Genomic DNA, 45844 nt, shown 5'->3' on the forward strand with positions numbered 1-45844 from the left:
TTATTCGGCCACGGCACGCACTTCCTCAGCCATTCGAGAGGCCGCCGCGACCAGCGACGCGGCGTCCGGACCGTGCCGGAGCACCCCCCTGCTGACGCTCGGAACGACATTTTTGATCGCCGGGCCGAAGACCGCCGGAAGATCGGCGGGGGTCGCGCCCTGGGCCGGCCGGGTCGCCGCCGCGTCCGGCACGCCCGGCGACCCCGCCGCCGTCACCCCCGAGCAGGCCGCCGCGCACGGCCCGCTCCTGATCCTCCTCGACGCCCCGGAGGAGATGCCGCCGCTCCTCGCCCACCGCCTCGCGCCCTGGACCGCCGCCACCGAGGAGTGGCTGACCGCCCACGGCGCGCGGATGGTCGTGGCGTGCCGCCCCGAACACTGGGAGCAGGCGGCCGGCCTGTACGCGACGGAGCCCGCCGTCACGCTCCTGGGCGACCTCACCGAGGCGGAGGCGGCGCAGGCCCGGCGCCGTCACGGAGTCCCGGACGACGCCGTCGCCGAGGCCGACGCCCGGCATCCGCTGGCGCTCCGGCTGCTGGGCGAGCTCCGGACGGCGGCCCGGGGCGAACTGACCGGCCGGCCCGGCCGCTATGAGATCTTCCAGGCCCACCTGGACCTGATGTGCCTGCGCGTCGCCGTCCGGATCGCCGCGGCAGGCCGCCCCGTCCTGCGGGGCACCGCGGTCCGCCGGCTCGCCGCCCGGGTCAGCGGCCAGGTCCACGAGGCCGCCCGCCGCTGTCTCGGCCCCGGCCAGGGCGAACTGGACCGGGAGTCCTTCGAGGAGCTGTTCCCCTGGCGCACCGGCTGGGCCTCCGCGGTCCTCACCGAGACGCTGCTGGTCCCGGCGGGCGGCGGCTACCGGTTCGCCCACGAGGAGCTCGCCGACTGGCTCCAGGGCACCCACCTCGACATCGACGGTGCCCTGGACACCCTGATCCACCACCCGAGCACCCTTCCCGTCCCCCGCCACCGCATCGGCCCCGTGCTCCAGTCCCTCCACCACCTCCACCACGCCCACGGCCCGGACGCCCTGGTCCCGCGCCTGTTCGCGCTGGTGGACGCGCTGGCGGCCCTGGCGGGCGGGGCGACGGGACCGGCGGAGACGGCCGCCGAGGTCGCCGCCGAGGCCGGCGAGGGGGTCTGGTGGGCCTCGCGGCTGCTCGCCGGCGTGTTCGGCGGGCTCGAGGACCTGCGGCCCTACACGGGAGTGCTGCGCAGGCTGGCCGACCGGGTCGCGGAACGCGGGGCGTTGCCCGGCTTCGGGGCGGAGTTCTGGGCCGGGGTGCGCGTGCCGGAGGGCGAGCGGCTCGAGTTGCTGCGGCGGCTGGTCGCGGCGGAACCCGCGCCCGAGGGGCGGTTCCTGGACCTGGCCTCCGCGCGACTCGTGGCGGACCCGCGCGGCGTGCAGCCGCTGCTGTGCCGGTGGTTCGGGGACGAGCGGATCCTCGCCGGGGCGCCCGGGGCCACCGTCGGCAGGGCCGCGCAGGCGCTCCTGCACACCCATCGCGCACTCGCCGTGGACGACCTGTGCGAGGCCCTGGTCGCCACCGCGCACCCGCTCGCCGAAGGCCTGCTCGCGGCGCTCGCCGAGGACGAGCCCGCGGCGCTGTGCCGGGCCGTGGACCGCTGGGCACACGACGACGGGCGCCCGGAGCGGCGCGCGGCGGCAGCGGCGTACGGACGGCTCGTCGCCCCGCACGTCACCGACCCGGCCGACCGCAGCACCCTGCGCTACGCGGCGCTCGCGCTGCTCGCCCGCCCCGCCGACCAGCCGCTGCACGGCATCGCCCTCGGGATACTGCTGCGGGACCCCGGCACCCGCGACCGCTTCCTGCCGCGGGCGCTCGCCGAACCGGGCGTACCGGCCGACGCCCTGGCCGCCGCACTGCCCACCGACCCCGACGCCGTCCTCGACGCGCTCCGCACCCGGCTCCACGGTGCCGAGGCCGCGCCCGTGCTCACCGTCCTCGCCGACGTCGACCCACCCCGCCTCGCCCGCCGCGCCGCCGCCCTCGTCGCCGAGTACGCCGAGCAGCGCCCCGAGGGCGCGCCCCTCGTCGCCGCGTTCGTCGACGCGCGTCTGGAGAAGGGGCCCGAGGTCCGCTGCGTCCTCCACCCCCTCGTCGTCCGCCTGCTCGCCCTGCCCGCCCAGCGCGCCGCCCTCGGTCCCGTGCTCGCCGCACCCGGAACCGGAGCCTCCCGCTTCCTCCGCCGCGAACTCCGAGACGAGGCGCACACCATGCCGATGCCGACGCAGCCGCATGCTCATGGCAGTCTTAGACCTGCGCCAACAGGCGTACACGCGGACATGGGTACAGGCGGACGAGGAGCGGTCACAGTGCAGCGCTGGCGTGGCTTGGAGGACATCCCCCAGGACTGGGGACGCAGCGTCGTCACCATCGGCTCCTACGACGGGGTGCACCGCGGGCACCAGCTGATCATCGGTCGCGCCGTGGAGCGCGCCCGCGAGCTGGGCGTCCCCTCGGTCGTCGTCACCTTCGACCCGCACCCCTCCGAGGTCGTCCGCCCCGGCAGCCACCCGCCGCTGCTCGCCCCGCACCACCGCCGCGCGGAGCTGATGGCGGAACTCGGCGTGGACGCCGTCCTGATCCTCCCCTTCACGGCGGAGTTCTCGCAGCTGTCCCCGGCCGACTTCATCGTGAAGGTCCTGGTCGACAAGCTGCACGCCAGGTGCGTGATCGAGGGACCCAACTTCCGCTTCGGCCACAAGGCCGCCGGGAACGTCGCGTTCCTGGCCGAGCTGGGCGCCACCTACGACTACGAGGTCGAGGTCATCGACCTCCGGGTGCGCGGCGCCGCCGGCGGTGGCGAGCCCTTCTCCTCCACGCTCACCCGCCGGCTCGTCGCCGAGGGCGACATGGCGGGCGCCGCCGAGATCCTGGGCCGGCCGCACCGCGTCGAGGGCGTCGTCGTGCGCGGCGCCCAGCGCGGCCGCGAGCTGGGTTTCCCGACGGCCAACGTCGAGACCCTGCCGCACACCGCGATCCCCGCCGACGGCGTGTACGCGGGCTGGCTGACGGCCGCGGGCGAGCGGATGCCCGCCGCGATCTCGGTGGGCACCAACCCGCAGTTCGACGGCACGGAGCGGACGGTGGAGGCGTACGCGATCGACCGCGAGGGCCTGGACCTGTACGGCCTCCACGTGACCGTCGACTTCCTCGCCTACGTGCGCGGCATGCTCAGGTTCGACACGCTCGACGACCTGCTCGTGGCGATGGCCGAGGACGTCAAGCAGTGCCGCGAGCTCACGGCCGCGTACGACCGCGAGCACGGCCACGCGTGAGCGCCCCGTGCCCGAGGGGCGCCGCCTGAGCGACGCCCCTCGGGCACGGCGGCCCCGGAGCCGGATCCGACGGGCGCGTGCGCAACGCGCGCCCGTCCCGGGCGTCACCAGGTGACGAGGAGTTCCCTCGGGCCCCGGATCAGTCCCTTGGACTGGAACGGCACCTCCTCGGGCCGAACCGCGAGACGCAGCTCCGGATAGCGCGCGAGCAGCGTCGAGACGATCACCTCGGACTCCATCCGGGTCAGCATCGCGCCCATGCAGTGGTGCGGCCCGTGCCCGAAGGACACGTGCCCCACGCCCGTACGGTCGAAGTCGACGGTGTGCGGGTCGGCGAACACCGCGGGGTCCCGGTTGGCCGCCAGATACGACGCGTACACCGCCTCCCCGGCCCGGATCACCGCCCCGCCGACCTCGACGTCCTCCAGCGCGATCCGCGGCAGCCCCACGCCGTTGCGGTGCGGGATCCAGCGCAGCAGCTCGTCCACGGCCTGCGGAAGCAGCTCGGGCTCGGTGCGCAGCCGGTCCGTCAGGTCCGGCCGGGTGAGCAGCAGATAGACCATGTTGGCGCTGTTGTTGCGGACCGCGTGCGCGCCGCTGATCAGGATGGCCATGGCCAGCGACACGGCCTCGTCGCGGTCGACGCGACCCTCGGCCAGGGACTCGGCGAGCACGCCGCCCAGGTCGTCGGAGGGCTCGGCGAGCCGCCGCTCCAGGAGGCGGCTGATGTAGCCGTGGATCTGGGCCTTCGCCGCCCGGCTGTTCTCCGGGCCCGGGCCCGAGGACAGGATGAGGTCGGGCCAGGAGGCCAGCTCCGCGCGGTCCTCCTCGGGGATGCCGAGGAGATCGCACACCACCGCCATCGGCAGCGGCCCGTGCAGGTGTTTCATCAGGTCGGCCGGGCGGCCGGACCGTTCCATCGCGTCGAGGAGCCGGTCGGCGGTCGCCTGGGCGAGCGGGCGCAGCCGTTTGGTCGACTGCCCGGTGAAAGCTTTCGTCACCGCCTTGCGCAGCTGGGTGTGGTACGGCGGGTCGGCGTAGTTCAGGGCCGCCTTGGAGGCCACCATGTGGCCGGTCATGCCGGTCACCTGCCGCTCGAGCAGGGCCGTCCGGCTGAAGCGCGGATCGGAGGTCACCGCCCGCACGTCGTCGTACCGGGTGACCAGCCACGCCTCGTGGTCCGCGCCGAACGGCAGCCGGATCCGGGCGACGGGCTCCTCGTGGAGCAGTTCGAGCAGCAGCGGGTCGAAGTCGAGGGCGGGGAGGTCCTCGACCGCCCAGGTGCGGACGGCCGGCCGCGGCGCGGCCGTGGGTTCGGAGGTCATGAGAACGGTGTTCCCGGCCGCCCACGACCGCGACACGCCGAGCGCCGACAGCCCCCCGGACGGAGCACCCGCCCCGCCTCGCGCGCGGTCACGCTCCGCGGTCGGCCGGTCGCCGCGCGGTTGCGAGGTCACGACGGCGGGGTGAGTGTGGGCCCAGTTCACGGCGAACGAGACGAAGGAGCGCGTGTCGTGGTGACTCTGTGCAAGCCCGCGGTGGCCGTACCCGAGTACGTGATCACGATGGAGGAGACCCTCGACCTCGCCCGCTCACGCCATGCCGACCACCCCCAACTGGCCCTCGCCCTGCGGCTGATCGGGAACACCGGGGTGACCCGCCGGCACATCGTGCAGCCGATCGAGGAGACCCTGAAGCACCCGGGATTCGAGGAACGCAACGCGCTGTACGAGACCGAGGCGAAAGCCCGCGTCCCGGCAGTGGTCAAGGAGGCGCTGCACAACGCCGGGCTGCGGCCCACCGACATCGACATGATCGTCTACGTGTCGTGCACGGGCTTCATGATGCCCTCGCTCACCGCCTGGCTGATCAACAGCATGGGCTTCCCCAGCCACACCCGGCAGATGCCGATCGCCCAGCTCGGCTGCGCCGCCGGCGGGGCCGCGGTGAACCGGGCGCACGACTTCTGCACCGCCTACCCGGACGCCAACGTCCTCATCGTCGCCTGCGAGTTCTGCTCGCTGTGCTACCAGCCCACCGACCTCGGCGTCGGATCGCTGCTCTCCAACGGCCTGTTCGGCGACGCGGTCGCCTCCGCGGTGGTCCGCGGCCGCGGCGGCACCGGCATCGCCCTGGAACGCAACAACTCCTATCTCGTCCCCGACACCGAGGACTGGATCGCCTACAGCGTGCGCGCCACCGGCTTCCACTTCCTCCTCGACAAGCGGGTGCCGGGCACGATGGAGCCGCTCGCGCCCGCCCTGCGCGAACTCGCGGGCGAGCACGGCTGGGACGCCGGCGACCTGGACTTCTACATCATCCACGCGGGCGGTCCGCGCATCCTCGACGACCTCAGCCACTTCCTCGGAGTCCCGCCGGAGGAGTTCCGGTTCAGCCGTTCGACGCTCACCCAGTACGGCAACATCGCCAGCGCCGTCGTCCTCGACGCCGTCCGCCGGCTCTTCGAGGAGGGCGGCATGAAGGAGGGCGCGCGCGGCATCCTCGCCGGCTTCGGCCCGGGCATCACCGCCGAGATGTGCCTCGGACGGTGGACGAACGGGCAGCCCGCGCACGAGCCGGACCTCAACGCCCGCCGGATCGTGGGCTATTCGGCCCGGCGCCCCGCACCGGCCCGTACCGCAGCCTGACCCGACCGACCTGCCTCACCCACCCCATCTGCCTCACCCACCCATCTGCCTCACCCCCCACCCCCCCTGTAGCACCGCAGAGGAGCCCCCGCATGTCCGTCACGCCACCGTCGTTCCGCAGATCCCTGCGCGGTCCCGCGGCCCTGGCCGTTCTCGTCGCCGCCGCCTCGCTCAGCGGCGTGCCCGCCCACGCCTCGGCCCGGGTGCCCATGCACCAGTGCTGGGTCAACGACATCGCCGCGCCGCCGGGGAACCAGGTCAACGGCACAGCGGGAGACGACCACATCTTCTGCGACAGCGACCTCGAGGGCGTCACCGTCTCGGGCGGCGCCGGCAACGACATGATCGAGGTACGCGGCCTCGTCATCGACTCCGCCATCCTCGGCGGAGAGGGCAACGACGTCATCCGCGCCAAGCACCTGGTGCCGCAGACCACCTTCAGCATGGTCCGGGGCAACCGCGGCAACGACATCATCAAGGTCGCCACCGTTCACGGCGAGGGCGCGGAGCGCGGCGCCGTCGTCCACGGCGACGACGGCGACGACACGATCACCACCGGCTCCGTCTTCGGTGCGCCCGGCCAGTTCAACCGCGGCGGCGGCATCGTCACCGGCAACGACGGCAAGGACACCATCAGGACCGGGATCATCGACTTCTCCGGCCGTGTCCTCGGCGGCAGCGAGAACGACAAGATCGAGGCCGCCGCCCTGGGCCCGGAGTCCGGCGGCCTGATCCAGGCCGGCCCCGGCGACGACACGATCCAGGGCCACGACGGCGCCGTCCTGATCGTCGGCGAGCACTGGGGCTCGGTGGACGCGGGCGTCGGCAAGGACACCTGCACCGTGAAGTCGGTCTCCACGCGGACCTCCATCAGCTCGTGCGAGGTCCTCCCGAAGGGCTCGGTCACCCAGAAGCCCGCCGGCAAACCGCAGAACCCGGCCGCCCCGGCGACGGCGGCGAAGCCGGCGGAGCAGGCGGGGAAGCCCGCGCAGCAGGCGGCCGCACCGGCACAGCAGACGGGGAAGCCGGCACAGCAGGCCGGGATGCCGGCGGAGCAGGCGGCCGCACCCGTACAGCAGACGGGGAAGCCCGCGCAGCAGGCCGGGATGCCGGCGGAGCAGGCGGGGATGCCGATGGAGCAGGCCGGGATGCCGGCGGGGATGCCGGTGGAGCACGCAGGCATGCCCGTGGAGCAGATCGGAATGCCCGTGGAGCAGGCTGGCATGCCCGTGGAGCAGGCCGGGCCCGCTCAGCCGGCGGGGAAGCCGGGGGAGTAGGACGCCGTCGGATCGGCGGGCGCCGCCTGAGCAGGCCGGCTCGCCCGCCGATCCGGCCTGCCCGCCGATCCCGCCCGCCGGCCAACCCGGCCCGCGACACCACCGCCCCGCCCTGCCCGCCGCGCCCACCGGCCCACGCTGCCCACTCCGCCCACGCCTCCCGCCCCGAGCGCCGCCTCAGTCGCGTGCCGTGACCGCCCGCGTCACGAGGTGGCAGGCCGCCGCCGCGGCCGTGTCGGCGGCGAGGACCGGGAGGTCCGTCGTGCGGCAGTCGGCGGCCACGTCCGCCGCCGCGCCCGACGCCAGGGCCTGGCAGCGGACGTGGAAGCGGCAGCCCGGCGGGATGCGCGCCGGGTCCGGGGGCTCGCCGGTCAGCACCACCGGCTCGCCCCCGGACTCCGGCAGCACCGACAACAACGCCTGCGTGTACGGATGCCGAGGTGCCGTCAGCACGGTCTCCACCGGGCCCGACTCCACGATCCGCCCCAGGTACATGACCGCCACCCGGTCCGCGATGTTCCACGCGAGCCCCAGGTCGTGCGTCACCACCAGCGCCGAGAGCCCCAGCTCGTCGCGCAGCCGCAGCAGCAGCGCCAGGATCTCGCCGCGTACCGAGGCGTCCAGCGACGCCACCGGTTCGTCGGCGACGATCAGCTCCGGCTCCAGGACCAGCGCGCCCGCGATCACCACGCGCTGCCGCTGCCCGCCGGACAGCTCGTGCGGATAGCGCAGGAAGAACCGCTCCGGCGGCCGCAGCCCGGCCCGGGACAGCGCCTCGGCGACCGCCGCCCGCTCGTCTCCCGCGTACCCGTGGATGCGCAGCCCCTCCGCCACCGCGTCGTACACCGTGTGCCGCGGGTTCAGCGAACCGCTCGGATCCTGGAGCACCAGCTGGGCACGCTTCCGGTACGCCTTGAGCGCCTTGCCCGTGTACGACAACGGCGCGCCGGCGAACCGCACCGCGCCCCCGGTCGGCCGGACCAGGCCGAGCAGCGAACGCGCCAGCGTGGTCTTGCCGCAGCCGGACTCGCCCACCAGGGCCACGATCTCGCCCGCGCCGACGTCCAGGTCCACGCCGTCCACCGCCCGGGCGGCGGGCGCGCCCCGCCGCCCCGGGAAGACCACCCGCAGATCCCGCGCCGACAGCAGCGGAGCCGCCGGATCCTGGCTCATGACGTGCTCCCCACGTGTACGCAGGCCGCCCGGCGCCCCGCGCCCGCGTCCCGCAGCTCCTGGTCCTGCTCCGCGCACCCGTCCACCGCCACCGGGCAGCGCGGATGGAAGGTGCAGCCGCCCGGCAGGTCCGCCGGGTCCGGCGGGTCGCCCGGCAGACCGCGCGGCGCCCGCCGGGAAGCCGGGTCGCCGATCCGCGGGAACGCCGACGACAGCGCCTTCCCGTACGGGTGCGCCGCCGCCTCGTACACCTCCTTCGCCGGGCCCTCCTCGACCACCCGCCCCGCGTACATCACGGCGAGCCGGTCGCAGGTGTCGGCGAGCACCGCCAGATCGTGGCTGATCATGAGCAGTCCGATGTCCTGCTCGGCGACGAGCCGCTCGATCAGCCGCAGGATCTGCGCCTGGATCATCATGTCGAGCGCGGTCGTCGGCTCGTCCGCGACGATCAGTCGCGGATCGCAGGCGAGCGCCATCGCGATCATCACGCGCTGCCGCTGCCCGCCGGACAGTTCGTGCGGATACGCGGCCGCGCGGCCGGCCGGCAGGCCCACGTGCTCCAGGAGCTCCCCGACCCGGCGCCGGGCGGCGGCCGGAGTGGCCCGTCCGTGTACCAGCAGCGGCTCGGCGATCTGGTCGCCGATCCGCCGTACCGCGTTGAGCGAGTGCATCGCGCCCTGGAAGACGATCGACGCGCCCGCCCAGCGGACGGCCCGCAGCCGTCCCCACTTCATGGCGAGGACGTCCTCGCCGTCGAGGAGGATCTCCCCGGTCGTCCGGGCCGAGGCGGGCAGCAGCCGCAGCAGCGCCAGCGCCATCGTCGACTTGCCGCACCCGGACTCGCCGGCGACGCCGAGCTTCCGCCCGGCGGGCAGGGTGAGGTCGACGCCCCGTACGGCGGGGACGGCCGCCGCCCCCGACCCGTACGTCACGCTCAGGTTCCGCACCTCCAGCAGCGGCTGTGTCCGCGTGCTCAACGACCCACCCCCAGCTTCGGGTTGAGTACGGACTCGATGGCCCGTCCGCACAGCGTGAACGCGAGCGCGACCAGCGCGATGGCGATTCCGGGCGGCGCCAGGTACCACCAGTGCCCGGACGAGACCGCGCCCGCCTCGCGCGCGTCCTGGAGCATCCCGCCCCACGACACGACGGTCGGGTCGCCGAGGCCCAGGAAGGCCAGCGTCGCCTCGGTGAGGATGGCGGTCGAGATGCCGAGCGTGGTCTGCGCGAGCACCAGCGGCATCACGTTCGGCAGCACGTGACGGGTCATGACGTGCCCGTGCCCGCCGCCGAGCGCGGTGGCCCGCTCGATGTACGGCCTGGACTCGACCGCGATCGTCTGGGCCCGCACCAGCCGGGCCGTCGTGGGCCAGCTGGTGACGCCGATCGCCAGGATCACCGTCCACACGGACCGGGACATGACGGTCGCGAGCACGATGGCGAGGACGAGCGCCGGCATCACCAGGAACCAGTCCGTGATCCGCATGACGACGGTGGAGAACCAGCCGCCGTAGTGGCCCGCGACGATCCCGACGAGCGTGCCGATGGCGACGGACAGGGTCGCCGCGAGCAGCCCCACGAGGAGGGAGATCCGCGCGCCCCAGATCAGCAGACCGAGCAGAGAGCGCCCGAACTGGTCGGTGCCCAGGGGGAATTCCGCGCTCGGTGACTCGAGGGCCGTGCCGGGCGCGTTCGTCACCGACTGCACGTCGGCACCGACGGTCAGCGGCGCGGTGAGCGCGACCAGGCCGATCAGGGCGAGCCCGGCCAGGCCCCAGAGCCCGGCCCGGTGGGCGCGGTACCGGTTCCAGAAGCGGGCGAGCGAGGCGCGCCTGCGCTGCCGGGCCAGCGAGGTGGCGGTGGTCTGTGAGGTCATCGGCCCACCCGGGGGTCGAGCAGCGGATAGAGCAGGTCGGCGATCAGGTTCATCACGATCATCGCGCCGGCGAAGACCACGAACAGGCCCTGCACCAGCGGCAGATCGGGCACGCTCAGCGCCTGGTAGAACAGGCCGCCGAGCCCCGGCCAGGAGAACACCGTCTCCACCAGGATCGAACCGGCCGCCACGTGACCGAGATTGATGAAGATCATCGTCACCGTCGGCAGCAGCGCGTTCGGCACGGCGTGCCGGCGCCGTACGACGTCGTCGCGCAGCCCCTTCGCCCGGGCCGTGGTCAGATAGTCGCCGCCCATCTCGTCGAGCAGCGAGGACCGCATCACCAGCAGCGTCTGGGCGTAGCCGACCGCGACGAGGGTGAGCACCGGCAGCACCATGTGGTGGGCCACGTCGAGGACGTGGCCGAAGCCGGTCTCGCCGGTGCCGGACTCCATGCCGCCGGTCGGGAAGAGCCCCGGGACCGGCCCGATGCCCACCGAGAACACGATGATGAGCAGCAGCCCCAGCCAGAACGAGGGCACCGACCACAGGGTCAGCGCCACGCCGGTGTTCAGCCGGTCGCCGAGGCTGCCGTGCCGCCACGCGGAGCGGGTGCCGAGCCACAGGCCGAGCGCCGAGTAGAGCACCACGGCCGTGCCGGTGAGCAGCAGGGTCGCCGGGAGCTTCTGCGCGATGAGCTCGCCGACGGGGGCGCGGAACTGGTACGAGGTGCCGAGGTCTCCGGTGAGCGCCTTGGCGCAGTAGTCGGTGAACTGCTGCCACAACGGCAGGTCGAGCCCGAACTGCCTGCGGAGCGTGGCCAGTTGCTCGGCGGTGGTGGGCATGCCGTGGGTCATCGTCTTCACCGGGTCGCCCGGGATGATCCGGAACAGGAAGAAGCTGGTGACCAGGACGGCGAGGAGGGACACCGCGGCACCGGCGGCCTTCCCCGCCGCGTGCCGCAGATACGCGGCGGCGGTGCCGGACCGTGCGCCGCCCTCGGTGGCGCGGACCGTGCCGGAGTCGGTTCCGGTGCCGGTCTGCGCCACCGAGGCGGGAGTGCTCGCGCTCGTCACGGGCTACTCGCGGTCGTCGGCGGTGGAGCGGCGGCGCAGTCCGAGGAAGACCCCGATGCCGACGACGACCACGACGGCCGCGCCGATCCCGACGACGACGCCGGTGGAGGAGCCGCCGGACCCGTCGTCGGAGGACTGCGCGGCGGGCACGGCCGACCACCAGCTCCAGTAGCCGTCCTGGCCCCACAGGTTGCCGGCGGCCTCGGGCATGGTGGTGATGGAGGCGATCTGGTCGGTGCGGTAGGCCTCCAGGGCGTTCGGGTACGCGATGACGTTCATGTACCCGGTGTCGTAGAGCCGCGACTGCATCTGCCGGACCAGGTCGGACCGCTTGGCGGCGTCGTACTCGACGGCCTGCCGGGCGTACAGCGCGTCGAACTGCCGGTCGCAGATGAAGTTGTCGGTGGCGCCGGTGTCCTTGGGCGTCGCGGGCAGGGTGCCGCAGGTGTGGATGGACAGCACGTAGTCCGGGTCCGGGTTGACCGACCAGCCGTCGAAGGCGAGGTCGTAGTCGCCCTTCACCCACGGGTCGGACACGCTGTCCAGGCACTCGACCTTGAGCCCGATGCCGAGTCTGCCCCACCACTCCTGGAGGTACTTGGCGGAGGCCTTGTCGTTGGGGTCGGTGGCGTGACACAGGATGCGCAGGTCGAGCGGCTTGCCGTCCTTGCCGAGCCGCCTGCCCTCGGCGTTCTTCCGGTATCCGGCCGCGTCCAGGATCTGCTCGGCCTTCGCCGGGTCGTACGCGCGCTTCTGGCCGGCGGCCGGCTTCCAGAAGTACGAGCCGAAGCGGGGCGGGATGTAGCCCTCGCCCTCCACGGCGTGGTTCTGGAAGACCTTCTCGACCAGGGTCGTGCGGTCCACGGCGAGGAAGAGCGCCTTGCGCACCTCGGGATCGAGCAGTGCCTTGTTGCCGTTGCCGAAGGTCCTGCCGTCCTTGGCGCGGGCGCCCGGGTTGGTGGCGAGCGCGTAGAAGCGGCGCCCGGGAGCGTCGTTGACCTTGATGTTCTTCTGCGTCTTCAGCGCGGCGGCCTGAGCGGGCGTCAGGTTCGGTACGAAGGACACCTCGCCCTTCTGGAGCGCGGCGACGGCCGCGTCACCGTCCTTGTAGTACTTGAAGACCAGCTCGTCGAACTTGGGCGCCCCGCGCCAGAACTTCTTGTTCGGCCTGAGCTTGATGTACTGGTCGACCTTGAAGTCCGTGATGACGAAGGGCCCGTTGCCGACGATCGGGAACTGCTGGTCGTTGTTGAACTTGGAGAAGTCCGTGACCTTCTCCCACACGTGCCTGGGCACGATGGGCACGTCGAGCGCCGTCATCGTGGCCTGCGGCTGCTTCAGCTCTATGACCAGCGTCTGCGGGTCCGGCGCGGTGACCTTCTTGAAGTTGGCCGTGAAGCTGCCGTTGGCGGTGGCCGCGTTCGGGTCGGTCATCATCTTGTTGAAGGTCCAGGCCGCGTCCTCCGCGGTGGCCGGCTTCCCGTCGGACCACAGCGAGTCCTTGCGGATCGTGTACGTCCAGGTGAGCTTGTCCGGCGAGGACTTCCACTCGGTGGCGAGGCCCGGGATCGGGCGCGCGTCCTTCACGTCGTAGTTCGTCAGGTACTCGTACGCCAGCCGGTGGATGCTGGTCGAGACGAGCTTCTGCGCCAGGAACGGGGAGAGCGAGTCGACGCTCTGCGAGACGGCGACGGTGAGCGTGGTGCCGCCGGACTTCTCGTCCTCCGCCTGGGCGGTGCCCGGGACGGCCAGCAGCGAGGCGGCGGTGACGCCGGTGGCGAGAAGCAGGCGAAGGGCTCTGCTGGCGGGGGCCGGACGGGGTGGAACCTTCGTGACCATGACCATGGGACGTGACCTCGCGTCGGGATGCGTGCGTCGTGGGAAGTGCCGTGGATCTTGGGCTGACGATGGATGAAGCGAAGGTGTATCAGCGGTGGTCTGCCGTCGTCAACGATGTCTCAAACACCGTGTGGGCTGCGGGAATGCGATGAGGCCCCGTACCGGAACACCGGTACGGGGCCTCATTGGTCTACTCCTGTGACGCCCTACTGCTGAGGGGCTGGCGGCGCCTGCGGAGGCTGCTGCTGCCAGTTGGGCGGCGGAACCTGCCCCTGGCCCTGAGCCTGCGGATCGGCGTGCGGCGGCAGCGGCTGCGCCGGGGGCTGCTGCCACCCCTGCGGCATCGGCGGCTGACCGGGCTGCGCCCCGTACATCTGTCCGGGTGCGGGCTGTGCTCCGTACGGCTGACCCGGCTGACCCGGCTGACCGGGCTGGCCCGGTGCCGGCTGCGGCGGATACGGCTGCGGCGGATACGGCTGTCCGGGCGCGGGCTGACCGCCGTACGGCTGACCCGGCACGGGCTGCTGCGGCGGGTACGGCTGACCGGCCACCGGCTGACCCGGCACCGCCTGCCCCGGCACGGGCTGACCGGGCGCACCCGGCTGGCCGGGCATCGGCGGGGCCATGTGCGGCGGCATGCCGCCCTGTCCGTCACCGGTCCACAGCCCCTGCGCCTGCTGCGCGCGGGCGAAGTCCTCGGCGACCATCGCCGACAGGTGGAAGTACGCCTCGCGCGTCTTCGGCCGCATCATGTCGAGGTCGACCTCGGCGCCCGCCGCCAGGTGCTCGTCGAACGGCACCACGACCACGCCCCGGCAGCGGGTCTGGAAGTGCTGCACGATGTCCTCGACCTTGATCATCTTTCCGGTCTCGCGGACCCCGGAGATCACGGTGATCGAGCGTTGCACCAGCTCCGCGTACCCGTGCGCCGACAGCCAGTCGAGCGTCGTCGAGGCGCTGGAGGCGCCGTCCACGGACGGCGTGGAGATGATGATCAGCTGATCGGCCAGGTCGAGCACCCCGCGCATCGCGCTGTAGAGCAGACCGGTGCCGGAGTCGGTCAGGATGATCGGGTACTGCTTGCCCAGGACGTCGATCGCCCGCCGGTAGTCCTCGTCGTTGAAGGTCGTCGAGACGGCCGGGTCCACGTCGTTGGCGAGGATCTCCAGGCCGGACGGCGCCTGCGAGGTGAAGCGGCGGATGTCCATGTACGAGTTGAGGTACGGGATCGCCTGCACCAGGTCGCGGATGGTCGCCCCGGTCTCGCGCCGCACGCGACGGCCGAGCGTGCCGGCGTCCGGGTTGGCGTCGATCGCGAGGATCTTGTCCTGCCGCTCGGTGGCGAGGGTCGCGCCGAGCGCGGTGGTCGTCGTGGTCTTGCCGACGCCGCCCTTGAGCGAGATGACCGCGATCCGGTAGCAGGAGAGGACCGGCGTACGGATCAGCTCCAGCTTCCGCTGCCGCTCCGCCTCCTCCTTCTTGCCGCCCAGCTTGAAGCGGGCGGAGGCACCGGGATTGCGGGAGGACTTGGGCTTCTGCTTGTTGTTGCGCAGCAGCCGGTCGGAGGACAGTTCGACGGCCGCGGTGTAACCGAGCGGCGCCCCCGGCACGGACCGCTCCCGCTGGTCGTGCGTCACGGCGGAGGGCCAGGCGGCCCCGGTCCGCGGATCCACCGCGGGCCCGGGCCCGACGGGCGCGGACGGCTGGGGCTGGGGCTGTGCGGGGACGGGCGGCTGGCCGGGGTGACCGGGCTGGCCGGGCTGTCCGGGGTGGGGGAAGCCGTAGCCGCCCTGCGGCTGCGGGGCGGGCGGCTGAGGCTGAGGCGGCTGACCGGGCTGACCGGGCAGACCCGGGTGCGGGAAGCCGTAACCACCCTGCGGCGGTACGGGGCCGGGGGCGCCCGGCACCGCGGGAGCGGGCCAGGGCGCGGCGGCGGGCAGCGGCGCTGCCGGCGCCGGCGGCTGCTCGCTCTGGGCCTCCTGCGCGGGCCACTGCGGCGCGGCCGCGGGCGTCGCGGGCTGGAACGACGGCGGCAGCGGCGGCAGTCCGGCGCCCTGAGCCGGCACGGGCGGGGCGACCGGCGCGGCCACGGGCGGCAGCGGGGCGGCCGGTACGGCGTCCTGCGGCTCGGTGGCGGGTGCGGCTGCGGTCGGGGCGACGACGTCGGCTTCGGGCGCCGCCGAGGTGGCGGTGCCCTCCGCGCCGGGGTCCGCGCTGCCGTCCGTGCTGCCGTCCGCCGGGCCGAAGCCGGCGGCCTCGGGGGCATCGGTGGTGTCGGCGGGGACGGTGGCCTGCACGGCTTCCGGAGCACCGTCCGTGCCCGAGGCGGACGCCTCGGCGGCCTCGGACTCTCCGTCCGTCGGGACCGGTCCGCCGACGGCGTTCACGTCGTCCTCGGTCGCTTCGGTCGCCGCAGAAGCGGAGGGCGCCTCGGTCGCGTCGGCAGCGGGCTGCGCGACGGACGGGTCATCGGCCACGTCCGGCGTCTCGGCGGGCGCGGACGCGGCTGCGGAGGGGGAGGGGGAGGAGACGGCCACGGCCGGGTCGCCCGCCGTGTCCAGCGGCCCGGGCTCCGGCGTGGGCTCGGAGGCCGTTCCGGGCCCCGCGGGCGTCGCGCCCGCCGCCCGGGGGTCGCCGGCACCGGTCTGCTGCTGCCCGGACAGCTCCGCCATCTCGCGCTTCAGCGCGGCGGGAGAGAAGCGCATGGTGGCACCGCTCTCCACGTCCCCGCCGCCGAACGGCGTGGCGACGGACGCCGAGGCGTCGGCGGCGGGCGCGGCCGGCGGAACGGGGGCAGCGGGAACGGCCGGAGCCGGTGCGACGGGAGCAGGAGCAGCCGGGGTCGACGCGATCGGGGCAGGAGCGACCGGAGCGGGGGCAGCCGGAGCCGGAGCCGGCGGGACCGGAGCCGGCGGGACGGGCGCCGGAGGCGGCGGCGTGGTGCCCCAGTTCGGCTCGAAGCCGCCGCCCGCCGGAACCCCGGGGACCGCGACGGGCGCGCCGGTCGGCGGAGGAGGCGTGGGCGCCCCGGCACCCGTACCGGCCGACGCGTTCTGCGTGTACCAGGCCGGCGGGGTGTAGTCGATGGTGAACTCACCCGTCATCTCGGCGGGATCTGCGTCGGACTGATCGTCGACGGGCGGGTTCCAACCCCCGTTGATCTCGTCCCGATCGCGGTTCACTTTGCCTCCTGGTGTGGTCGCGCACCCTTGTGCCGTCGTGGGCGGGCACATCCCACCCTAAACGCCAACCGTGCCCCTCGGGCAGGGCCGACGGCCCGTCGCCGCCCGCCGTACGGATCGGCCGGGTCCCCCAAGTGACCCACGGGTACCGGAGAGTGAAACCCCCGGTGCTCCAAACCTGCCCAAATGCGGACAGGTTCGGTGAAGATGCCGTACTTTCGCCCGGCTCAGTCCATTCGGCGGGCGGCGCCCAACAATCCGGTCTCGGCGTCCGTGGCCTGCGTCATCACGAACTGCCGGTCGCCCGGCGTGCACCAGAGCGTCACCCCGTCGGCCAGCGTCGACAGCGCCTCCCACTCGGCGCGCTGCAGGCCCATGATGCGTCCGATCTGCGCGGCCTCGTCGGGGGAGACCCGCTGCACGCCGACGAGCGAGGACTTCTCCAGGAGCCGCGGGGCCACGGGGCTCAGATAGGGAAGCAGCGTGACGACCGACTGCCAGGGGCCGGACACCACCCGGCCGCGCGGCGGCCGCATGCCGCAGTCGCGGACGACGACCACGGGACTGCCCGCGGACGCACCCTGCGGCGGCACCCGGCCCACGTCGTGCAGGGTGATGCAGGGCTGCCCGCCGCCCGCCGCCTGGGCGAGCGCCGTCCAGGCCTGCGCGCGGCCGGTCTCGACGGCGATGCGGGCGCCGGTCGCCGCCGCGCGCAGCGCGAGCACCTGCGCGGTCCACAGGCCGCCGATGAGCGTGATGTCGTACGGGGCGGGCCGGTTGATGCCGAGCACCGCGGGCCGGCTCTCGGCGTCCACGCCGATCACCACGCCGTCGTCGCCCATCGGCAGGGCCAGCGCGTCGAGTTGGTCCATGGGCACCGCGTGGCGGTCGCGGCGCGGGCCGATGAGCCCGAAGCCGAACCGGGGCCTGGCGCCACGGCCACCGGTACGCCGCGCGGTTCGGCCGCCACCCGTACGGGCCCGCCGGGCCTCGGCCCGCCCGGCAGCGGGAACCGCGCCGACGACCCCGGCGGACATGCCGCCCGGCACCTGCCCGCCGGCCGCCTGCCCGCCGACGTTCGCAGGAGCCGCGGCCATCGCGTGCTGCACAGGAACCTGCGAACCCGTCTGGCCCGCCTGGCTCATCTGACCCACGTGGCCCATCTGCCCCATCTGCTGGTTCGCCGGGTTCACCGGACCCGTCGGAGTCGTCATCAGCGCGCACCCCCCAGCGGCAGCGTCGCCAGCATGCCCGGCACCTGTTCGCGGTCGAGCCGCACCAGACCCGTCTTCACGCCACGCGCCACGCGCTCCAGTTCGTGCCGGGCGGCCACCAGCTCCTCGTCGCTGCGCCCGGTGATCCGTACATGTCCGGTGACCGTCACCTCCTGACGGTCACCGCCGCTCAGCGTCAGGCTGAAGGTCGTCGCGAGCGCAGGCAGCGAGGTCAGCAGCGCCACCAGCTGCGGCATCGACGCGCCCGCGCCGCCCCCGCTGCCCAGCTGGGGCCAGCGCCCCACCCAGTACGTCGTGTGGCGCCGGTCGTCGACCCGCCAGGTGCGCGCGGTCTCCTGGGTGCGCCGCCCCTGCGCCTGCCCACGGCCCGCCTGCGCTATCGCCATCGGGCTGGCGCACGTGGAGGTGGCGAGGGCGGAGGTCAGCTCCTGCTCGGTGAGCACCGTGGCCTTGAAACCCGCGCCGGCGAGCCGGCTCGCGAGCTGGTCCGCCGCCCGCACCAGGCACTTCTGCGCGCCCTGCATGCCGCCGCCGCGCGCCTCGACCGCCTCGGGGCACAGCTCCGGGTCCAGCTTCAGCGCGATCCAGGTGATGCGGACCGCGGGCGAACCCGTCTGGGCTTGCAGCGGACCGTAGTTGCGGGCCGCCATCGACTGCGCGGGCAGGTGCGGCGCGGGCGCCGGCTGGGTGTGCTGCACGACCTGCGCCGACTCGAGCCGGATGCCGTCCACGGAGAGCACGTCCCGGACGAGCCCCACCGGCAGCGGGTGCGCCCCGCGGTCCGGGCGCAGCGCCGTGGCCTCGGACTCGACCCGTACGACGGCGGTGAGGAAGGTCCCGTCGCCGATCATCCCGATCGGGCGCCGGTCACGGTCGCTGTACGCGTACGTCCGCAGCGCCGGATCGCACTCCACGACCGGGGCGAGACCCGGCTCCGTGCCCTCGGGCACGGTGAAGGAGGCGGCCCGGCGGGTCCTGGCGCGCAGCGCGAAGAAGGTGGAGAGCCACTCGGGCAGCGACCGCCGGTGCCGCCGCACGACGGCGAGCAGCACGAGCAGCGCCGCGACCACACCGGCGGGCACCAGCATCAGCTTGTCGACGACCGCGGCGACGACGAGCACCGCGGCCGCCACCTCGATCAGTACGAGCTGTTGCAATCGGAACGCACCGAAGTGTCCCGGGCGGGCCTGAAGCCTCGGCGACACCGAGGACGAAACCGGCGAACCGGGCCCCGGAACGGGGGAGGTGGAGGGCCCGACAGTGGGCCCGGCCGCAGCGGACCGCGTCCGCGTCGCGGAAGCCATGATGGAGAATCCCCCTCAATTCGTCCCGATCACCCTGGCCCGCCAGGCCTTTGGCGGCCGGATCACCCTACCCGCCCCACGAGCACCGACGGACAGCAGGCATAGTAGGGGGCCGGTCCGACAGCCGGGGCCCGGGCGCCATGCTCCCCGGAGTCCCGCGCGAAGACTGCGCCTGACGAAAATGGGGACTCATGGCATCACGGCGGGACGAGCTCAACGCGTACACCTTTGCGAAGAAGCGCACGGTCGCGGCATTCCTCCAACCCTCGCCCTCGGGCACGGAGGAGGGAGCGCCCAAGCCGCTGCGCGCGGTCCTTCCCGGGGTCATCGTCGGCGCCCTCGTCATCGCCGGCTTCGGTGCCTGGGGCATGTTCAAGCCGACCGCGCCCAAGGGCTGGGACGACCCCGGCAAGAAGGTGATCGTCGGCAAGCAGTCGACGACCCGCTACGTGGTCCTCACCACCGGCAAGGGCAAGGACAAGAAGACCCTGCTCCACCCCGTGCTCAACCTCGCCTCCGCGCGGCTGCTGCTCAACCCGGACGACTTCCAGGTCATCCAGGTCGACGACAAGACGCTGGACGAGGGCAAGCCGCCGCGCGGCCCGATCCTCGGCATCCCGTACGCCCCCGACCGCCTCCCCGGCGAGGCGGACGCGGGCACCGCCAAGCGCTGGGCCGTGTGCGAACAGCCCGGCGGCGGCAACGGCGGCAACGTGCAGAAGGCCACCTTCCTCTTCGCCAAGCGCGACCTCGGCCGCACCGACAACGGCAACAAGCTGAAATCCGGTCAGATCCTGTACGTGAAGGGCCAGAAGGGCAGCGCCCAGTACCTGATCGACCACACCGGCACCAAGTACCGCGTCAACGAGAAGTCCCAGGGCCTCGTCACCGCGCTGTTCGGCGTCAACCGCGAGCCGCAGCAGGTCACCGACGACTGGCTGGCCACCCTGAAGACCGGCAGCCCCGTGGACTACCCGGAGATCCCCGGCGCGGTCGGCGCCGACGCCCACGTCCGCGGCGGCCTCACGCCCGCCCAGGACAAGGTCGGCATGGTGCTCCTCACCCAGACCGGCTCCGGCCCCCAGCACTACGTGGTGCTGGAGGGCAAGGTGCAGCCGGTCTCCGAGTTCACCGCCTGGCTGCTCATCCAGTCCCCGAAGGCCGACGTCCTCGACATGGCCGGCAAGGCCACGCCCGTGGACCAGGCCTCGCTCACCCCCGACAGCCAGACCTTCGGCGCCGGACTGCGCTGGCCCGAGCGCAAGTCCCAGCAGGTCAACTCGGTCGGCGGGGACGGCTCGCGCGACACCATCTGCTCCGTCCTGGAGAAGGTCGACGCCAAGGGCGGGACCACCCTGTCCACCTGGGCCGGCCCCGCGTATCCCGCCGACATCACGGCCGGCGGCACCAGCACGTACGTCACGCCCGGCACCGGACTGCTCTACACCCAGATCCAGGGCAGGCAGTCCACGCCCGACGGCTCGCTCTTCCTCGTGACCGACACCGGACTGCGCTACGCCGTCCAGGCCAACGGCGACAGCGACTCCGGCCGCTCCGAGATCGGCACCGGCAACCAGCAGCAGACGACGGACGGGCGGCCCGAGCCGTCCGACGCGCAGAAGCGGCTCGGCTACGAGAAGGTCACCCCCGTGCTCGTCCCGATGGAGTGGTCCGAGTTCCTGTCGAAGGGCCCGCGCCTGGACACCAACAGCGCGCGCCAGCCGCAGGGTTCGTGAGGAGGCAGGCACCGGTGACGACGTCCCGAACCCGCGCGGCGGCCCTCCTGGCGACCACGACCCTGACGGCCGTTCTGGCCGCGACCCCGGCGGCCGGTGCTGCCGCCGCGGAACCGGTCGGGATAGACGGCAGCGGCGAGTGCACCTTCCCGATGAAGAAGCAGATCGAGGGCATCCCCTGGTCGCTCCAGCGGGTGCTGCTCGACGAACTGTGGCAGGACACCAAGGGCAAGGGCGTCCGCGTCGCCGTCATCGACACCGGAGTCGACGACGTCAACCCGCAGCTGAAGCCCGCCGTCGACGCCAAGGCCGGCAAGGACTACCTGAAGCCCGACAAGCAGAACCCGGGCCCGGGCAACGACCAGCGCGGCAAGACCGACGGCACCGTCGACGAGGTCGGACACGGCACCAAGGTCGCCGGCATCATCGCCGCCCGCCCCCGCAAGGGCACCGGATTCGTCGGCCTCGCGCCCGAGGCGACCATCATCCCGATCCGGCAGAACGACGAGAAGAACAGCGGCAAGTCCGACACGATGGCCCAGGCCATCGACCACGCCGTGGCCAAGGGTGCCAAGGTCATCAACATCTCCCAGGACACCACCCAGCCGCTCGGCCCCGAGTCGTCGCTGGCCAAGGCGGTGGCCCGGGCGCTCGAGGCGGACGTCGTGGTCGTCGCCTCCGCCGGCAACGACGGCATGGACGGCAAACTGAAGAACACCTACCCGGCGGCCTTCCCGGGCGTCCTCGCCGTCGCCTCGTCCGACCGCAACAACGAACGCGCCGCCTTCTCCCAGTCCGGCACCTTCGTCGGCGTCGCCGCACCCGGCGTCGACATGGTCTCCACGGTGCCGGGCGGCGGCCAGTGCGTCGACAACGGAACCAGCTTCTCCGCCCCGTACGTCGCGGGCGTGGCGACGCTGCTGCGGGCCAAGTACCCGAACTGGAAGGCCTCGCAGATCGTCACCCGCATCGAGCAGACGGCCGTCCGTGCGGTCAACGGCCACGACAACCACGTGGGTTGGGGCGTCGTGGACCCGGTCCGCGCCCTGGCCGACGGCCCGGAACCCCCACTGACGGGCCCCACCCCGGACCCGGGCCCCCCGAAACCCCCGGCCCCGGAACCGGCCCACATGGCCATGTCGGAAACCCCCCAGGAACGCTCCGAACGCCTCGCGACGTACGCACTGGGCATCGCGGGGGTGCTGGTCGCGGTGGTGGCGGGGACGGCTGTGGTGATCAGGGACGGGCGGCGGCGGCGCGGGGCGGCCGGGTGAGGCGGCAGATGAGTAGGAATACCTAGGTAGCTTTGCAGTTGGAACTGTCGTACCAAGTAGTTAGAGTGGGCGAGTTCGTGCATGTGACGAGGGGGAACTGAAGTGGCAGGGCCGAACGGGGACGGCGGTAAGCAGGGGCTCGAAGTCGGCGACGTGACGCTCCTGACCTTCCAGTCGCGTATGCAGAAGCTGGTCGACGAGCTGAAGGGCTCGCCGGCCGAACACACGAAGATCGGCGAGCAGAAGGTCACGGCCGCGTCGTACGGCACGGGCTTCAGCGCGGCGAGCGAGCTGCACGGGGCGTACGAGAAGGTGCGCACGCGGCTCGAGGAGTTGACGAAGATCTTCGGCGAGACGATCGAGGCGATGGGCATTCGCGCGCAGATCGCCGACAAGGGGTACGAGGGCGTGGACCAGGAGCAGCTGGACCGCTACCGCGCGATCCAGAAGACCACGCAGGAAGACCACGACAAGCACTACGGAACCGGCGCTGAGGGCGCGGCCAAGCCGGAGCAGCCGGCCAAGCCCACGACCGACACCGATTCCGGCGGATTCAGCTAAACGGGGGAGGACAACACGATGTCAGAGTTCGAGGGGAAGTCCCTGGACGCTCTGTACGCGATGATCGCGTCGGCCAAGCCCGAGGACCTCTCGGGCGCGGGCCAGGCGCTCGCGGCGGCAGCGCCCAAGATCCTGAGCATCGCCGCCGACCTGCGGCACTACATCTCCCGTGTGCAGTGGGAAGGCGAGGGCGGCGAGGCGTTCCGCAAGTGGGGCGCCGGCATGGTCTCCGAGACCCTGGTCCTGGGCGACTTCACCACGGTGGTCGCCTCGGAGATGAAGACCGCGGCCCAAGCCCTCTCGGAGGCCAAGGCGGCCGTGCCGAAGCCGGCGGGCATGTGCTACGCGGACCCGGAGAAGGAGAAGGCCCGCATCGAGTCGGAGACCGGCCCGAAGCTCCAGGAAGCCATCAACGCGATGCAGCGGCTGTCGTCGTACTACGACACGACGAGCAACCGGATCGCGGCGGAGCGGCAGCCGGAGTTCAAGCCGCTAGAGGGGGGCGTCGTCGGCGGAGGCGAACGGGAGTACAGCACCGGCGGCGGTACCGGTTCCAGTACGTACTCGGGCACAGGTTCCGGTACGGGCACCACTCAGACGGGCCACACGAGCCTCCAGCGGGCTGAAGTGTCGACTCCGAGCGGCACCGAGCGGCAGCCCCATGACCCGGTGAACCCGCCGTCGGTCCCGCCGGCCACGCCGACGCGTCCGGACACCGAGGTGGACACCAACCTCGACTCGGTGAAGCTGACGCCGCCGCCGGAGACCACGAACCGGCCGCCCGCTCAGCCTCCGCTCACCACCACGCCTCCACCGGCGACCAACCAGCCGCTGCCGCCCGTCTCACTGCCGCCCATCGCTCCGCCGCTGGGCCAGCAGAACGGTCTCCAGCAGTCGCGTCCGTCCGTCACTGGCCTGCCGAGCCCCGCGACGCGCACCGGACTGCCGGGCCCGAGCACGCTGCCCCCGATGGCCCGGCCCGAGGGCATCACCGGTGGCAAGCAGGTACCGGGTCGCTCCGTCACGGGCCAGCCGATGGGCCGCATGCCCATGAGCACGGTCATCGGCGAGGAGCGCACGGCAGCGCAGTACGGTCGTGGCGCCGCGGGCATGCACGGCCCGAGCGCCGGCGGCGGCATGCACGGTGGCCCCATGGGCGGCCAGGGCGGCGCCGGCCGCCGTTTGGCGACCCAGCCCGGCGGAACCATCGGTGCGCCCTCGGCGTCCGGTGTGAGTGGACGCTCGGCCTTCACGCCCGGTGGTACCGGCCTGGTGCGTCCGCCCGCTTCGACACAGCAGGAAGGGGAGGAGCGGCGTCAGCCGCGCAACCGCCCCGACTACCTGTCCGAGGACGAGGAGACGTGGACCTCGGGCCAGCGCCAGATCGTCCCGCCCGTCATCGACTAGGAGCATTTCCCTGATGTCCCCCCTCACCCGGGTCGCCGGGCGCCGCACAGCAGCGCTGCTCGGCGCCCTGTCGGCCGTCGTCGCCACGTGGACCGTCACGGCGCCGGTAGCGACGGCGGACGACATGCGGTCGCGCCAGTGGTACCTGGACGCCATGAAGGCCGACGAGTTGTGGAAGGTGGCCACAGGCAAGGGCATTACCGTCGCTGTCATCGACACCGGTGTCGATTCGACGTTGCCGGAGCTTCGCGGAAAGGTGCTCCCCGGACGCAACTTCGACACGGGAGGCCCGGGCCGTGTGGACGACAAAGACACCGATCGCCATGGCACGAACATGGCCCTCGCGATCGCGGGGAGTGGGGCCGACGGCGGAGTCAAGGGCATCGCCCCTGGCGCGACGATTCTTCCCGTGAAAATTGGTGCCAACACGAACTTCGGATGGGAAACGACGTACAAGGGCATCCGCTACGCGGTAGACAACGGTGCTCGGGTAATCAACATCTCGATGGCTGGACTGGCGCGGAAGGAAGTGACTCCCGAATGGCAGGCTACGGTGGACTACGCCCGCAAGAAGGGCGCCTTGCTCTTTGCGGGCGCCGGCAATGACGGGAACGGATACCCGCGCTACCCCGCTTCCATCCCTGGAGTGATCGCCGTCGGCGCCGTCGACACCAAGGGCGAAGTCGCGAAGTTCTCCAGCTACGGCCCTCACCTCGCCCTTGCCGCCCCCGGTGTCGATGTCCCCGGGCGCTGCACCAAGGACAAGACCAAGTACTGCGCCGGTTTTGGCACCAGTCAGGCCACCGCCATCGCCTCCGGCACCGCCGCCCTCATCTGGTCCGCTCACCCCGACTGGACCGGGAATCAGGTCCTCCGGGTCATGATGGAGACGGCCGGCCACGACGGACCCGTTCCGTCCAAGTACATCGGCTACGGAACCGTCCGCCCCGCCCAGGTCCTCCTGGAGGGCAAGGGCAACCCGGGCGCCCCCGACGTCAACCCGCTGCTCGCGGCGCAGGGCACGAGCAAGGCATCGACAACACCCCAGACCTCCCCCTCTCCTGAGAACACGGGGGCAAGCGGCAGCGACCAGGCCAAGGACAAGGGCCAGGCCGCAGCGTCCGACGAGGGCGGGTTCCCGCTCTGGGCCATCGCCGCGAGTGCCGTCGCCGTCGTCGCCGTCATCGGCCTCGTCGTAGCGGCGGGAGTACGCAGGAGAGCGTCGACAGACGCATGAACCACTGCATCGACAACATGAGGAGCTTCAGATGAGCACTCCCGCTGGTGGGTTCGGACTCGCAGACGATCCGATCGTCCAGGCGAAGAACAAGATCACGGAGACCGCCGACGCGGTCACCAAGCAGGCGCGTGAGCTCGCCAACATCCTCGAGACCTGCAGCGCGGGCTGGACCGGTGTCGGTGCCGCGGGCTTCAAGCAGGCCCAGACGCTCCTCAACGAGGACCACGACACCATCCGTCGTCTGCTGAACGTCCTCCTCACCGCCGTGGGCGAGACCAAGAACCTCAGCAACGCGAACGACGACGAGGTGCGCGCCACCTTCGCCGCCGTGAACCACTCCTCGCTCAACAACATCTGACGAAAAGGGGGATCAGCATGTCTGTCGACAACGCCGGCACCAAGGTCCGGTACGAGAGCGTCCAGGAGATGGCGAACCGCATCCGTACGGTCTCGCAGAACATCGTCAAGGACCTCGCCGAGATGGACACCGCGCTCAAGGTCGTCACCGACACCTGGGACGGTGACGCTCACCGTGAGTACGAGATCCTGCAGGGCAAGTACAAGAAGCGCGCCGAGGACATGAAGAACCGCCTCGAGCAGACCGCCAAGATCGTCGAGCAGGGCAAGGACAGCTACCGCTCGACCGACGTGAAGGCCTCGCGCCTGTTCACCGAGGCGTACTGATCCTCGCGGATCACGAGAACGCGAGAAGGGGTCCGCTCCACAGGGAGCGGACCCCTTCTCGCTGTTCGTCTACCGCAGGTCGAACTCCCCGTCCTTCGCACCGAGTACGAATGCGTCCCACTCCGCCTTCGTGTACCGCAGCACCGTGTCGTGGTCGAGCGAGGACCGCATCGCGACGCCGCCGCCCGGCAGGTGGGCGATCTCCACGCGCTCCTCGTCGGGGCTCGTACCGGGGGCGCCCTCCCACTCGACGCCGCTGATGTCGAGCGCGTACAGCTCGTCCTTCTCCTGCTGAGTGCCCATCTGGCTCTGCTCCTTCATGCAGCGGTGGAACACGCGTCGTTGCAGGTCAATCATGGGTGCCGGAGGGTCCGGCTGTCAGCCGGACCCCGGAATCCGCCCCGCCGGTTCACTCCGCCTGCGCGGCGAAGGACTTCGCGAGCTCCAGGACCTGCTCTGGCTTCAGCTTGCTCTTGTCGCCTTCGCCGACGGTCAGCAGCAGGGCTACGTCGCTCTTGCCACCAGAGGAGAGCCGAACGGTGACGACGTTCCCGCCCTTGGTCGGCACCGGCTCTCCGGGCTTCGCCGTGTCGGTCTTCTGCCAGTAGGCCTGCACCTCGTCGGAGGTCATACCGGCGGCGCTCTGAGCGGTGGGCAGCAACACGTTGGCCGTGTTTCCGGCTTCCGTACCGACGGTGTGAATCTTCAGATCCTCGCCGCCCACGTGGTACGAGCACGTGATCCACGCTCCGGCCTTGCCTGCCCACGCCGACTGCGGAGGCGTCGTCTTCCCGCCCTCGGCGGTCGCGACGGGCTCGTCCGCCGACGCTCCGGCCGCGCCCGCCTTGCCCGGCTCGACAGCCTCCTCGACCTTTGCCGCTTCGGCCGCCTCCTTGGCGTCGTAGGGCAGCGGGCAGCTGTCGGCCCCTTCCTCCCCGACCTTCTCGGCCAGCTCGATCATCCGGTCGACGCTCAGGGACCCACCGGACCCGCCGGCTTCCGAGGAGCCGCCGCATCCGACCAGTACGGCGAGGAGGACGGCGCCGGTGGCGCCCAGGGTGGTGTGCTTCGCCCGGATCATGACGAGGTGCTTTCGGTGAGGGGTTCGACGACGGGGTCCTTCGCCAGCGGCTTGTTCTCGCAGCCCAGGACCTCCGTAGCCCTGCGTGCCATGCGGTACACGAAGGCCATCTGCTGATCCTGGGTGTGGTGATCGTGAACGGGACCCAGATTCACCGTGAACGCGGCATCCGTGTGTAGGAGGACCTTCTTCGACGCTTCTTTCAGGTCACCTGGCATGACGCACTGGACGTACAGGTTGGTCGTGACGTCATTGGTGTTTCCGGTCGCGCCGTTCAGCCGGTATTCACGGGTGCCTCTTTCGGTGGGCTCCTTCTTCGCTTCATCGAGGGGTACCCACTCGAAGTCGATCGCGGCACGACCGGTGTCCGCTTGACCGTTCGGTACGTAGGAGCATCCGGAGACCGTGTACGTCGCGGCGGGGTCCCCGATGTTGTGAAGGTTTTCCTCCATCCTCTCCACGAAGCGCTGGTCGCGGGGTTGGGCCGACTCAGTCCTGAAGGTGTTCGTCCGGATGACAGTGTGCAGCAACTGTTCCTCGGCAGACCCCGCCGGGACGCTGCAGAGCCTGTCCTTCGGAGGGCTCGCCGGCTCGGAGGCGCAGGAGGTCACGGCCAACGCGGAAACGGCTGCGAGTGCTGGCCATGAGTGGCGCTTCAGCGTCTTCATCCCAGATGCTTCCTGGCTTCGTTGATACCGCTGGTGTGACCGTTGTAGGCGGCATCCCGTGCCGCGTTGTACGGGCCGGAAGCCAGGTTCCCCTGGGTCTGCCATTCGTTGAAGATCTTGGTCATGCCCTGCTTGCCGGAGGCGAAGTTGTTGCTGACTCCCTTGTCCCGCTGTTCTTCTGCGAGGTCGGTGACGTCCTTAACCCATTCGTACTTGACGGAGTCGATGATGGAGCCTCCCATGGTGCCGACCACCGGAATCTCCCCGATCATTCCGTTGACCGCCGCCGCCGTGTGCTCCGAGGTGCCCTCGGCCCACTTCGCCTGGTCGTCCGCCTTGTCCACGTACACGTCGGCGCCGATCTCGTTGAGGGCGCCCATCGCCATTCCGATGTTCCGCGACCGGTGGTTCCATTCCGCGCTCTCCGAATGCACGGCATCGCCTTGGAAGGCCGGAGCCTCCCCGAGCAGATGGGCAGAGTAGGCGCGCTCGGCTTCATAGAGGAGAGCGTAGGACGGGCCGTCGTCAGCGATGCCACGCATGACGCGAACGAGACTGCCCTGCCCCACGGCAATGCTCGAGGTGTCACCCGACCCCGGACGAGTGGTGATGGAGCCGTTGCCGTCGACCTCCCCGTACTCCGCCTCCTGCCCGTTGAGTGTGAGGTGGGTATCGGCAACGTAGTCCGCCAAGGCCCTCGCCATCGGTTGACGGAGGTTCGCCAGGTCTTCGAAGGCTTTGGCGCCGCCCATGTCGTCGTCGAGAAACTTGATCGCGCTGTGCATGACGCGCGCCTGGCCTTCGCTGTGCAGTCCGACCGGTCCCAGCTTCTCGCCCGGCTCGTGGCCGGTGGCTGCCGCCTGGATGGCATTGCCGAGGCCCATGGCCTTCATGGGGTCGTCCATGAACTGCGGTGGCCCGTAGACGTTGTTCAGCCCCATCTCCGGCCACGTTCGGTCCGTGAGGAGGAACTTCAGGTGCTCGTTCTCGTTCCCCGGAGCCTTGGGGTCGAGGAAGTACTCGGCGTCCGCCGGGTCCTTGCTCATGATGCCGAGCAACCCGTCCAGCGGGTCGGCAGCGATGTTGGGACGCAATACGTCCCGGAAGTGCTGCCATTTGTCCGGGTCCTTCTTCTCGATCTCGATCATGTCGTGACCGAGTTCGTTGAGGAACTCCTTGCCGTAGCCGTCGGGCTTCCCCTGGCCCATGAGGGTGACGAGGACCTGGTAACCCTTAGTCGGGACGTTGTCGCCGAAGGGACCGGTCTCCTCGGTGACGACCTTGCCTCCGAGGGCCTTCAGCCCGTCCACGAACGGCCGGTACGCGTAGCCCTTCGGGTCGCTCGTGCCCGAGGCGATCGTGTCCGCCAGGCTCGCGTTGATCGAGTTGTAGAGCTTCTTCTCGGCGTCCGAGATGCCCCGCTCGTTCGCCGCCAGGTTCATCTTGTCCGCGATCGCCAGTGTGTCCTTGGCTCCCAGGCCGTTCAGGTACGCCTCGCTGAAGTGCTTGTCGTCGGAGTTCTGCTTCAGCAGGTCGCGGTAGTGCTCCAGCTCCGCCTTCGACGCCTTGCCCTCGCGGACCTTCTCCGACAGAGCCAGCGCCTCGACGGCCTCGACGTCGCCGACCGGCTTGGAGTTGAAGCCGAGGGCCGCCGTGCCGTCGGCGCCGGAGGCGTTGAGGAGGGCGACCTTCACGTCCGCGTCGAAGTCGGTGACCGCCTTGACCGCGTCGCCGATCTTGCGCGTGTACGACATCTCGACCTCGGGCAGATCCGGGTCGTGGCGGATGGTGTTGGCCTCCTGCGCGCTGACCTTGCTGAAGTCGTAGCTCGCGTTCCCCGACTCGGAGACCTTCATGCCCGCGGCGACCGCCTCGTCCACCGCCGCCTTCACACGGCCCTTGAGCTCCGTGAACGTGCTGTGGGCGTCGCGCAGCAGCGACTCCACGGCGAGGGCTTCCTTCTGCGCCGAGTCGAGCTCCTTGCGGGTGATCCCGAAGTTGACGACGCTGACCTGCTGGGCCTGGCCGGTCCACTGGGGATTGCCCGTGGCGACGCTCTGGACCTCCTTCTCGTAGAGGTCCTCCGCCTCCTTGAAGGTCTCGGCCATTTTCTTCCAGCCGTCGGCGGCCGTGACCAGCTTGCCGAGGTCGGTCTGCATGATTTCCTGGTACGTCGGCATCCCGGTTCCCCTAGACTCCCGAAACCTTGGACTGGACCGCGGTGAAGCTGTATCCGGTCTCCAGGTCGTTGAGCACGAACTGGTTGGACGCGCTCCTCAGGAACTCGCGCTCCGAACTCAGCCGGTCCTGCAGGCGCTTCACCTGCGTGTCCCAGTGTTCGTGCGCCTTCTTCAGCCCGGCCGCGGTGTCCCAGCCCTTGAACTCGGCGATCGCGCCGCTGGTGCCCTCGTCCGCCGCGTCCGCGGCCCGCCGTACCTTCGGCTGGACGTGGTTCTCGATGTCGTCGCCCGCCTTCTTCTTACGCGCCGGCGTGGTCGCGAGGTCGGGCTGACCGGTTCCGCCGCCTTGGTCCGCGGGAAGCTGGTTGAGGCGTGTGGCGGCAGCGCTCTTGTGCTGTGCCCATTCGTCGCCGAACGACATACGGTCCCCCTTGAGCGGGTCGAAGCGATTCATGCGGGTGAAGCGATGGTCGTGCTTCCGAGGTGTTCGCGTCTGAGGTGTTCACGTCCGAGGTGTTCACGTCCGAGGTGTTCGCGTCTGAGGTGTTCACGTCCGAAGGTGCTCATGGTGCGGCTTCGGCTCGCGAAGCCGCACCATGACGGAACGAGGGAGTGCCTACCGCTCCGGCAGCCGCCCCGTCTGTACCAGCGAGGCCTGGCCCCGGCGTGACACGAACAGGCCGCGGCCCGGCGGCATCGGCCGGGGGCGGGCGTTGCCGATGAGGTCGCCCTCCGAGGGGTCGCCCGAGAGCACCACGCCCTGCGCGCCCAGTTCCTTGATGCGCTGCATGAACGACTCGTACATGGAGCGCGAGGCGCCCGCGCTGTTGCGGGCGATGATGAAGCGCACGCCCGTGTCGCGGGCGAAGGGGAGGTATTCGGCCAGCGGCGCCAGGGGGTTGCCGGCGCTCGTGGCCACCAGGTCGTAGTCGTCGACGATGATGAAGACCTGCGGCCCCGACCACCAGCTGCGGTCCCGCAGCTGCTGCGGCGTCACGTCCTGCGGCGGCTGGCGCCGTGCGAAGACCCCGGACAGCGCCTCCATGTGCATCTGCATGGAGCTCGCCATCGGCGCGTACTCCAGCAGGTGCTCCTCCGGCAGGCTGCCGAGCAGGGCCCGCCGGTAGTCGCCGACGACCAGCTTCGCCTCGTCGGGGGAGTAGCGCTCGCCGATCTGCTTGGCGATGAGCCGCAGCAGGTTCGTCTTGCCGGACTCGCTCTCGCCGAAGATCAGGAAGAACGGGTCGGTGTCGAAGTTGACGAACACCGGCTCCAGGCGCGTCTCGTCGATGCCGATCGCGATGCCGTGCTGCGGGAACTCGAAGCCCTTCGGCAGCTGTTCGGCCGGCAGCTTGTGCGGCAGCAGCCGCACCGCGGGCGCGCCGGGGCCCTGCCAGGCACTCCGTACGGCCTCGACGAAGGCCGTCGTGCCCGCCGCCAGGTCGTCCGCCGAGCTCGATCCGTCGATCCGCGGCAGCGCGCCCATGAAGTGCAGCTTCTCCGGCACCTGGCCGCGGCCGGGCACGCCCGTCGGCACGTTCGCCGCCACCTTGCGGTCGAACTCGGAGTCCATGACGTCACCGAGCCGCAGCTCGAGCCGGCCCAGCATCTGGTCCTTGAGCGCCGCCCGCACCTCCATGTAGCGGGCCGCGGTGATCACGACGTGGATGCCGTAGCCGAGACCGCGCGCCGCGAGGTCGGCGACCGGCGCCTCCATGCCCTCGTACTCGTTGCGGAAACCGCCCCAGCCGTCGATGACCAGGAACACGTCGCCCCACGGCTCGTTCGGCAGCTCGCCCGCCGCCCGCTTGCGCCGGTAGGTCGCCATCGAGTCGATGTTGTGGGCGCGGAAGAACTCCTCCCGCCGGTTGAGCACACCGAGCACCTCGGCCACCGTGCGCCGCACCCGCTCCGGGTCCAGGCGTGAGGCCACCCCGCCGACGTGCGGCAGCTCGGCCAGCGACGACATGCCGCCACCACCGAAGTCCAGGCAGTAGAACTGCACCTCGGCAGGCGTGTGGGTGAGCGCGAACGACGAGATCAGCGTCCGCATCAGCGTCGACTTGCCGGACTGCGGACCGCCGACCACCATCATGTGGCCCGCCGCGCCCGAGAAGTCCCGGTACAGCACCTCGCGCCGCTGCTCGAACGGCTTGTCGATGAGGCCCAGCGGCACCGTGAGCCCGCCCGGGCGGGTGTACTCGGTCGCCGTCAGACCCCGGTCCGCGGTCTGCGCGAGCCCCGGCAGCAGCTGGTCGAGCGACGGCGCCTGGTCCAGCGGCGGCAGCCACACCTGGTGCGCCGGCACGCCCTGCCCCTCGAGGCGCCGCACGATCACGTCGAGCACGGTGTCCGCGAGCGCGTCGTCGTCCTCGCTGCGCTGCGCCGTCAGGTACGCCGGGTCCGGCGCCGCGTACACCACGGGCACCGGCGAGGCCGTGAACAGCGCGGGCCGCCGCTCGATCGGCATGCTCCCCGCCTCCAGGCGCGGGCCGCCCGTGCGGTACGTGCCGGAGACGTACGCCGCCTTGAAGCGGGTCATCTCGTCCGTGCCGAACTTCAGATAGCCCGAACCCGGCACCGACGGCAGGTGGTAGGCGTCCGGCACGCCGATCGCGGTGCGCGACTCGGCCGCCGAGAAGGTCCGCAGACCGATCCGGTACGACAGGTACGTGTCCAGGCCACGCAGCTTGCCCTCCTCCAGGCGCTGCGAGGCCAGGAGCAGGTGCACGCCCAGCGAACGGCCGATGCGGCCGATCTGGATGAACATGTCGATGAAGTCGGGCTTGGCGGTGAGGAGTTCGGAGAACTCGTCGATGACCAGGACCAGCGAGGCCAGCGGCTCCAGCGGGGCGCCCGCCGCCCGCGCCTTCTCGTAGTCGTGGATGTTGGCGTAGTTGCCGGCCGACCGCAGCAGCTCCTGGCGCCGCTGGAGCTCACCGCGGATCGCGTCGCCCATGCGGTCGACCAGCGTCAGGTCGTCGGAGAGGTTGGTGATGACGGCCGCCACGTGCGGCATCTGCGACATGCCCGCGAAGGTCGCGCCGCCCTTGAAGTCCGCGAGGACGAAGTTCAGCGTCTCCGAGGAGTGCGTCACCGCGAGGCCGAGCACCAGCGTGCGCAGCAGCTCCGACTTTCCGGAACCCGTCGCACCCACGCACAGGCCGTGCGGGCCCATGCCCTCCTGAGCCGCCTCCTTGAGGTCGAGCATGACCGGCTGGCCGTCCTCGCCGACACCGATCGGCACCCGGAGGCGTTCCGCCACCGACCGCGGCCGCCACGTGCGGGCCACGTCCACCGACGCCGCGTCGCCCAGGTTCAGCAGGTCCGTGAAGTCCAGGTTGGCGAGCAGCGGCTCGTCGTCGTCCCCGCCGCCCATCCGCAGCGGCGCCAGCTGCCGGGCCAGCGCCTCCGCGGCCGGCAGCGACATGACGTCCGGCACGCCCTCGTACGCGAAACCGCCGCCCGACTCCAGGCGCAGCCGGCCCGGCCGTACGACCACGGAGAGACCGCCGCGCGGCTCGTCGAGCTCGCCGGAGACCACCTCGACGATGGTCACGCCCTGCAGGCCCTCGGCCGCCGCGAACAGCGAGTCCGGCGGCACCATCCCGCCGTCGAGGACCACCACGACGTGCGGCTGGTCCAGGACCGGCTGGTTGTCCCGGCTGAACCGCGGCCGGCCGTCCAGCTTCGAGCGGATCAGCTGCTCCAGCTCGCCCAGGTCGTCGCCGAACAGCCGCTTCGTCCCGGCCCCGTCGACCGTGCCCGGCACCTGGGTGTGCGGCAGCCACTTCGTCCAGTCCCAGCGCTCCTGCGCGCCCCGCGCCGCCACCACGGCCACCATCAGGTCGTCGGGGGAGTGCAGGGTGACCAGCTGGGCGACCAGACCGCGCGCCGCGGACTGCGCCGCCTCCGGGTCACCGGAGACCGTCACGTGGTAGAAGGCCCGCAGAGAGACCGCCATCGGCAGCCCGTCCAGGGTGCCGTGCACCGCGAGGAACTGCTGCATCGCGCCCGCGCAGAGCGGCTCCAGCTCGTCCACCGGTGCCGTGTCCGGTGCCACCAGGGGAGTCGCCAACTGCTGGGCGCCGAGCCCGATCCGGGCCTGCGCGAAGTCGTGGTCGCCGACCCGTCGCTCCCAGACCCGCGAACCCTCCGCGACCACCGACCACAACTGCTCGGGCGCCGGGTGCAGATACAGCTGCGCGTCCCGCTGCCTGCGCGCGGTGCGCCGCACCGTACGCCGGGTCTGCGCGAGGTATTTGAGGTAGTCCCGCCGGACATCGGCCATTTGCCCCTGCGACCCCTTGCGGAATCTGACGAACTGGGCGATGGCCATGCCGACCGTCGAGGCCAGCATCAGCGTGCCCATGATCCGCATGATCGGGGACGGCGTCATGAAGAAGAACACCACGGACGAGCCCATGCCGAGCATCGGCAGGAGCTGCATCAACGCCGACTCCTGCTGTCCCCGCGGCAGTTCCGGCGGAGACTCCAGGACCAGTTCCTCACCGGGTACTTCCGGAGGAAGGGACCTCGGCGGGCGTTTGACGACGATCTGGCTCACCGGCGCATCAATCCCTCGTTACGGGCGGGCTCGTGGAGGAACTTCCGCACCGGCGCCCCCGTCGGCTGTGTTCCATGCGGACTCCCCCGTGAGTGCAGGATCCTACTTGCAGCCACCCCCGCCGCTCCCCGGTAGGGTGTCGCCGCACCGTGCGCAACCGCGAATCAGGGGGTCCAGACACGTGAGTACGACCGCAGCGACCGGTTTCTGCCGCGTCACCGTCGTGGCGCCGGACAGCCGCATCGACGTCGCACTCCCCGAGGACATCGCCGTCGCCGACGTCTACCCGGAGATCCTCCGGCTCACCGGGCAGACCCAGCCGGCCGGCGCCCCCACCGGCTACCACCTGGTCCGCCGGGACGGCACCGTCCTCGACGGCGCCCGCACCCTCGCCGCCCAGCAGGTCCTCGACGGCGAGGTGCTCTCCCTGCGCCCCTTCGCCCAGTCCCTGCCGCCGGCCGTCTACGACGACGTCTCCGACGCCGTCGCCTCCGCCGTCACCCGCGACCGGCACCTGTGGAGCGACGAACTGCTGCGCGGCGCCGGACTCGTCGGCGGTGTCCTGCTGCTCGTCCTCATGGGCTTCGTGCTCTGGTTCGCCGACCCGGTCCGCCACGACATGCACAGCCTGCCCGGCGTCATCGCCGGCGCGGCCGGCGTGCTGCTGACCGCCTTCGCGGGCGTCCGCGCCCGCGTCTACGGCGACCGCGCCACCGCCGTCGCGCTCGGCCTCGGCGCGCTGCCGCTGCTGCTGATCGCCGGCTCCGGGATCCTCGCGCCCGACGCCGGCCAGGGTCCGGGTCGGCTGCAGTTCCTGCTCGGCTGCGTCACCGTCCTGGTCGCCTCCGTGACGCTGGTCGCCCTCACCCCGAGCGGCGACGCCCCGTTCGTGGCCGCGACCTTCCTGGCCACCGTCGGCACCGTCGCCACCTTCGTCGCGATCCTCACCGAGGCCTCGGCCACCCAGACCGCCGCGGTGTGCGTGCCCGTCGCCATCGGCCTGGTCGCGTTCCTGCCCGGCCTCTCCGCCCGCTTCGCCCGGCTGCCCATCGGCTACGCCTCCCCGCGCAGCGCCGCCGACGACGAGTTCCTCGCCGACCCGCACCAGCCGGCCCAGGAGGCGCAGCCCGTCGACGGCGAGCGGATCGCGCTCCAGGCCCGCCGCGGCCACGAGATGCTCCTCGGCCTGGTGGGCGGCTGCGCCGCGGTCGTCGTCGGCTCCAGCGCGGTCCTCGGCTTCGCCGGCAACACCTGGGGCCAGCTGCTCGCCCTCGCCGCCGGCCTGGCGATGCTGCTGCGCGCCCGGCTCTTCCGCTACACCTCGCAGGTCGCCTCCGTCCTGGTGGCCGGCCTCGCCGCCATCGCCCTGCTGGTCCTCGGCCTCTCCCTGAACCCGCCGGTCGACCTCGTGAAGGACCTCCTGATGTACGGGGACCGCGGCGGCCTCGACATCCGTACGATCTGGCTCACCGCGGCCGTCGCCGCCGGCGCCGCCCTGGTCACCGCGATCGGCCTGATCATCCCGAGGAAGGGCCTCTCGCCCTTCTGGGGCCGGCTGCTCGACCTCACCGAGGGCTTCGTCCTGCTCTCCCTGGTCCCGCTGTGCCTCGCCGTCCTCGACGTGTTCATGCGGGCCCGCTCGCTCACCGGCTGACCCCGGCCCGGCGGAGGCCCGCTCCGGGGCCGTACGCCGAGCTGGTACGCTGTGTGACGGCCGTTTGTGTACGCGCTCCCGGAAACCCACGGGCCTCCCGTGAACCTCGGGGAGCAGCGCTCATCGGACCTTCGCTCGCGAGTCACGGAAGTTTCCCCTGAGACCAAGACCAGGGGCACTCGTGGGCGCACGAACCAGAGGAGATCCGCGTGGCTCTCGACGCCGCCGTCAAGAAGCAGATCATGGCCGACTTCGGCACCAAGGAGGGCGACACCGGCTCCCCCGAGGTCCAGGTCGCGATGCTGTCCCGCCGCATCTCGGACCTGACCGAGCACCTCAAGACCCACAAGCACGACCACCACTCCCGTCGTGGTCTGCTGATCCTGGTCGGTCAGCGCCGCCGCCTGCTGCAGTACCTGGCCAAGAAGGACATCCAGCGCTTCCGTACGCTGGTCGACCGCCTCGGCATCCGCCGCGGTGCGGCCGGCGCCAAGTAAGTCGCTGTGAAGGGAGCGGTTCCCACTTTCAGGGGGCCGCTCCCTTTGCTGTACGTGCGCGATGTGCCCACCGGCACTTAGTCTGGTCACACAACGCCACATCGGCGCGCGAGAAGCAGCCGGCACGACGCCGGTCCTCGGTAGTGGCCCCCGGACCTCATCCCGGGAGCTTCGATCGAAGACCGGCCCCGCCACGACAGCGCTTCTCCCGCACCGTCCCCGCGCCACACGGGCGCCCGGACGCAAAGACGAAACGTAGGAGTAATCGCTAGTGGAGAACGAGACCCACTACGCCGAGGCCGTCATCGACAACGGCACCTTCGGCACCCGCACCATCCGCTTCGAGACCGGCCGCCTCGCCAAGCAGGCCGCCGGTTCCGCCGTCGCCTACCTCGACGACGACACCATGGTGCTGTCGGCGACCAGCGCGTCCAAGAAGCCCAAGGACCAGCTCGACTTCTTCCCCCTGACGGTGGACGTCGAGGAGCGGATGTACGCCGCCGGCAAGATCCCCGGCTCCTTCTTCCGCCGTGAGGGCCGCCCCTCCGAGGACGCCGTCCTCACCTGCCGGCTCATCGACCGCCCGCTGCGCCCGTCCTTCAAGAAGGGCCTGCGCAACGAGATCCAGGTCGTCGCCACGATCATGGCGCTCAACCCCGACCACCTGTATGACGTCGTCGCGATCAACGCCGCGTCCGCGTCCACGCAGCTGGCCGGCCTGCCCTTCTCCGGCCCGATCGGCGGCGTCCGCGTCGCTCTGATCAAGGGCCAGTGGGTCGCCTTCCCGACGCACACCGAGCTCGAGGACGCCGTCTTCGACATGGTCGTCGCGGGCCGCGTCCTGGAGGACGGCGACGTCGCGATCATGATGGTCGAGGCCGAGGCCACCGAGAAGACCATCCAGCTCGTCCAGGGCGGCGCCGAGGCGCCGACCGAGGAGGTCGTCGCCGCCGGCCTCGAGGCCGCGAAGCCCTTCATCAAGGTCCTGTGCAAGGCCCAGTCGGACCTCGCCGCCAAGGCCGCCAAGCCGGAGACCGAGTTCCCGATCTTCCTGGACTACCAGGACGACGTGTACGCGGCCCTCTCCGACGCCGTCCGCGGCGAGCTCGCCCAGGCGCTCACCATCGCCGGCAAGCAGGAGCGCGAGGCCGAGCTCGACCGCGTCAAGGAGATCGCCGCCGAGAAGCTCCTCCCGGCCTTCGAGGGCCGCGAGAAGGAGATCTCCGCCGCCTACCGCAGCCTCACCAAGGCCCTCGTGCGCGAGCGCGTCATCAAGGACAAGGTCCGCATCGACGGCCGCGGGATCACGGACATCCGTACCCTCGCCGCCGAGGTCGAGGCCATCCCGCGCGTGCACGGCTCCGCCCTGTTCGAGCGTGGCGAGACCCAGATCCTGGGCGTCACCACCCTCAACATGCTCCGCATGGAGCAGCAGCTGGACACCCTCTCCCCGGTGACCCGCAAGCGCTACATGCACAACTACAACTTCCCGCCGTACTCCGTCGGTGAGACCGGCCGCGTGGGCTCGCCCAAGCGCCGCGAGATCGGCCACGGCGCGCTCGCCGAGCGCGCGATCGTGCCGGTGCTGCCGACCCGCGAGGAGTTCCCGTACGCGATCCGTCAGGTGTCCGAGGCCCTCGGCTCCAACGGCTCGACGTCCATGGGCTCGGTCTGCGCCTCCACCATGTCGCTGCTGAACGCCGGTGTGCCGCTGAAGGCCCCCGTCGCCGGCATCGCCATGGGTCTGATCTCCCAGGAGATCGACGGCGAGACGCACTACGTCGCCCTCACCGACATCCTCGGTGCGGAGGACGCCTTCGGCGACATGGACTTCAAGGTCGCCGGTACGAAGGAGTTCGTCACCGCTCTCCAGCTCGACACCAAGCTGGACGGCATCCCGGCCTCCGTCCTGGCCGCGGCCCTCAAGCAGGCCCGCGACGCCCGCCTCCACATCCTCGACGTGATGATGGAAGCGATCGACACCCCGGACGAGATGTCCCCCAACGCCCCGCGGATCATCACCGTGAAGATCCCCGTGGACAAGATCGGCGAGGTCATCGGCCCCAAGGGCAAGATGATCAACCAGATCCAGGAGGACACCGGCGCCGAGATCACGATCGAGGACGACGGCACCATCTACATCGGTGCCGCCGACGGCCCGGCCGCCGAGGCCGCCCGCGCCACGATCAACGGCATCGCCAACCCGACCATGCCGGAGGTCGGCGAGCGCTACCTGGGCACGGTCGTCAAGACCACGACCTTCGGTGCCTTCGTCTCCCTGCTCCCGGGCAAGGACGGCCTGCTGCACATCTCGCAGATCCGCAAGCTCGCCGGTGGCAAGCGCGTGGAGAACGTCGAGGACGTGCTCGCGGTCGGCTCCAAGGTCCAGGTCGAGATCGCCGAGATCGACCAGCGCGGCAAGCTCTCCCTCATCCCCGTCATCGAGGGCGAGGAGAACGAGAACGAGAAGGACGCCTCCGACCAGTGACGTCCCGCAGTTCCGCGACGACGGCCCGCCCCTCCTCCGAGGGGCGGGCCGTCGCCCGTACCCAAACGCTTCTTCCGGGCAGGGACGGCATCGGCACCGTCCGCCGCACGACCCTTCCCGGCGGCCTCCGCATCGTCACCGAGACCCTGCCCTCGGTGCGCTCCGCCACCTTCGGCATCTGGGCGCACGTCGGCTCCCGTGACGAGACCCCGGCGCTCAACGGCGCCACCCACTACCTGGAGCACCTCCTCTTCAAGGGCACCCACAAGCGGTCCGCTCTCGACATCTCCGCAGCGATCGACGCGGTCGGCGGCGAGATGAACGCCTTCACGGCGAAGGAGTACACCTGCTACTACGCCCGGGTCCTCGACACCGACCTGCCGCTGGCGATCGACGTCGTCTGCGACATGCTCACGGGCTCGCTCATCCTCGACTCCGACGTGGACGCCGAGCGCGGCGTCATCCTCGAGGAGATCGCGATGACCGAGGACGACCCCGGTGACGTCGTGCACGACCTGTTCGCGCAGACCATGTTCGGCGACACGCCGCTGGGCCGCCCGGTCCTCGGCACCGTCGACACGATCAACGCGCTCACCCGCGACCAGATCGCCCGCTTCTACAAGAAGCACTACGACCCCACCCACCTGGTCGTCGCCGCCGCCGGCAACGTCGACCACGCCACGGTGGTACGGCAGGTCCGCCGCGCCTTCGAGAAGGCCGGCGCCCTCACCCGTACGGACGCGAGCCCGGTCGCCCCGCGCGACGGCAGGCGCACCATCCGTACGGCGGGCCGGGTCGAGCTGCTCGGCCGCAAGACCGAGCAGGCGCACGTGGTCCTCGGCATGCCGGGCCTGGCCCGCACCGACGAGCGCCGCTGGGCGCTCGGCGTGCTGAACACCGCCCTCGGCGGCGGCATGTCCTCCCGCCTCTTCCAGGAGGTCCGGGAGAAGCGCGGTCTGGCGTACAGCGTGTACTCGTACACCTCCGGCTTCGCCGACTGCGGTCTCTTCGGGGTGTACGCGGGCTGCCGGCCCAGCCAGATCCACGACGTGCTGCGGATCTGCCGGGACGAGCTCGACAAGGTCGCCGCCGACGGCCTCACCGACGACGAGATCGCCCGCGCCATCGGGCAGCTCTCCGGCTCGACCGTCCTCGGCCTCGAGGACACCGGCGCGCTGATGAACCGCATCGGCAAGAGCGAGCTGTGCTGGGGCGCCCAGATGTCGGTCGACGACATGCTGGCCAGGATCGCCGCCGTCACCCCCGACGACGTGCGTGAGGTGGCCCGCGACGTACTGGCGCAGCGGCCCTCGCTTTCGGTGATAGGCCCGCTGAAGGACAAGCAGGCGGACCGCCTCCACCACGCGGTCTCCTGACCGCACGAGTCACGAGTCACTGAGGGAAGAGAGCAATGAGCAAGCTGCGCGTGGCGGTACTCGGAGCCCAGGGCCGCATCGGCTCCGAGGCGGTCAAGGCCGTCGAGGCCGCCGAGGACATGGAACTGGTCGCGGCCCTGGGGCGCGGCGACAAACTGGAGACGCTCGTCGAGACGGAGGCCCAGGTCGCCGTCGAGCTGACCACCCCCGCGTCGGTCATGGGCAACCTCGACTTCTGCGTGCGCCACGGCATCCACGCGGTCGTCGGGACCACCGGCTGGACCGAGGAGCGCCTCGCGCAGCTGAACGGCTGGCTCGCCCAGTCCCCGGAGACCGGCGTCCTGATCGCCCCGAACTTCTCCATCGGCGCGGTCCTCACCATGAAGTTCGCGCAGATCGCCGCCCCGTACTTCGAGTCGGTCGAGGTCGTCGAGCTGCACCACCCGAACAAGGTGGACGCGCCCTCCGGCACCGCCACCCGCACCGCCCAGCTGATCGCCGAGGCCCGGTCGAAGGCAGGCTGCGCCCCGCAGCCCGACGCCACGACCACGGCCCTGGACGGGGCGCGCGGCGCGGACGTGGACGGTGTCCCGGTGCACGCCGTACGGCTCCGGGGCCTGCTGGCCCACCAGGAGGTGCTGCTCGGCGGCGAGGGCGAGACCCTGACCGTGCGCCACGACTCGCTGCACCACTCCAGCTTCATGCCGGGCATCCTGCTCGGCGCGCGCCGCGTCGTGACCACCCCGGGCCTCACCTTCGGTCTGGAACACTTCCTGGACCTGGGCTGACGGTCATGGGCGGAAAGATCACGTACGTCTTCCTCTCCACCGTCCTCGTGCTCGTCTTCGGGGTGGTGGGGATGGAGGGCGTCCTGCTCCTGCTGACCGGCGAGCCGGCGGCGATGGGCATGGGCGCGGTGGCGTTCCTGCTGCCGCTGGTCGGCGGCTGGTTCCTGTGGAAGAACACCCGCTTCGCGCGCCTGGCGAACCGCCTGGCCGCGGAGCTGGAGGCCGAGGGCGGGCTGCCCGTCGACGAGCTGAAGCGCACACAGGGCGGCCGCATCGACCGCGACTCGGCCGACGAGGTCTTCGCCCGGCGCAAGGCCGAGACGGAGGACTCGCCGGACGACTGGCGGTGCTGGTTCCGGCTCGCGGTCGCCTACCACGACGCCCGCGACACCCCGAGGGCCCGCAAGGCGATGCAGCGCGCGATCGCCCTGCACGCGGCGGGCTGACGACTCAGCGGGCGCCCGCGTACTCCGCGTTCCAGGCCTCGATCGTGTCCGCGGCGCGGTCGAAGGCCTCGACGCGGGAGAGGAAGTCGGCGTTGTGATCGGTGAGCAGCGGCGCCTGCTCACCGTTCTCCCGTACGAGGACGAGGGCCTGACCCTGGACCGTGCGGGGGAGTCCCAGCCAGCGCACCGGCTGCTGGACGGTGCGCACGGCGCTCGCCTGCGGCCACGGCACGGTCTTCGTCACGAAGAACCGCACCTGCCGCAGCCCGGCCCGGCTCACCCAGACGCCCATGCGCAGCACGCGCAGCGCGACGAGGATGATCAGCAGCGCGACGCCGAAGGTGAACAGGGCGCCGCCGGTCGCGCCGGCGGCGGCGATGACGACCGCCGCGAGCAGCACGAACGAGGCCAGGAGCAGCGCGAGCGCGGCGAGCCCCACCCGCCACGGACCGGGCCGGTACGGACGACGCCACTGGTCGTGGTCGGCGAACGGCAGGGCGACGTCGTTGATGTCGTCGTCTGCGTCGAAGTCGCGGTCGGCCGTCAGGAAGGGCAGGGGCACGGCGGGTCCTCACTCACAAGCACGTTCGGTGACTGTGCCCGGTGAGGCTACCTCAGCGCCCGTCGGAAGCCTCGGACTGATGCCGGTGACCGCTCGCGTCCCCGGGTTCCAGGGACGGCATGCCGAGGACCAGGGAGCCGACCAGGCCGGCCACGACGGTCAGTCCCAGCAGCGTGCGGCCGAGGATCTGGGACGCGGTGGGACGTTCGCGAGGCGGGGGAGTGACGTTACTGCGAAAGCGGTCGGACTCCGCGACGAACGCGAACGGTACGGCCTCTCGCCGGCGCAACATGGGGAGCACTCTCCTCGGGGCTGGTGCTGAACGTGTGTGTCACCGGTAGAGACGAGCGGGGCGAGGGTTTGGTGCCGTTTTTTCATCAAAGCGGCCGAATCTCATTCTGGAGGAGGACCCGAAGGTCCGGGCCGGAAGACCGTGCGTGGCCTCGCTCGTAGCGCCGTAACGCACATAAGTACGAAATTCGCGTGCGAAGTGTCCGTATTGCGACGTTTCACGAAGTTCATCTAGGCTGATCAAACGGACCCGGCACTGCTTGAACCCCCGAGCAGGCAGTGCCGGGCTCCTCTTATCGCGTCCCCCGAGGGGACCCCCGGCGCTGAGCAGCGAGTAGCGTGTTACCCATGGCTCCGATCTCCACTCCGCAGACCCCCTTCGGGCGGGTCCTCACCGCCATGGTCACGCCCTTCACGGCGGACGGCGCACTCGACCTCGACGGTGCCCAGCGACTCGCCGCCCACCTCGTGGACGCCGGCAACGACGGCCTGATCGTCAACGGCACCACCGGCGAGTCCCCCACCACCACCGACGCGGAGAAATCGCAGCTCGTACGGGCCGTACTGGAGGCGGTCGGCGACCGCGCCCACGTCGTCGCCGGCATCGGAACCAACGACACCCACCACACGCTCGAGCTGGCCCGCACCGCCGAGCGCGACGGCGCACACGGCCTGCTCGCCGTCACGCCGTACTACAACAAGCCCTCGCAGGAGGGCCTCTACCGGCACTTCTCGGCCATCGCCGACGCCACCGAGCTCCCGGTGATGCTGTACGACATCCCCGGCCGCAGCGGCGTCCCGATCGACACCGAGACGATCGTCCGGCTCGCCGAGCACCCCCGGATCGTCGCCAACAAGGACGCCAAGGGCGACCTCGGCCGCGCCAGCTGGGCCATCGCCCGCAGCGGCCTCGCCTGGTACTCCGGCGACGACATGCTCAACCTGCCGCTGCTCTCCGTGGGCGCCTGCGGCTTCGTCTCCGTCGTCGGCCACGTCGTCGCCCCGGAGCTCCGCGCCCTCGTCGACGCCTACCTCGCCGGTGACGTCCAGAAGGCCACCGAGATCCACCAGCGGCTGCTGCCCGTCTTCACCGGCATGTTCCGCACCCAGGGCGTCATGACCACCAAGGCCGCCCTCGCCCTCCAGGGCCTGCCTGCCGGTCCGCTGCGCCTGCCGCTCGTGGAGCTCTCGCCCGAGGAGACCGCCCAACTCAAGATCGATCTTGCCGCCGGCGGGGTACAGATCTGACAACAGACTTCACAACCGAAGATCCGTAACTGAACACGCGTAACTGAACATCCGTAACCGAAAACAACAGCAAGTGCACGAATGTCATACGCGCCACGTGCCGAGCCGGTACGTGGCGCGTGTGGTGAGGAGAACCTTTTGAGCCATCCGCATCCTGAACTCGGCGCCCCGCCGAAGCTGCCCCAGGGCGGGCTGCGCGTCACCCCGCTCGGCGGTCTCGGTGAGATCGGCCGCAACATGACGGTCTTCGAGTTCGACGGCCGCCTGCTGATCGTCGACTGCGGCGTCCTCTTCCCCGAGGAGGAGCAGCCGGGCGTCGACCTGATCCTGCCCGACTTCACCACCATCCAGGACCGCCTCGACCAGGTCGAGGGCATCGTCCTGACCCACGGCCACGAGGACCACATCGGTGCCGTGCCGTACCTGCTCCGGCTCAAGCCGGACATCCCGCTCATCGGCTCCAAGCTGACCCTCGCCCTCATCGAGGCCAAGCTCCAGGAGCACCGCATCCGCCCCTACACCCTCGAGGTGGCCGAGGGGCACCGCGAGCGGTTCGGTCCCTTCGACTGCGAGTTCATCGCCGTCAACCACTCCATCCCCGACGCGCTGGCCGTCGCCATCCGCACTCCCGCGGGCATGGTCGTCCACACCGGCGACTTCAAGATGGACCAGCTGCCGCTGGACAACCGCCTCACCGACCTGCACGCGTTCGCGCGGCTGAGCGAGGAGGGCATCGACCTCCTGCTCACCGACTCGACGAACGCCGAGGTCCCGGGCTTCACGCCGCACGAGCGGGACATCTCCAGCGTCCTGCGCAACGTGTTCGCCAACGCCCAGAAGCGCATCATCGTGGCCAGCTTCGCCAGCCACGTGCACCGCATCCAGCAGATCCTGGACGCCGCCCACGAGTACGGCCGCCGGGTCGCCTTCGTCGGCCGCTCCATGGTCCGCAACATGGGCATCGCCCGTGACCTGGGCTACCTGCGTGTCCCCGCCGGCCTGGTCGTCGACGTGAAGACCCTCGACGACCTCCCGGACGACGAGGTCGTGCTCGTCTGTACGGGCTCCCAGGGCGAGCCCATGGCCGCCCTGTCCCGGATGGCGAACCGCGACCACCAGATCCGGATCGTCCCCGGCGACACCGTGATCCTGGCGTCGTCCCTGATCCCGGGCAACGAGAACGCGGTCTACCGCGTGATCAACGGCCTGACCCGCTGGGGCGCCAACGTCGTCCACAAGGGCAACGCCAAGGTCCACGTCTCGGGCCACGCCTCCGCCGGCGAGCTGCTGTACTTCTACAACATCTGCCGGCCGAAGAACCTCATGCCGGTCCACGGCGAATGGCGCCACCTGCGCGCCAACGCCGAGCTCGGCGCGATGACGGGCATCCCGAAGGACCACATCGTCATCGCCGAGGACGGCGTCGTCGTCGACCTGGTCGACGGCCGCGCCCGGATCACCGGCAAGGTCCAGGCGGGCTACGTGTACGTCGACGGACTCTCGGTCGGCGACGTCACCGAGAGCTCCCTCAAGGACCGCCGGATCCTCGGTGAAGAGGGCATCATCTCGGTCTTCGTGGTCGTGGACTCCTCCACCGGAAAGATCGTCGGCGGCCCCAACGTCCACGCCCGAGGCTCCGGCATCGAGGACGCCGCCTTCGACGCGGTGCTCCCGAAGATCGACCAGGCCCTCAACAAGTCCGCTCAGGACGGCGTGGTCGAGTCGCACCAGCTCCAGCAGCTGATCCGCCGCACGGTCGGCAAGTGGGTCTCCGACACCTACCGCCGCCGCCCGATGATCCTCCCGGTGGTCGTGGAGGTCTGACGGACCGTCCGCTCCCAACGGGGAGGGGGGCGCCTCGATTTGCATCGGGGCGCCCCCCTCCAGTACGTTTACGGCTCCGCCAGAGGGGAAGCCCCGGGCACCACTGTGTGCCGGGAGCGTGAACCGGGAGGCGGGAAATCCGACTCAGAACTTCTGATAAAGTCGGGACGCGCCGGAAGGCCTCGGAAAGAAGACGAAAGTCGGAAAGCCGGACCGGAAAGCGAAGAGGAAATCGGATCGAAAACATCTGATAAACTCGAAACCGCCGGAAGGGCCCGGAGCGAAAGCGAAAGGGACCGGAAAGCACCGAGGAAATCGGATCGGAAAGATCTGATAGAGTCGGAAACGCAAGAACGAA

Annotated in this window: 35 protein-coding genes and 1 pseudogene; 18 read left to right on the top strand and 18 right to left on the bottom strand. The window is 71.3% G+C overall.

Annotation, left to right across the window (positions count from 1 at the left end; all coding sequences use genetic code 11):
• Nucleotides 1-165, bottom strand: a pseudogene (locus ACFVGS_RS33500) (orotidine 5'-phosphate decarboxylase); the annotation flags it as partial.
• 2173 nt (nucleotides 166-2338) lie between these two features.
• Between ACFVGS_RS33500 and ACFVGS_RS33505 the strand changes: the two are divergent.
• Nucleotides 2339-3304: a bifunctional riboflavin kinase/FAD synthetase gene (locus tag ACFVGS_RS33505; RefSeq protein WP_385695892.1), complete on the top strand. Its 966-nt coding sequence runs from the start codon at nucleotides 2339-2341 to the stop codon at nucleotides 3302-3304.
• Nucleotides 3305-3408: 104 nt separating this feature from the next.
• On the opposite strand, the gene ACFVGS_RS33510 is transcribed toward ACFVGS_RS33505, so the two are convergent.
• Nucleotides 3409-4629: a cytochrome P450 gene (locus ACFVGS_RS33510; protein WP_384420710.1), complete on the bottom strand. Its 1221-nt coding sequence runs from the start codon at nucleotides 4627-4629 to the stop codon at nucleotides 3409-3411.
• 147 nt (nucleotides 4630-4776) lie between these two features.
• Here ACFVGS_RS33510 and ACFVGS_RS33515 point away from each other — a divergent pair, with 147 nt between their 5' ends.
• On the top strand, nucleotides 4777-5952 hold the full coding sequence (locus ACFVGS_RS33515) for a type III polyketide synthase (protein WP_384420712.1): 1176 nt from the start codon (nucleotides 4777-4779) through the stop codon (nucleotides 5950-5952).
• A gap of 92 nt (nucleotides 5953-6044) precedes the next feature.
• Nucleotides 6045-7229, top strand: a complete 1185-nt coding sequence (locus tag ACFVGS_RS33520) for a hypothetical protein (protein WP_385695845.1) — start codon at nucleotides 6045-6047, stop codon at nucleotides 7227-7229.
• A gap of 177 nt (nucleotides 7230-7406) precedes the next feature.
• Here ACFVGS_RS33520 and ACFVGS_RS33525 read toward each other — a convergent pair whose 3' ends face one another.
• The 8 genes from ACFVGS_RS33525 to eccE all read right to left on the bottom strand — a co-directional run bounded on the left by ACFVGS_RS33525 (nucleotide 7407) and on the right by eccE (nucleotide 18914).
• A complete protein-coding gene (locus ACFVGS_RS33525; RefSeq protein WP_385695847.1) occupies nucleotides 7407-8402 on the bottom strand; it encodes an ABC transporter ATP-binding protein in 996 nt (331 codons plus the stop codon).
• Nucleotides 8399-9379 (bottom strand): ABC transporter ATP-binding protein, encoded by a 981-nt coding sequence (locus tag ACFVGS_RS33530; RefSeq protein ID WP_385695850.1) that lies wholly within the window; start codon nucleotides 9377-9379, stop codon nucleotides 8399-8401. Before ACFVGS_RS33530 ends, ACFVGS_RS33525 begins: the two co-directional genes overlap by 4 nt.
• Nucleotides 9376-10278 (bottom strand): ABC transporter permease, encoded by a 903-nt coding sequence (locus ACFVGS_RS33535; protein WP_384420719.1) that lies wholly within the window; start codon nucleotides 10276-10278, stop codon nucleotides 9376-9378. The genes ACFVGS_RS33530 and ACFVGS_RS33535 overlap by 4 nt, the downstream gene beginning before the upstream one ends.
• Nucleotides 10275-11243: an ABC transporter permease gene (locus ACFVGS_RS33540; protein WP_384420749.1), complete on the bottom strand. Its 969-nt coding sequence runs from the start codon at nucleotides 11241-11243 to the stop codon at nucleotides 10275-10277. The genes ACFVGS_RS33535 and ACFVGS_RS33540 overlap by 4 nt, the downstream gene beginning before the upstream one ends.
• Before the next feature lie 114 nt (nucleotides 11244-11357).
• Complete coding sequence (locus ACFVGS_RS33545) at nucleotides 11358-13193, bottom strand: ABC transporter substrate-binding protein (RefSeq protein ID WP_385695896.1); 1836 nt, start codon at nucleotides 13191-13193, stop codon at nucleotides 11358-11360.
• 206 nt (nucleotides 13194-13399) lie between these two features.
• The gene (locus ACFVGS_RS33550) at nucleotides 13400-16375 is read right to left on the bottom strand and encodes an SCO5717 family growth-regulating ATPase (RefSeq protein ID WP_385695853.1); all 2976 of its coding nucleotides are present in this window, start codon (nucleotides 16373-16375) and stop codon (nucleotides 13400-13402) included.
• 227 nt (nucleotides 16376-16602) lie between these two features.
• Entirely contained in the window at nucleotides 16603-17412 is an 810-nt protein-coding gene (locus ACFVGS_RS33555; RefSeq protein ID WP_385695898.1) for a hypothetical protein, read from the bottom strand.
• Nucleotides 17413-17588: 176 nt separating this feature from the next.
• Nucleotides 17589-18914 (bottom strand): type VII secretion protein EccE, encoded by a 1326-nt coding sequence (gene eccE, locus ACFVGS_RS33560; protein WP_385695856.1) that lies wholly within the window; start codon nucleotides 18912-18914, stop codon nucleotides 17589-17591.
• Nucleotides 18915-19105: 191 nt separating this feature from the next.
• On the opposite strand from eccE, the gene eccB reads away from it, so the two are divergent.
• The 7 genes from eccB to ACFVGS_RS33595 all read left to right on the top strand — a co-directional run bounded on the left by eccB (nucleotide 19106) and on the right by ACFVGS_RS33595 (nucleotide 25816).
• Entirely contained in the window at nucleotides 19106-20650 is a 1545-nt protein-coding gene (eccB, locus tag ACFVGS_RS33565; RefSeq protein ID WP_385695859.1) for a type VII secretion protein EccB, read from the top strand.
• A gap of 152 nt (nucleotides 20651-20802) precedes the next feature.
• On the top strand, nucleotides 20803-21924 hold the full coding sequence (gene mycP / locus ACFVGS_RS33570) for a type VII secretion-associated serine protease mycosin (protein WP_385695901.1): 1122 nt from the start codon (nucleotides 20803-20805) through the stop codon (nucleotides 21922-21924).
• A 102-nt stretch (nucleotides 21925-22026) separates the two neighbouring features.
• The gene (locus tag ACFVGS_RS33575; RefSeq protein ID WP_385695862.1) at nucleotides 22027-22485 is read left to right on the top strand and encodes a hypothetical protein; all 459 of its coding nucleotides are present in this window, start codon (nucleotides 22027-22029) and stop codon (nucleotides 22483-22485) included.
• An 18-nt stretch (nucleotides 22486-22503) separates the two neighbouring features.
• Complete coding sequence (locus ACFVGS_RS33580; protein ID WP_385695865.1) at nucleotides 22504-23892, top strand: hypothetical protein; 1389 nt, start codon at nucleotides 22504-22506, stop codon at nucleotides 23890-23892.
• Between the two features lie 13 nt (nucleotides 23893-23905).
• On the top strand, nucleotides 23906-25129 hold the full coding sequence (locus tag ACFVGS_RS33585) for a S8 family serine peptidase (RefSeq protein ID WP_385695867.1): 1224 nt from the start codon (nucleotides 23906-23908) through the stop codon (nucleotides 25127-25129).
• A gap of 31 nt (nucleotides 25130-25160) precedes the next feature.
• Nucleotides 25161-25490 carry a hypothetical protein gene (locus ACFVGS_RS33590; RefSeq protein ID WP_384420731.1) on the top strand — a complete coding sequence of 110 codons (330 nt, stop codon included), beginning with the start codon at nucleotides 25161-25163 and terminating at the stop codon, nucleotides 25488-25490.
• A gap of 17 nt (nucleotides 25491-25507) precedes the next feature.
• On the top strand, nucleotides 25508-25816 hold the full coding sequence (locus ACFVGS_RS33595; RefSeq protein ID WP_384420733.1) for a WXG100 family type VII secretion target: 309 nt from the start codon (nucleotides 25508-25510) through the stop codon (nucleotides 25814-25816).
• Between the two features lie 69 nt (nucleotides 25817-25885).
• Here ACFVGS_RS33595 and ACFVGS_RS33600 read toward each other — a convergent pair whose 3' ends face one another.
• The 6 genes from ACFVGS_RS33600 to eccCa form a co-directional block, all read right to left on the bottom strand.
• Nucleotides 25886-26119, bottom strand: a complete 234-nt coding sequence (locus ACFVGS_RS33600) for a DUF397 domain-containing protein (protein ID WP_365348743.1) — start codon at nucleotides 26117-26119, stop codon at nucleotides 25886-25888.
• A 106-nt stretch (nucleotides 26120-26225) separates the two neighbouring features.
• Nucleotides 26226-26897 carry a hypothetical protein gene (locus tag ACFVGS_RS33605; protein ID WP_384420734.1) on the bottom strand — a complete coding sequence of 224 codons (672 nt, stop codon included), beginning with the start codon at nucleotides 26895-26897 and terminating at the stop codon, nucleotides 26226-26228.
• Nucleotides 26894-27565: a hypothetical protein gene (locus ACFVGS_RS33610; RefSeq protein WP_385695871.1), complete on the bottom strand. Its 672-nt coding sequence runs from the start codon at nucleotides 27563-27565 to the stop codon at nucleotides 26894-26896. The genes ACFVGS_RS33605 and ACFVGS_RS33610 overlap by 4 nt, the downstream gene beginning before the upstream one ends.
• Nucleotides 27562-29745: a hypothetical protein gene (locus tag ACFVGS_RS33615; RefSeq protein WP_385695874.1), complete on the bottom strand. Its 2184-nt coding sequence runs from the start codon at nucleotides 29743-29745 to the stop codon at nucleotides 27562-27564. Before ACFVGS_RS33615 ends, ACFVGS_RS33610 begins: the two co-directional genes overlap by 4 nt.
• A 10-nt stretch (nucleotides 29746-29755) precedes the next feature.
• On the bottom strand, nucleotides 29756-30199 hold the full coding sequence (locus tag ACFVGS_RS33620; RefSeq protein ID WP_384420740.1) for a hypothetical protein: 444 nt from the start codon (nucleotides 30197-30199) through the stop codon (nucleotides 29756-29758).
• Between the two features lie 162 nt (nucleotides 30200-30361).
• The gene (eccCa, locus tag ACFVGS_RS33625) at nucleotides 30362-34312 is read right to left on the bottom strand and encodes a type VII secretion protein EccCa (RefSeq protein ID WP_384420742.1); all 3951 of its coding nucleotides are present in this window, start codon (nucleotides 34310-34312) and stop codon (nucleotides 30362-30364) included.
• Nucleotides 34313-34493: 181 nt separating this feature from the next.
• On the opposite strand from eccCa, the gene eccD reads away from it, so the two are divergent.
• The 6 genes from eccD (at nucleotide 34494) to ACFVGS_RS33655 (ending at nucleotide 41561) form a co-directional block, all read left to right on the top strand.
• Nucleotides 34494-35966 carry a type VII secretion integral membrane protein EccD gene (gene eccD, locus ACFVGS_RS33630; protein WP_385695878.1) on the top strand — a complete coding sequence of 491 codons (1473 nt, stop codon included), beginning with the start codon at nucleotides 34494-34496 and terminating at the stop codon, nucleotides 35964-35966.
• Between the two features lie 209 nt (nucleotides 35967-36175).
• Entirely contained in the window at nucleotides 36176-36463 is a 288-nt protein-coding gene (rpsO, locus tag ACFVGS_RS33635) for a 30S ribosomal protein S15 (RefSeq protein ID WP_189848205.1), read from the top strand.
• Between the two features lie 271 nt (nucleotides 36464-36734).
• Nucleotides 36735-38951: a polyribonucleotide nucleotidyltransferase gene (locus ACFVGS_RS33640; RefSeq protein WP_384420746.1), complete on the top strand. Its 2217-nt coding sequence runs from the start codon at nucleotides 36735-36737 to the stop codon at nucleotides 38949-38951.
• Entirely contained in the window at nucleotides 38948-40327 is a 1380-nt protein-coding gene (locus ACFVGS_RS33645; RefSeq protein ID WP_385433961.1) for a M16 family metallopeptidase, read from the top strand. The genes ACFVGS_RS33640 and ACFVGS_RS33645 overlap by 4 nt, the downstream gene beginning before the upstream one ends.
• A 35-nt stretch (nucleotides 40328-40362) precedes the next feature.
• On the top strand, nucleotides 40363-41115 hold the full coding sequence (gene dapB / locus ACFVGS_RS33650) for a 4-hydroxy-tetrahydrodipicolinate reductase (RefSeq protein WP_384423515.1): 753 nt from the start codon (nucleotides 40363-40365) through the stop codon (nucleotides 41113-41115).
• Between the two features lie 5 nt (nucleotides 41116-41120).
• Nucleotides 41121-41561, top strand: coding sequence for a hypothetical protein (locus ACFVGS_RS33655; protein ID WP_384423513.1), 441 nt, complete (start codon nucleotides 41121-41123; stop codon nucleotides 41559-41561).
• Between the two features lie 4 nt (nucleotides 41562-41565).
• Here ACFVGS_RS33655 and ACFVGS_RS33660 read toward each other — a convergent pair whose 3' ends face one another.
• The gene (locus ACFVGS_RS33660) at nucleotides 41566-42123 is read right to left on the bottom strand and encodes a hypothetical protein (protein WP_385695884.1); all 558 of its coding nucleotides are present in this window, start codon (nucleotides 42121-42123) and stop codon (nucleotides 41566-41568) included.
• Nucleotides 42124-42175: 52 nt separating this feature from the next.
• The gene (locus ACFVGS_RS33665; RefSeq protein ID WP_384423509.1) at nucleotides 42176-42415 is read right to left on the bottom strand and encodes a hypothetical protein; all 240 of its coding nucleotides are present in this window, start codon (nucleotides 42413-42415) and stop codon (nucleotides 42176-42178) included.
• A gap of 347 nt (nucleotides 42416-42762) precedes the next feature.
• Here ACFVGS_RS33665 and dapA point away from each other — a divergent pair, with 347 nt between their 5' ends.
• Together dapA and ACFVGS_RS33675 are read left to right on the top strand one after the other, a co-directional pair.
• Nucleotides 42763-43662 carry a 4-hydroxy-tetrahydrodipicolinate synthase gene (gene dapA / locus ACFVGS_RS33670; protein ID WP_385695888.1) on the top strand — a complete coding sequence of 300 codons (900 nt, stop codon included), beginning with the start codon at nucleotides 42763-42765 and terminating at the stop codon, nucleotides 43660-43662.
• Nucleotides 43663-43800: 138 nt separating this feature from the next.
• Nucleotides 43801-45486, top strand: coding sequence for a ribonuclease J (locus ACFVGS_RS33675; RefSeq protein WP_384423506.1), 1686 nt, complete (start codon nucleotides 43801-43803; stop codon nucleotides 45484-45486).
• Nucleotides 45487-45844 lie beyond the last annotated feature (358 nt).

This window comes from Streptomyces sp. NPDC127114, assembly GCF_042677525.1.
In the GTDB taxonomy this organism is placed as follows: Bacteria; Actinomycetota; Actinomycetes; order Streptomycetales; family Streptomycetaceae; genus Streptomyces.

Bases quoted from the DNA above. Each gene is read 5' to 3' on its own strand.
- ACFVGS_RS33605 (WP_384420734.1), bottom strand. From the start codon at position 26,897: ATGATCCGGGCGAAGCACACCACCCTGGGCGCCACCGGCGCCGTCCTC.
- dapA (WP_385695888.1), top strand. From the start codon at position 42,763: ATGGCTCCGATCTCCACTCCGCAGACCCCCTTCGGGCGGGTCCTCACC.
- ACFVGS_RS33615 (WP_385695874.1), bottom strand. From the start codon at position 29,745: ATGCCGACGTACCAGGAAATCATGCAGACCGACCTCGGCAAGCTGGTC.
- dapB (WP_384423515.1), top strand. From the start codon at position 40,363: ATGAGCAAGCTGCGCGTGGCGGTACTCGGAGCCCAGGGCCGCATCGGC.
- ACFVGS_RS33655 (WP_384423513.1), top strand. From the start codon at position 41,121: ATGGGCGGAAAGATCACGTACGTCTTCCTCTCCACCGTCCTCGTGCTC.
- ACFVGS_RS33595 (WP_384420733.1), top strand. From the start codon at position 25,508: ATGTCTGTCGACAACGCCGGCACCAAGGTCCGGTACGAGAGCGTCCAG.
- ACFVGS_RS33520 (WP_385695845.1), top strand. From the start codon at position 6,045: ATGTCCGTCACGCCACCGTCGTTCCGCAGATCCCTGCGCGGTCCCGCG.
- ACFVGS_RS33600 (WP_365348743.1), bottom strand. From the start codon at position 26,119: ATGGGCACTCAGCAGGAGAAGGACGAGCTGTACGCGCTCGACATCAGC.
- ACFVGS_RS33525 (WP_385695847.1), bottom strand. From the start codon at position 8,402: ATGAGCCAGGATCCGGCGGCTCCGCTGCTGTCGGCGCGGGATCTGCGG.
- ACFVGS_RS33620 (WP_384420740.1), bottom strand. From the start codon at position 30,199: ATGAATCGCTTCGACCCGCTCAAGGGGGACCGTATGTCGTTCGGCGAC.
- mycP (WP_385695901.1), top strand. From the start codon at position 20,803: ATGAAGAAGCAGATCGAGGGCATCCCCTGGTCGCTCCAGCGGGTGCTG.
- ACFVGS_RS33580 (WP_385695865.1), top strand. From the start codon at position 22,504: ATGTCAGAGTTCGAGGGGAAGTCCCTGGACGCTCTGTACGCGATGATC.
- ACFVGS_RS33510 (WP_384420710.1), bottom strand. From the start codon at position 4,629: ATGACCTCCGAACCCACGGCCGCGCCGCGGCCGGCCGTCCGCACCTGG.
- eccE (WP_385695856.1), bottom strand. From the start codon at position 18,914: ATGGCTTCCGCGACGCGGACGCGGTCCGCTGCGGCCGGGCCCACTGTC.
- ACFVGS_RS33555 (WP_385695898.1), bottom strand. From the start codon at position 17,412: ATGTCCGCCGGGGTCGTCGGCGCGGTTCCCGCTGCCGGGCGGGCCGAG.
- ACFVGS_RS33610 (WP_385695871.1), bottom strand. From the start codon at position 27,565: ATGAAGACGCTGAAGCGCCACTCATGGCCAGCACTCGCAGCCGTTTCC.
- eccB (WP_385695859.1), top strand. From the start codon at position 19,106: ATGGCATCACGGCGGGACGAGCTCAACGCGTACACCTTTGCGAAGAAG.
- ACFVGS_RS33585 (WP_385695867.1), top strand. From the start codon at position 23,906: ATGTCCCCCCTCACCCGGGTCGCCGGGCGCCGCACAGCAGCGCTGCTC.
- ACFVGS_RS33535 (WP_384420719.1), bottom strand. From the start codon at position 10,278: ATGACCTCACAGACCACCGCCACCTCGCTGGCCCGGCAGCGCAGGCGC.
- ACFVGS_RS33590 (WP_384420731.1), top strand. From the start codon at position 25,161: ATGAGCACTCCCGCTGGTGGGTTCGGACTCGCAGACGATCCGATCGTC.
- ACFVGS_RS33545 (WP_385695896.1), bottom strand. From the start codon at position 13,193: ATGGTCACGAAGGTTCCACCCCGTCCGGCCCCCGCCAGCAGAGCCCTT.
- ACFVGS_RS33665 (WP_384423509.1), bottom strand. From the start codon at position 42,415: ATGTTGCGCCGGCGAGAGGCCGTACCGTTCGCGTTCGTCGCGGAGTCC.